This is a genomic window from Sulfuracidifex metallicus DSM 6482 = JCM 9184, assembly GCA_032834875.1.
GTDB classification, from domain to species: Archaea; Thermoproteota; Thermoprotei_A; order Sulfolobales; family Sulfolobaceae; genus Sulfuracidifex; species Sulfuracidifex metallicus.
The window spans coordinates 907602-965272 of the sequence record CP135238.1 but is presented as its reverse complement, the minus strand read 5'-3'; the positions used below and the strand labels follow the sequence as shown (position 1 = coordinate 965272).

Below are 57671 nucleotides of genomic sequence, written 5' to 3'. Positions count from 1 at the left end.
ACGTCCCCTACTCCCTGAACGTTCGCATGACCCCTTAGTGGGAATGCCCCAGAACAAGGCTTTCCATAGTTGCCCGTTAATAAGAGAAGGTTAGAGATTGCAGTAGAGGTTTCGCTTCCATCCTGATGCTGGGTCACCCCCATAGCCCAAGCTATGGCTAGTGTTCCACTTTCATGTATAGTCCTAGCTATCTCTTCCACCACATTTCCCTTCACTCCGGTAACCTTCTCCACGTATTCAATGGTATATTTCTCTAGACTCTTCCTGTACTCTTCAAAACCGGTAGTTCTTTTCTCTATGAACTCCTTATCCTCCCACCCATGATCTAGGATCGCTTTTGCGATGCCGTTTATTAGCACCACGTCTGTTCCTACATTAGGCGTTATGAAAAGGTCAGCTCTCTCAGCCATCTCGTGTTTCCTTACGTCGATTACCACAAGCTTCTTTCCTTCAAGCTTATGAGCCCTCTTTATCTTTCCTGCTATGACTGGATGAGCCTCCGCGGTGTTGGTCCCAATGAGGATCACTAGATTTGCACATGCAAGATCATCTGAGGAACCGCTGTCAGCTCCATATCCTACTGTCCTTATTAAACCCGTTGTGGCTGGAGACTGACAATATCTTGCACAATTATCAACATTGTTTGTACCTATCACTGCCCTCGCAAACTTCTGAGCTAGGTAACCTTCCTCATTTGTGGAAGTGCAAGACGCGATAATTCCCACAGAGTCTGGTCCGAACTTCCCCTTTATCTCTTGAAGCTTGCTCGCAACTAGGCGTATAGCCTCATCCCACGAGCCTCCCTGAAATGATCCCCTTCTCTTATCAGCGGTTTAGTTAGCCTTTCACCGCTGTTTACGAAGTTCAGTCCGAACTTTCCTTTGATACAAGTGGCGATACCGTTAGCAGGAGACTCAGGCTTAGGCTCAACCTTCAGAATCTTCCTACCCTTAGTCCAGACCTCAAATGAGCAACCAGTACCGCAGAAGGTACACACGGTCTTGGTCTTCTTTATTAAGGAATTCCTCATCCTCTTATCGATGTCGCTTATCAACATGAAGGGGGAAAAGTTCTTCTCTCCAGCTTTTGCAGCATCGATTAACTTCTCTTTAACCTCCTTGTTTATCCCGGTGAAATATCCTGCTTCTCCTAGGATTGACTTCTCCATCAATGCATTAACCGGACACACGGTGACGCAAGTACCGCATGAGACGCAGGAGGAATAGTCAACGGTCTTACCATTGCTCCACACAACTCTTGGAGGGTTTAAGTCCCAGTTAATCCTGATTACCTCGTTCACCACTACGTCTTGGCAGGCTTCAACACATCTACCGCAAAGTATGCACTGTTTAGGGTCATAAACATAGAACGGATTGGAGTCATCAACGACGTATGGCTTAGGAACGAAATGTTGTGAGTATACACCCTCCTTGGACACGGCTCGTGGAGTTCGCAGTCAACGTTATTGTCGCAGAATGTGCAATACATGTTATGATTCTTGAGTACAGAGTCGAAAGCCTTCCTTCTAACTCCCTTCACTTTCTCGTTATCAGTGCTCACCACCATTCCGTGTTCAACTTTCGTTTCACATGACCTCACAATCTTTCCGTTTGCCTCAACAAGACACAAATCGCAAGTCTTGATAGGACCTAAACGTGGGTTATAACATACGTGAGGAACGTAAATCCCGTTCTTCTCAAGAACGTTTAAAATAGTGTCTCCCTCTTCTGCTGAAACCTCCTTGTTATTTAGTTTAATTCGAAGGGACATGAAAGATAAGTATCAACTAACTTTTAAAAAGTTTTGTTAGAGTGAAAATTTAGTAGATATCAGATGAAAAATCTAAATCATATAAAAAGTTATTTTAAACTTTATAGCTTAATTAGATAAATTAAGATAGCTTTTTATACTTTAGAAAATAAATTTAAGTACATGGTAGGACCTCTTCCACCCTTAGCAGTCGGATTCTTCGGACTAGGGACAGGATATTATATATACGGTGGTACTGAATTTTTTAGGTTCCCAAAAGAGGGAGGTAGTGCTTTAAACCATTCGTTAGGACAATGGGGCATATGGATGCCTGGTTTCCTTCAGTTCTTGACTGGAACTTACAGAGAAGGGGGGTTAAGGGGGCGGAAAGCCTCGCCCTTTAGGGCGGGGAGGAAGTCAGTAAAAGATATTCCAGCAAGCTTGCTACAGTCTCCTTCATGGACAAGAGTTAAGGGATTTTGGCATCTAGTTACGAGAACGTGGCTCATGTATCTTACCTTCGCTGCGGCGTTAAACTTCTCCTTAGGATTCAGCTTACCACTGTGAAATATAGCACCGGTACACCGTAGCTATTGTTATTTTTGAAAATAAAAATAAAAAAGTTATCATTTTTTCTTTGCTCCCTGCAGCATAGATATTTCATGGCTAATATAAAAATAAATCTTCTTTTATTACTGAAGGTCTTCACCATTTTTTAACCAAGTAATCGCTAAATATGCAGCGTTCTTCACTAAGGTCAGATTCTCTAACATTTGATTCTTTGTAAGCCCATCAGCGAAAACAAGCCTGGCTAGGTGAAGCTTGTCCGGTTTTCCCTGTGGGGTCAGGAAAAACTCCACGTTCATTCTCATTAGGTCAAGCATGATTTGTCTTAAGACCTTTAGTTGGGTTTCAACGTCTATGTCCACAACTATGGTAAAAATATAGTATGTGTCCTCCATCTTTGGTCTCAATATTGCTACGCTGGGTCCACCTAGAGGAGGCGTCACCTTAATTTGAAAGAAGTTGTTCCCTTCAAGTTTCTCTACCTTCATGCCCAGTTCCTTTACCCATTCGGTTATCTCCTGATCTAACGTCAAATTCCGCACCCTTTGGAAACGTAGAGATCTTTATCTACTCTATGGGATGAGGTATAATCCACGAATCCATAGATGGAAGAGAACTTGCCTCCCTTTCCTACTGTCACCGAGTTCACTCCCAACCTCGTAAACCAAGAAGCCTCAGCCTCGTTCTCAGTCAGCAAGATCCACTTTCCCCTAACGCGAGAGGACACCTTGTTTAGAATATCGGTTGATGAGACGTCAATTGAAATCACGTCGGTGATGAATGAATCTAAATTATACTTCAAAATGGTCCTCTTGACTTGTAAACGGTCTAGGTAAGTCAACAGGAAAACTCTAGCTCTATAACCTAACTCCTCGATGGAGTATGCATCCTCCCTAACTTTGAGATTGGGTATGGGAAACTGGGCCAACTTACCTGACAAAATAGATGAAACCAGAGAATTATACTTCTGCCTCAACTCTTCCTCCTCGAAGTCGAGAACCAGGGTAGGAGAGCTGATTACGATTGTCATCATTTTGAAACACCTATCCTTTGAAGCCACATCTTGGTAAGCTCCTTCTGTTTACAGTCGTTACACACGTCCACGAATTGCGTGTTATATCCCATAGAGTTTAACATAACTGACACCTTGTCCTTCACCTTGAATGAGCCAATTGGTTTACCGCAGTACCTACACTTGGTCACCACGGACTTGGTGAACTGAACCTTTCTCATTTCCTTCAATTTCACCTTTTCCTTCACCGTAATCGCCTTCTCTGGGCAACTCCTAAGACATCTTCCCGAACCTATGCAGTTGTACTCATCGTATTCCAGCGTGATGGAGTCACCTTGGTTCCTTATCTGCGGAACTAACATTTGACATTCCCTCACGCAAACTCCGCATAGGACGCACTTCTCAGTGTCGACCGTAACGTAAAACGAAGAGGGAACCTCGTCCTCCTCGTCAAGGGGAACTTCCTTACTCATTTCCTTGATGGACCATAACAGGAGGCTCCTCCTCCTGCTCCTACTATATATCAAGTCTAATGGTATCTCCCTGATCTTCATTGGCGGAACAGGAGTATTCATTGCGATCTCCAGCTCTTTCTCCGATGTAATTTTCACAATGTTCAAGTTAGTTCCAGGGAAATGGGATGGCATCTCATTCATCCTTTTCATTCCCATGTCTTTAGTTCTGCAATCCTCGGCAAGGTAAACCATGGGCTGAAGACCTGCAGCATATGAGGCTAAAAGGAAGGCATCAGGAACGTAAGCAATGCAGGGTAAAATCACGGGAAATACTCCCTCCTTTACGTTAACCGGCTTACAGGAGAACAGCATTTTAGAAGGCCCATAAATGGAGGTAATCTTGTTTACGAATTCCACGAACTGTGTGGTTGAAAAGGTTGGGTTTTCTAAGTAGCCTAGGTAAGACGATCCAGAGCAGTAACCACACCACGAGCATTCCTCAGGCTTAGTTACTTGAGGACCTTCCGGGGTCTTGCTCAACGCTCCTTTAGGGCATAACTCCACGGTTCTGTTTATTTCCCTTTCTATGTGAAGTTGTTCAGCCAAAACCGGGTAAGGAACGTACTGGTAAAACTTGAACCTCAGCAGAGACCTTCTGTCCACGTTTTTAGTGTGGACAGGCTGAACCCTATAGGCTAGGTCGCTTTGGGAAGCCTTAGAGACATAGGCTTGAAGGAGCGCAGTAACATATTTCACGCTTTTCCCTTTGACCCACTCCGATGGAAGGTTATCCATAGCTAAAGGGGAAATTCCAGTTTTCTGTTCTATCTCGTCCTTCAAGGTGTATCCTGCATCTCCTAGGATAACTAGGGATCTTACTTCGTTATCCCTGAGGTCGGAGTAGACGAAATCCCCCAACTCTGCCATGTAAACTAGATCCTTATTCTCGAAGAGTGACTTTAGGGTCTCGTCGCCCACAGCTCTTCTAGCTTCTTTCGTAACGAGCAAGCCCACGTTCATGTTATAACCCCAGACGTATCTTCTCCTGCTCTATCCATTGATTAAGGGACGAACAAGCTACACCGAATAAGTTGGACCTCTTGTCCTTAATAACGTCGTTAGCCCAGGAGGGAATCCAGCTCAACACATGATTGAAGAAGAAGAGTTTCTGATCAGACATACTCCTTAAAGGCTTCCTTCCTTCAGCTGTAGTCTCATTCTCCTTAGAAATAAGGAAAGCCATGAAGGCGAGGATGGAGGATATATGATCCGCCTCGGGCTGGAAGAAGTTACCTACAGACTTTGGTTTAAGTCCCCATGAATCGTAAAAGGAAAGTAAGTCCTTATACTTGGAGAGAGCAATCTTCTCACCCATAATTGAAAAAATTCTCTTACTCTCCACAGGAGTAAGGGGTCTAGATCCTGTCCCTGTTAGGAAAAGGCTTGAGTACTCCACTAGAAGATCCTTCCTGGAGGCATTCAATATCTTAGATGTTAAAGGACGAAGATTAGTGTATGTTGAGTCTACATCCTTTACCCTCTGGACAAAGGATGAGTACTCCTCCTCGTCCCATTTATATATGAAGAGGTCGGAGTAGAACTCGTAAAGGAGAGATCTATCTATAAGTGACATCATTTTCCTCATCCCCCATTGTTACCGTTACCTTCGGTATATGTGGAGTTATTACCTTCTGTAGAAGTGGAATTGTTCCCTTGAGCACCAAGTTGCACCGTCCCATTGGCTGTCCATACGTTAAAATATTGAGACTGATCCAACAGCTCCACGTCATCATTGGAGGCGTAGTCGCTATGCCAGGGTAAATAACCGCTAGCTGGATTTGCTCCGGTCTCAGGTCCCATCACGAAACCTCCCTTATCTTGGAAAAGTATGTTACCGGGATCCGTGGGGTCAAGTCTGTTTGCCCAAATCCTAGCCTGAACCATGCAACCATGTATACACGCTGGTATTCTTTCCTCTGGCGGTAGGTTGGGGTCGTATATCCTGTCAAAGCAATGAGTACACTTCTTGGTTACGCCCTGCAGATAATCGAAGAATCTGTTCCCGTAAGGACAAGCATATATGCAGTACTTAGTGCCTATACACTCCTCATAGTCGACAAGCACTATTCCGTCTTCCTTCCTCTTGAAGGTTGCACCCACTGGACAAACAACAACGCAAGGTGCATCCATACAGTGATAACAGTTTATAGGTATGTTGTAAACTTTGGTCTGGGGATAAGTTCCTACCTCCACGTAAAGGACCCTAAGCCAGAACATAACGTCCAGATCGCCGTAAGGATTAAGGTCTGGGAGAGGACCGAACATTCCTGACGTATTCCATTCCTTACATGACATCTGACAGCCTCCACAACCGAAGCACTTATTCAGGTCGGTTATTATTGCATAGTTTGCATTTGGAGTGAAAGGCAGAGCGTTTTGAACTCCGCCTTGGTATATATCTAGAGTTAAGGGTTTTCCTGACATGTGAATCACCTTTGTTCAGATGCGAAACCATATCTCACGGTATAGCTGCCTAGCCCAAAATTATTGGCAGCTAGAGAAGAGGGCTGAACGTAAGACCAGATTGATGTACCTTGAATATTGTTTACATCGAATCTGAGATGCGGGACATCTACTCCCTCAGCAAAAGTAGGAGTGGAAGGTGTATTACTAACCGAAATCTGGTTGTTCATCTGAGAGGTAATTATAGCTAGCACGTCCTGATTAGAGTAATCATTGCCCATATAAACAAATCTGTTTGCTGATACTTGAACGGTAGATGATGTACTCTTTCCAAGTATTTTAATACGGCTGTCATGCCACGAGGTCTGCCCGGTTATTGGGTCTAAATGCATGATGGGAAAGGCGTTATCGACCGTAGGCGAAAGCTGTCCTCCTCTTGAAGGTGGCATGTAGGATATGTTAGCCCAGTTATTCAACACGCTATATTTAACCTGAGGTGAGTCTTTTGTCTGTCCCCTGAATCCTGGCAAAGCTTGATTGCTAACTATTACCCACGCAGCACCAGGCCTTGTGGCGTTATCTAGGAACACTATTGCATCTATCATTGTTCTAAGTCCTCCGCTCCAAGGCTCGTTTACGGCTTCAAATTGTACGAAGTCTCCAGACTGTAGGTTGAACTGTTTCACATAAGGATCGGCACTGCTCAACATGACTGGACTGTAGGGCATCATTGCCATAAGCCACGGTATGTTGTAGGACCAAGTATGATAGGTCCTGTCGTGTCTTCTCACGAAGAAGGTCAAGGGATATTCCTGCTCCTTTATTCCGTCTGGAGTCAAGTTGGATTCCCATGCAACTGGAGGATAGTAACCTCCAAATGGTTTGAAGTAGTCTGAAATGTTCTTTGATAATGCCTTACCGTAGCTATCGTTGGGCACCACTGACTTAACCAAGAAACTTGGATTCTTGGTGTGAAGGTAGTAATAATAGTAAGCTGAGTTATACCCCGTCCACTTCCCGGCGGCTGCAAGACGGAACTTCTGCAGATATTCCAGATATATCTTGTGAAGGTAAGGCAAACCTATTGTTCCATATCCACCAGGCATGTAGGCCCCCCAACCAAGGAAGTAGAGCATGTTAACATTCCTCATGTACCTGAGGGACGGTGGAAGGACATAGGATGCTCCTCCTTTTCCTACCTTAACTACTCCGGGGTTTATGTCGTCCAAACTCATCTGTCCAGATGCGTACGTGTTAATAATCTTCTCTAACATAGACTGTAGTGTGGGCTGGAACTGAACCGGAATTCTAAAGTAGTGCTCGACTCCGGTGGATCTAGAATCTGCGGCTATCTTGTAGGTGGTAGAGGTCGAGAAAAGCTTGCCTGAAGGTACGTTGCTTAGGATCTGGTTTATTACACTGCTCTGGCTTACGCCGTCAGGAACGAAGGAAGCATAGAGCTTAAGCTGTTGCGGGTTAGGAACTTCCTGATCTTTTTCGTTTTTGAATATATACTGGAAATTATCTCCGTAACCTGCTAGAAGTATGCCCTGCTTTAGGATGAACATTCCAGAGGATATATAACCTGGCTGGCCTGCGGTGTAAATCTGTTGACCGGTGATTGGGTCATGAAGGTCAATGGGGCTCACGAGCGGTAGTCCAGTCACTGGGTCCTGCGTAGTATAATGAGGACATTTGATTGGATCTACGTTATTCCCTTGTTTTGGGTAACTCCTCAATAGCCAAAGTAAAGTTAAGAAGAAGCTACCTGCTGAAAGAACGGGATAGAGAGCTGGCAATGCAGGCCAGTTGAGGGAGTCTGACGGTCCTTGAGGAAGGCTAGTTGGTCTATCGAACGTGGAATGAAAACCATATATCTCCATGAATGTTCTATCAGGTATCAATATGTCTACAACGTTGTCAGTCTCCTGCATGAACAAGTCTACTTGTATGGTAAACGGAATCACGTAGTTACCATTGGAGTCCTTTTCAGTAACTTTCTGTAGAAGGTCCGTGAGGGTATAGGCGTTGTTCCAGTAAGGTGCAGTTATATACCACATCATTCCCTGAATCTTGTAGGGGATTATGCCTTGATACTTGTTCATATAGTATGTAGTATATGCTACAGCCGATATTGATCTCTGCGTTGACAAAGGTAGTTCCCAGCTGTAACCTCTATCCACCAGAAGAGGCCTTCCGGTCTTATAAATTACTAGGTCGTCAGGACCGTCTGGATAACCATACGGTCCAGCGGGAACGACCTTAACGTCTGCCACGTTAACTGTGCCATCATTGTAAATGTACTCTCTCTTCAAAAAGCCAGTCCTCCCTTTGGGCACTGACAACGAAGAGGAAATCGAACTAGCTATCTCTTGATCTATTGAAGGTGTGTTTGCCAGTGGATGTGGAGGTACAGCTACGCCTGGGAAATAATGCGGATACGGATACTTGTAAAGATCCGCACCGGGATTATCCCATGCGCCCAACATGAGGACCAAATAGTAGTACGACGCGGCAGTCATGAACCCGTTGGAATGACCTGCTATACCTCTCATGAAATAGATCGAGACTGGCCTTCCTGTAACGCTCTCGTGATACCTTCCTAAGTAATCTATCCATTTAACAGGCTCCTCTATTGACTTCTGGAAGGCTACTGTAGCAGCTTCATTGGCTATTCTAACTATGGTGTTATGTGGTATCCCACTTACGTTTGCACAATTTATCACACCGTACTGAGCTGGCTCAGTGTATGGAGTGTAAGGATCATAATTCATTAACTCAGCCCTCAACAACTCAAATGCGGTTGTAACAGTTAGGGTAATGTTCGAACCGTTTGGTGATGACGGTACCGTAACTTGGATAGCAGGTACCTTAGTGGTAGAACCATCCTTTAGCTTGTAGGAAACTAAGGTTATGGACGAAGTTGAGGGAAGCTCGTCAAGAGTTATTATGGGCTCAACTCCCTTTGACCACGGAACGTCAACGTAAGAGTAAACGTTTCCATCGTTGCCAAGAACTGCCTCAAGCCACGGATGGTTCTTGCTATACTGAGGGTTATTAACACTTGCTCTAACATGAAGACCAACGTTGTTTCCCGCGTTTGGGTCGTTGGGATCTAGGGGATCACCTTCCTGGGGGTTGGGATTCAGGATCACCAACCAAGATAAGTTCGTATAATACCTTAGAAACTCCTCGTCTATGTGAGGGAAAACCGCGGAATTAGGTATGTTACCCAGATTAGACAATTGGACTACGTTGCCCTGAGGGGTGACGGTCTGCATCACTAAATTTCCACTGCTAGGATCTAACGCGACAGATACTTGTTGTAAAGTTACTGGATTCAGGACCTTCCCCTTAGAGGCTTTATATACGTAGTAGTGAAAGTCAACCAAGGACCTTATCATACCCATTATCAGTGCTCCGTCCCCTGCTGGATTAACAAACAAGTGCTCATCGGATACTGAATAGAAGCCATATCTCTCCGGAGCTATGGTTACAACCTTGCCTCCATTCTCTCTTATTTGGGCTATTATCCTCCTCATCCAGTTGGGGAAGTGATCTCCAGCAAGCCCTGAAAGTATGAAGTATTGAGCTCTCTCTTGATCAGGGCCAGCGTATTCCCATACTGGAGCACCAGTAACGTAAACGCCAGCAGTGTAAACGTCCATAGAGCAGAATCCTCCATGAGCAGCCGAGTTTGCCGTCCCAAAGTTACCCGCGAAGAAACCTGCCGTCTCCCCTGGTATAAGCTGGTCCCTTCCCTGCCAGAAGGCGAAGGAGTGCGGGTTCGTACTCTTAATCTCCAACAGACCTGGAAAGCCACCAATGCCCAAGTCATTGGGGTTCAACCCTATTTTGCTCCATGACTTAGCTTGTGCTCCGTTGATTATAACGTCGTAAGCTGTATCGTAATCTACAGCTAACCATTTACCCTCTCCTCTATTTCCAGCTCTGATCATGGGATACCTCAACCTTGCAGGGGAGAAATAATAGAAAACGTCTGATGCTCCTCTAGGACATACTCCTCCGTCGTTTATATGCCATCCTATGGTTCCCGTTATGAACCTTGGATATCCAGAAGGTGTCCTTACAATCTCCAGTGAGCATCTTCCTAAGCATTGGAAACAGTTTGAGTAAACTATCTCGTCATTGGGATAGTTGAGAGTATATGGATCTGGCTTAGGATCAAAGAGCTTTTCTATTGCTCTTCCCTTCCAAGCTATAGTTGCGCCTATTGCAGCCACACCAGAGATCTTTAGAAAGTCTCTCCTGGTGAGCTTTAGACTTCCCATTTTACGTCGAGAATTAGTTAACTATTTCTCATTATATAAGGAATCTCTTCGGCAAAGCGATATCACTAATTAGAAATATTTTAATTCAACATAACGAGGTTCATGGGACAAAAGTCCCTTTCCGTGCTAGCTTGAATGCCCAGTACATGAGGATAGGCAGTTCACTTAATAATATCCTGTAGGTCTTTCCTCAGGGAAGGGTCCATCTCCACTGCTTTACGTGCAAATTCCTTTGCTTTATAATCGTTCATTTCCCTCAAAATTCTAGCTTTCAGTGCTAAATAGACGGGTTTCTCTTTCTTTTTAAGGGCTCTATCCACGTACTCTGTGGCTTCCTGGAACCTTTTAAGGAAGTACAAACAAAGGGAGGCCCAATAAATGTACTCCGGGTCTTCATCCATGTGGATCGCAATCCTTAACTCATCTAGAGCTAACGTATAATAACGCAAGTGATAGTAAACTGTTCCCTTAAGGAAATGAAGGTAACCGTCTTTAGAGTACTCCAAAGCTTTGTTTACTTCCATCAAAGCGTCATAGAATGCTCCAACGTTATAGTAGGAGAGTATCCTCATGGTTCTGACGTTTACATCGTCTGGTCTGTTCTTGATAATCTCGTTGGTGACCATAATCACATCCTCATACATTTCAAGCTGAAATAATATTTCTGCCTTTAGAGTGAGAAACTCGGTGTTGATCGGTAACAAGGATAATGCTTGGTCTATCTCCTGCAACGCTGTCTGAAAGTTTCCCTCACTCTTCTCCTTGTTAGCTAGAAGGTAATGAAGATAATAATTATAAGGGTAGATTTGTGATGCTTGCCTTATCTCATGGTCTGCCTCCTCGTCCCTTCCCAGCTTTTCGAGTATCTGAAATCTGAGCATAAAACCACCCAAAGTTTTTACGTCCTTAACCTCCGACAAGGCTTCCTCCAGTTTGCCTTGTTCAAAAAGCTCCTCCCCTCTCTCAAGTTTCAATTCATCATCTTGAAACTGTTGGCTATCTTTTTCTTCTTCCATTAGATATTTCCTAAAAAATTCTTGGCTTATAAACCTAAACGTTTCCAAGTTCTATACACCGCCGTGAATGTTATGAGTAATAGAAATATGTATAACTAGTAATTTCGATCTCGCGGAGTGAAGACTTATTTTAAGCAAAAAAGGAAAGAAACTGGAGATAGCGATGGGACTATTCACTACTTCGGCTCCAGGGACTCCATTTGGGGTTCAAGCTCCATTGTTGGAAATAAATCAATATCCACTATGGGGAACCTATGTAGCTCTAGCGTTATACTTCACCGAACTTGCAGGAATGCTTATGGCAATAATTGCGGTGTTCCAATTAAAGGGATATTCCTCCATGTCAAGAAAAGGTTCGGTAGCCGTATTCGCTTCCGCTATCCTTGCCCTGCTTTTCTTCGACATGGATCTGGGAAGACCTACTGCGGGATTTTACTCGCCTTTTTCAGCTATCTTGAACTTCCTTCACTCGTGGATGGCGAGAGGTATAATATTTGTAGGTGGATTGCTTCTGTTCTCCTTCGTTTTCATGGTTCTGAACTTGTTCTTCACCAATGACAAAGTATTAGGAATAAGAGTCAACACATTGAAGAATACTGTTGCTATACTGGGTCTACTGTCAGGCATATTCTCCACGGTTTACAGCGGCTTCGAGCTTGCCGCAACAACCGGAGTTCCATTCTGGAATAACGGAGCACTTCCGCTGCTTTACTTAGGAGATGGCATATTTGTAGGTGCTGCGGTATCTTACATTTTAGCTTTCTTCACAAAAGGAGAGGAAGGTGGAAGGGCTAGGATAATAACTACTAAGCTCTTGGCTTTTTCTTCCATTTCGGTCTTAGCAAGTTGGTTCTTATTCCTAGCTACGGTGAACTTCATTAACGTATTCGATGAGGTAGCTTACAATCTTCTAATTACATCTTCGTCCTTCGCATTCGACATTGGTCTGACCTTCGTTACCTTGGGAGTTTCTGGAATATTGACCGTACCGTATTACGTTAGGTTTTCGTCCTCGGTAAAAACTACCAACGATCTATCCAACAAGGTTAAGTACCTGATGTTGGCGATTGCCTTGATTGCCCTAGTTGCAGGCTACTTGACGAGAGCAGACGTCCTTTTTGTCGGACAAGCTGCGTACCAACTAGCTCCCATGACTCCGTTCCAGCTCACCTCGACACAGCCAGTTCCAATAGGAGCATTCGGATGGAGAGGATAGCTAAAGAAAACCATAAAAGCTAAATTTTAAGGAAATTTTTTTAATACTTTTCTCTTTTTAAACACAAGGAATATCTGAGCCCTACCGTTAGAAAGTGCAATTAAATGATCTAATTAAGAAAGCTTAATAAAATAAATCAAAATATTTTTAAACTAAAGATTAAACTATTCTATAATGATGGTTCCTCACTTCAATAGGAGGGATCTGGAAGTCCTAGGAATATTCATTCAGATGATCCTATGTTCAGCATATAAAATATCTAAAATTACCAATATACCTCCTGCCTCTATATGGAGAATCTTGGTGAGGTTCTCCGCCTTAGGTTTGATAATCAAGGAGGAAAGAGGATTTAAGGTGACCCCTCGCGGGTTAGTTATAGCTTACCTCTTGATTGACAAAGATTACATCAGAGACAAGGTAGCTGAAAGGCTAAAGGAGGAATGGAAATATAAGGGTGATAAGGAGGAGTTGAAAGGTTTCCTAAACTCCTTACAAGCTTTCCTTGAAAAGAACAACATATCTCCGTTTTCTCTGTGCTACAGTGAACCTTTACATTTAGCTATATTGATGAACATGACTAACTGTGACGATGAAAACATCAACAAAGTCTTAGGAAGGTCTCTCCTTGAATGGTTCCCCACAGTTACTACCTCAAACGGATGTAAGGCTATATTAAGTTACAACTCCGAGGGAGAAGTATATGGACTTGCGGTGGACTGTAAGATCTCCGGAATCAAAGTGTTTCACAAATGCCCATTGCTAGATGAGGAGGTGAAAAGGTTAAATGCTAGATGATTTGCTGAGATTAGTTTACCCTATTGCCTTCACAACTTGTTCATTAAACCAAACCTTGGCGCCTTGTGGCGAAAGGGTTAAGTTAATAGCTACTTCTTTTTACGATGAGCATGAACGTGGAGATAAAGTCACCTTTTTCCCCCTTGTGAGACAAGTAAGAGAGGTTCGTGTTTACGATGGTTGTGGTAACGTTGAGAGCCCAGGAATTTTAGATGCCGAACGAAGAAGAGACCATAGCAAACTTCTGAGAGCTAGGACGATGAATCCGTTGATACCCAAGGCAGATCAAATAGAATATGACTACATGGAGGGCTATATGTCCTCTTTTGCCTTTGCGTATGGAAAGCCAAGGAAACGCTTGAAGGTTGAGAGCGGAATGATAGTTGGGATGGTGAACTATTTCGGTGGTTTAGGATACTTGGTTAAATGCAACCTCAAAATTATGAGAGGAATGAGCCTTACCTCAGATGATATAGAAAAAAAGGAAGAAGTCCTAAACAGAGCAGAGAGAATTTATCAAGAGCTCTCCCAGGAAGAAGTTCTTACAGAGGTCATTAGCGGAATGGGATTGAACGGTATAAAGACAGTTGAAGAGGAGATAGGAAGGAAGATTAAGGTCGAACAAGTTAAAGCTTACCCAATAGCAAAGGAAATGTTGAACGCAATGAAAAACCCTTTAGCCGGAGAATTCAACGCAATTACCATAGGACGTGAAAGAGAGGTTCAAAAATTCTTCGAAAGTTTTGAAAAGTTGGGCATTCCGTGTTACGTGTTAGGCAAGGTAATTTGATTTTGTTCTTAAAATAGTGTCAACAGATATTATTATAGCTATTTTTTATTTTCTCTTTTTAAAAAGCTTGGAAAAACTATGTATGTTAACCTAGTGAAAACTGAACTCCTTCCTATTTTTCCTTGATACATGAGATATATCTTAGAACTATAGCATTAAATCAAAGTAAGAATGTGAATATAAAAGTTAAAAAATTGATAATATGCTTAAAAGTTGAGTGAACAAATATAATCTTCATGGAAATCTGCGGTAAGAAGGTAAGCCGTATCGGTCTGGGAACGTGGAAAATTGGAGGAGGTTTCTGGACTCCTGACAAGTCAAGAGATAAGGAAAACTTGGAAATTATAAAGTATGCAATAGAAAAAGGAATTACCCTGATAGATACGGCAGAGATGTACGGAGGTGGGCACTCTGAGGAACTGGTAGGAGAAGCAGTAGGAAGATCGGAGGACGTTGTAATCATAACAAAAGTATGGCCTTCACACTTAAGGTATGAACAAGTGAAGAGATCAGCTCACGAGAGTCTGAAGCGTCTAAAAAGAGAGTACATTGATCTATATATGATACACTGGCCCAATCCTGAGGTGCCTTTACAGGAAACTGTAGGTGCAATGAAGGACTTGATGCAGGAAGGAATTGTGAAGTGTATAGGAGTTAGTAACTTCTCGGTGGATCTGCTTGAGGAAGCGTTAAAGCTAGCTAAAATTGAAGCCAACGAAATTGAGTACAATCCTCTTCATTTGGAGCCTGAAAGGGACGTTATTCCTTACTGTGAAAGTAAGGGAATTAAGGTAATCGCTTATTCACCCTTGGCTCAGGGTAGGATTTTGAGGGATCAGAGGCTTTTAGGCTTAGCTAAGAAGTATGGAAAAACCCCCGCTCAGATAGCCCTGAACTACGTTTCAATGAGGTCATTCCCAATTCCTAAGGCATCAAGGAAAGAACACGTAGACGAGATAGCTTCATCTTTGGACTTCCAACTCAAGGATGAGATCACGTGAAAACAAGATTTCATAGATCATGATGAATAAAAGAGCACCTCTGCAAAATACAGAAAGAAGTAAGAGAAAGAAGGGGAAAAGAACAAAAAGGACATAATAATAGAGAATTAAATAAGTAAGATGTTTGTAAAAATCAGGACTTCAACACTTGAGGATACATCTGGAAAGCTATGACGAAGAGGGAAGTCGTTTCCGTATTTACGTTACCGTAAGGTATCACGGTCCCGTTTTCATATGTATAGCACGTATAAAATCCTCCGTCTGGAGACTGTAGGTGTGACGCTATGGAATACATTGACTCAACGTCTTTAAGAAAACCCATGGCAAAACTTCTGTTGTAATTGTACATATATTTCCACGCTATGATCCCGAGGGCAACCTTATACGAAGAATAATAGCCATGAAAGGCTTCATCCACCATTCCATGACCGTCCCAGAAATCTTTCATTGTAGTAGCGAAAACATTAGTTGCGTTTTTATAATGATTTTCCATTAAATATATGGAATATAGAAAAGATAAGTCCGCATATTCATACCATGCTATTTCTGGATTCGAACTATTAATAAACGAAGTTTCGTATACGCTTTTATATAGCTTAACCACAGTAGCCCCGCGAAAATTCCACGAAAAATTATGAATTCCTAGAAGCACAAGGTAGGGACTTAATGTTAAGTTATTTGCTATGTTTTGTTTAACAGGATACGAAAGGCCTAGATATTTTATAGCTATTGATGCAAGCAAGTTATCGCTTTCCACGAAATATACATTAGAGTAAGGACATTCTTTGAAGAGTTTCAGCGTTGCGTTATACGTACTTAAATAATATTCTCTACTTAGAGAGAGTGACATAGGTGAGCTGAGAAAGATTGTGTCATTCTGACTCTGAAGATCTTTCTGACTGGCGTTAACTTGATAGACTAAAAATATTCCAGCTGAGATCAGAAATACGACCACTGCTCCTAATAATTGGCTCCTTTCCATGTATAGTTATTAGAACGCTGTATTTTAAATATAAAGTATTTATAGATCAGAGTGAGGTTGCAATTTTCTCTAAACTTTTCTTTAAGTCACCACGATAATCTTGAACTTTGCCCACAAATTCCTCTATAGAAGGATCTATTGGCATCTCAAACAACGGAATGCCATACCTCTCACTGAGGGACTTAGCTTCATCTATCCCTCCGAAGGGTCTCACGATCTTACCACAATTAAAATAGGACATGTTAACTACTAAAAAACCGTTAACTCTCCTTTCCTTCAAGTACCTAACAAGGTACTCAACAACTTTAATGGAAACCTTTGAAGGCGTTGTAACTATCAAGGAGGTAAAACGGTTCCCTGTGAGTCTCTCCAATGTAAGCAACTCTTCCCCTAGACCTGGAGGTAAGTCGAAGACTACAGTTTTGAAACCTTCCATGTTCACGTAAGCTACGAGGGACTCCATCACCTTTCCTACATTGTTCCCGGGAAGGAGTACGTAATTGTCCTTGACTACTCCACTTAGACTAATCAAGCCTATTCCACCCACGGAGAATGGCTCAAGCCCTCCTTTACCTACGTTGTGCATGGAATTAAACCCGAACAGTTTAGCAGTTGCCATGGTATGAACGTCCATGTCTATTAATAGGGTTCCCTTACCTATGGACAAAGCTAAGAGAGATGATATAACGCTCTTTCCAACTCCTCCCTTTGCACTCATTACTGCAATAACTTTTCTGCCCTTTAGTTTATCTTCAGCTAACTGTCTTAATGGTTCCATGACCCTTCACCTCAACTTCCTTTACCATTATGTCTTGGACTTCCACGACTAAGTCGTGGGATCCACACCTTAGACAAGATAAAAAGGATGGAGATAGAGCCGGCATTAGATGTAGAGGATATTCCTCCCCGAACTCCGACCTAATAGAGTCTAGCTGTTCCCTGACCTGATCCTCAGAGAAAGAATTACCGCAATTCCTGCACTTAAACGAGGCGGAAAGAAATTCAACTTCCAGGGTTGAGTTATTCAGCGGAGTCCCCTTCTTTATCTCGTTAAAGGCTTCCTTTAGAATGTCGACTTCCAGAAAGGTAAATGAGGGAATACCAACCTTCACCATCGTTATTTCCGAGAAGTTGTTTTCCCTAGCCCATGTCGATACAGTCCTTACAATTCCATCTGCAACAGACCATTCATGCATGATTAATGTTGGAATTCCAGTTTTAAAAACGTAGAGGATGACATATAAAATTAGCACAAGCGTTACCAGTGGTAAGCGGATTTCTCGACAAGAATAAATTTCACGTTTTATTTTTATGCCGTGTCTAGAAATTCATCATAGATGTACACTCTAGTCTACAGTCCTGACGAAAGGAAGGTGAAATTGACTTGTAACGGTTACCAGATTAACGAATCAGTACCCGAGATATTCTCTAGATGTTTTAACATAAAGAAGATAATCTGCGTTGACGATTCTATAGAGGGTTGTTTAAAGCCTGACTTGAGGGAAATCTACAACGAGGTACAGGCACCAGCAATTATCGTGATCCCAGATAACGGAAAGCTTTCTGCACTCATGATGAGCCTATCCTTTATGTTAGAATCCAAGGTATTCATCCTAGATCACGAAACTTTAAAAGAGTTTGACTTAACGTTTAAGAACGTCATAACCGCAATAAAGCTCATGGACGACAGGCTGCTGGGAAACTTATATCCTGAGCTCAGGCAAGCACTCTGGTACTTTAGAAATGGAATATCATTTCTTGCCATAAAGGAGCTGGAGAACTTGAAGAACTCCAACGATCCGTTAATAAGGCAAGTTATTTCCTCTCTGGGAATGCCTGAAGGTGATGACGTAAAGAAGGTGGAGTGGCTAATTTCCCAATATATGAGGGCAGGATATTACGACAAGGCCATTTCCCTTGGTAGAGAATTACCCATAGTGTATTGCATGGCTAAGAGGGGTTACGGTAAGCTTCAGTTCATTGAGGGAGACAAGAAGAGCGTTTATATGACTTGCAGAAGAGCTGTTAGGAAAGTGTTAAGGGAAGAGTATCCGGACTTTCTGGATTTGAGAAACTACATAATGCACACTGGACTTTCAGGCTCTTTCGACATTGAACTGAAGGATGGATACATTTACCTAGATGAGAAGAGGAAGAATATGATAAAGGAGGAAAACGTAAAGGATGTAGCAAGCCGCGTAGTCTCATTAGCTAAGGAAATTCACGCTAAGGCTGAGGAAATGATCTCGGGGGAGTAGAATTTGAAAATGTAGAAGTATGTGTATATATACATATATTTTCTTTTTATCATTATTCATGTGTCAATCTACATACTTAACACTGTAAGACAAAATCTCTCCGTCGTTAAGATTTAAGATTACTGTATAGTACTTACCGTTAATTAATTCTACGTTAAAGGTCGTGCACACTACTACCTTGCCGTTTCCAGGAAGTACTGAAACTGGCGACGAGTTATGATAAACTGATCCATTGACCTTTATGCAAGCTTGAGAAACTTTGGTGAAGTTGACGAACTGTAAATTAAGATAAACTCCGTGACTTGAGTAGTTAGGCGTTAGCTCCCCCTCAATTACCTTATAGGTGGGTTGAGTAACCTTCACGGGATGTACTATGGGGAGAGCTATTGCCAATGCCAAGACTACGACTAGAGCCACTAAGAATCCTTCTACAAGTTTCTTGTCCATGTACATCTTTATCACTTTCCATAATATTAAAACTTAGATTTGGAATAATTATAAAAACCAGTTTCACTTCCTTCTCCATAGATATACTAAAAGCGAAAGGGAAATCGCTAATATAGCCACAATAGCTAAGGCTTCCCTGACGTTGATGTCTCCCCTCACTAAGGTGCTAGTCTCGGGGAAGGATGTCACGTTTAATTTCTCGACGTGAAACAGATTTGGCAGGGGAAATGAAACTCCCTTAGGATGCAGATATGTCAAATGTGCTTCGCCTTCATATGTATAGGCTTCGCCGTATCCTAGATACACTACATAGATGTTTGAAACCGCCTCTTTGGTATCTTCCCCGAACGAATAGTAGCTTGGAAATGCTGAGTACCTGCTCCCGTTCAAATAAAGCAGAGCTATCCATCCACTATACTTTGTCATTGTTGTGGTTTCTCCATCTCCTCCTCCGCCTATTACCAGTTCAGCGTCATAAAACACGCCTGGATTCGTCATGTTACCAGGTGTGTACTTGTTACCGTTAACTGAGAAGAATCCCTTTCCATTTCCCAAGTCATAGTTTGAGAACCAAATGAACTTTCCTGAGGTTAGGTTAATGAAGCCGAACTTCAGCATTGAGTCATCTCCCTCCTGGGAAACGTTCATGATTATGTATGATTCCAAAGGAAGTACATACTGTCTTACGTTTGTTGAGTTAGTGTATATCAACTGATCCTCCCCATTAGTCAGGTTGAATACATCTGCTGAAAGGTAATATGACTCATTTTCTGTATAGAGCACCAGAACGTCTTGCACGAAGTAGTCCTGATCGTCTTTGATCACTACGCCGTTAAGCTGAAAAGAGACGGAGGACGGATCAACTAATCTTTGTGATTGATTTAGTGCAGACACGTAAGTTATGTTAAGGTAACCTAAAAGAGATGTAGTGTTTATTTCATACGTAGTGACGTTGCCTGATTGATTAAGTATCCCGTACGAGGCTAATCCAATTGGCATGGAACTCGAAGTGAAAATGTAAGGGTTCACGTAGAAAGGCGAAATCGAATAGCTGACGCAAACTTCCTCTGAGTAATTGTTAAGGTTCTGGACAATCACTTCGTAATTTCCCGGATTAAGATGTGTCTGGTTTTGAACCCAAGTTCTGTTGTGGGAAATTGAAATTAAGAGTGAATAATTATATAAATAGGAGCTAAAGGTACTATTTCCTACTATCCTTATTGTGAAATTGAAAGGAGATCCCTTGGAATAAGGAAGAAGCTGTTGAATTATCTCGTGCTTTGGCGGTATGTCGAAAAGGGCTCCCGAGGGTTTAAACTCCTTATAAGAGAGATTATATTTGCTATCGTTTGAGAGAAATGTGTAATTTCCCTTATTTAGAAGAATTAAAGAAGACGAGTTAGGTTTCATTCTAAGTAAGGTATGATTTCCAAGCACCAAGCAACCGTAACCGCTGTCATTTGAAGCGAATGAAAGGGAAACTACCTCGGGTGACTCAACGATAATATATCTAGGATCGTAAGAGTAACCAGTGGTCAGAAGCAACGGAATTAAAAGTAACGTCATTATGGAAACTGCTTTAATCATCAATGAAAAACAACTGAATACGAATTAATTCTTTTTGGAATTAGTAGAAATCTTTATATATAATAAGACATCTCAGTTCTTCCATTAAGCAAGGAACAATAAAGTATATATAATGCCACTATACCCCTCTCGTTTATAACTTTAATTAATTTGAATTCTTTTCTAATGAAACCGATATACTATCTGTTGAAGTTCTATTTATGACCTCAGAGTTAATAACTTCAACAGTTAAGTGTTATTGTGAACGTAAGCAACAACGTCGACATAACCTTGATGAGTTCCATAGCAAAAATACACAGAGCATTTCAGAGAGAGCTTAACAGAAGATTAGGTTCGTTAAATATCACTTACCTTGATTTTCTCATATTGAAGGCTACAATGGAAGGCGAAACTACAATGGCTAAGTTAGCCAAGAGGTTCTTTGTGACGCAATCCGCAATTACAGCTGCTGTGGACAGATTAGAGGAAATGAAACTGGTTTGCAGAGGACGTTCAAGCGACGATAGGAGGATAATCACAGTAAAGATAACCGACGACGGAGTTAAGGTATTTGAAGAGGGAATGACAATTTACAAGAGCCTAGCTGAGGATATCTTGAGGGATTTCAATGACAAAGAAAACTTGCTGAAATTTCTCATACAGCTTCTAGAGAGATTGGAAACGTTTGAGATAAAACAATGAATAGAAAGAGAGGGAGGGTATAAATTTTCTTTATATAAATATAACTATATAAGTCAAGCTACTATTTAACAATCTATATTAACTCGTTTCCATATCTATTAATAGAAAAGGTTAAATAGAATATTGACGAGTTTCAATTTGATATAGAAATGACCTACACGTATAGCTTTTCCACTGGCTTAACGCGATGCGCAGTGGAGGAGCTTTTAACCGACGTGATCAGGTTATCAGGAGTTTTGGGACACTTTATGGTTCTCATGGCATACGATAGGGAGTCAGGAAAGTTAGTTCACGTAGGAAGGGTGAACGATTTCCCTGGTAAGTATTTAATAGGTTTCATAGTGCCAGAGAACGAGGAAATCGACGTGGTAAAGGGATACTTGGAAGGACCTGAAATCGGACAAGACTACATTGAGTATAGGCTAGTCGTAAATGATCATTTAGGTCACATAAGATTTACCATGGATTCAGATGAGGATACACTACTAACAGTAGACGTGGAATTGCCCCAGGAACTAAAGGTAACCTTTAAAGACATAGATGATATGGAGGAACATATAATCAAGGATCACTTTTTCCCATACATGGAAAAGTTCAGGAACAGAAGTATATACCAGACTCCGTTCTTTACTCTTAAATTGAACGGAAAACTGAAGGATGTAATAGAGAAGGTAATGTCAATGGGAGGTAAAAAATTACTGAAAACTAGGATTAACGAAAACGTGGTGAAGATCTTCATTGATGACGGAAAGGTAGACTTTTGCCTAATATATGGAAAAAAGGTAGCAATGGGAAACGAGGCGTTAAAAGAGGTGCTTGAAACCGATAATGTAATTGACGCCACTGTTTACTCAATACCGGTAGAAGAAATGGTCATGATAATGATTTAGAACGTCTTAAGACTTAACAGTTTTCCCACTTTTCCTCCTCACAATTTTATAATATAAAATATTTTTCAATTAAGCGACCATGAAAACTACGCCTTAGCCTAGCTATAGTTTAACGTTAAATATTTCATATACGAATTTCTTTATACAAAACAACTATGCTGCTAAAATTTATCTAATGACTATATCTTTTTGCTCTTTGCTAGAGTGGTTTACTCCATCACTCCCGAAATACACGCAATAGTTCAATCAAACCACGTTTCCTTGGATGATGTTGAAATCGTATTTTCATTATCATCTATGGGTGGGCAATAGTTGGATTAACGTGGGATTTTTAGCTTCACCATCAAAATACTTCTGAGATTGGTAGGATTTACAATAACTGGGATGAGTTTAGACGAGTATCAAAAAGAAAGGATCAAATTAATATTCGCCAGAATGAGACTATATAAACTGCGATTTTAGTTGCCACAATATCCTCAGTTTTTTCTAATGCATTACCATTAATTTATGCCATTATAATGATTACATATTCATTTTTGTCTATTTCGGGGTTGTTCTCTTGGTAGGATCTCAACTCAAGGGATAATTAAAATTTCTTTGAAAAAGGAAGAGAAACTCTTTCAATGTATATGTGCTGACTTCATCGCTTAGAAGAACTTTTCAGCTTTCATAATGAAAATATCTCTCCTTCAAGATACTTTATTAAAATATGATTATTCCATTTTCATTTTTCTTTGCTAGATGTTTTCATTAACTTTTCTTACCCTTAACTCAGAACCGATTTCTCCTTTGATAACCTAGTGATAACCTAGACTCTCTTTCCTCTCCCGTTTCCAGAGGTCTAACTTTAGAAGTGGCTTTTTTCCTACTTTTAAAAGATGCTACAGTGAAAAGTAAAAAAGAGGAAGTCATAAAATCTGATCCTGTAAATTTACTGTTCAATGCCCACATATATCCCGAGACATAACACAACAAGGCTGGGTGTTGAAAGCTGAACACTGAACGATTAAAATACTTCATATTGTTAATTTTGGGTGGTGCCTCATTCGGCACTGCCTCCATTTTCATAAAGGAAAGCCAACTTACGCCCGCAGCTATAACTTTCCTCAGGTTCGCCGTAGCTGGATTCATCTTGTCTAAGGGAAGGTTCGTCCACGAGCTTAAATTAAAGGAATATCTCGTGTTGGGTGGCCTATTATCTCTCCACATGTTTACCTTCGTTGAAGGGGTCTATCATACTACCATCATAGATGCTACAGTCCTGGTTTCTACGTCTCCCTTCTTCGTTGTAATTCTTTCATTTTTAGGTAAATACAGCACAACACGTAGGGACTTAATTGCAGTCACCATAGGTTTCCTAGGCGTAGTTCTAATTAACTCCCCCCTAGATGAGGGAGATATATTGGGTAATCTGATATCCGTATTTTCAGCATTTACTATTGCATTATATACGTTAAAGTTAAGCAAAATCGCTGTCAGGGACCCGCTAGGAAGTACGGCGTGGATTTACTTGACCTCCGCTCTATTTTCCTTCCCTTTTTTCCTCCTGGAAGGAATTGGAAGGATAGATTTAGTCTCGATATTATCTTTAATAGGGCTCATATTTTTACCTACTTTGATAGGTCACACTTCAATAGTTGTAGCATCAGGAAAGGTTAAGCCTCAACATATAGAAACTATAGGCCTTCTTGAACCAGTTGTTGCCACAGCACTTTCTATACCGCTTTTCGGAGAGATCCCAACCCCATTGGAGTTACTTGGTTCAACGCTGATAATTTCTTCTATCATAGTTGTCATAAGAAGCGAAGAATAGAATAGAAAACAAGGTAAAATGTAGTAAAAGAAGGAATATATATAAAGGAATATATATAGATGATATAGAAAAGAGATATAATTTCGATAATTTACGATGAAAAAGAAATGTTAAGACTTAGCATAACAGACCAAGACATGGAGTGAACTACCCCCGCCCTAAAGGACGGGGCTTCCTGCTTCACGAGGCTTGCCAAGGGTAGAGGTCTCAGCTCCACAGGCACTGTCATTCCGACCCCTACTCAGGATGTTGAGGGAAGCGTTGTAGTCACGTCTGCAGTCCAAACCACAGGAAGGACAGACAAAAATAGGATAAAGCAAGAAAAGAAAAGAGAAAAAAAGAGGATAAAAGTGATACAAATGATGCTAAAAATAAATTTCTAACATCCGTCTAAATCACCTTATCTAGCGGTATTGATTCTACTACTCCGTTTACACCCCAGATGATTATTCCGCTTTCCGTCAACATAGGCTCGCCAGGTCCGGGTATCACGTCGGTCTTTACTACGTTTAGGACTTTACCTTGTAGGTTTATAACATAAAGGTATCCTGACTGATTGAGGATAAAGAGCAAGTTTCCTCCAACTGCGGGGTTATCAATGTCAGGACCCGTTTTCACCTTCCATTCCACGTGTCCGTTTGAGTAGTTTACGGCGTAAAGATAAGGAGTTCCTGGCGACGATATCAACGCTAAACCATTTACAACTGTTGCTGGAGGACTCTCCAAGTTGGGAGGAACGTCCCCATCACCTTCATTAAGGCACCAGACTATTTCTCCGTTGTTAAAGTTTATTCCGACCTCCTTATAATCTAAGGTATAGTTGTTTACCTTGTACGTAAAACCGGTTATCACTATTCCGTTATAGAAAGAAGGTGAGGAGTCGTCCAATCCCCCGGTGGCGTTAAGAGTAACGTTCCATATCACATGACCGTTGCTTGCATTTATGTCATAGAAATCGTAAGGACTTGCTCCTCCGAAAATAACTTGACCGTTAACCAACAAAGGAGAAGACATGCTTACATAAGATGAAATTTGACTGACCCATACCGTTTCCCCTGTCATCAGATTGACGGAACATACATATCCTCCTCCCGTAGCAGTTATTACATTTCCGTCAAAGAACACCGGTGTTGGCATTGCTTCTCCCTTGGTAAGATGAGTCCATAATATCTTACCTTGTTCGTTGAGAGCAACAAGCTCATTTAAACCCGGTCCTCTGAATGACGAGTTTACGAACATATTGTTACCCAATCCCACAACTATTATTCCATCAACAACTATTGGCTGAGTCATTATCATGTTTGGGAAAGTCTTGCTCCAGACTATTTTACCTGAGTCTGCGTTAACTGCGTAAATTCCTCCTACACAAGCGTTCATATCAAGGGAATTATTGACTATCTCCCCACTTGTTGTGAAAAGTATCAAGTTCTTTCCGACCAAAGAAGTAGGGGTAACTATCACGCCTCCTGGCAAGGTAATGTTAAAGGGAGCAGAATATATTTGCCCACGATATTGATGATCGGGCCCACCCTCAAACATATAAACTTCCGTATAGAAATCTCTCTTTCCAGATATTTCAGAGGTGTTAGAGAATAGAAACGCCACAGTAGAGATAAAAATCAATGTAAGTGCACTAAAAACTATAAAATCCTTTTTAAACATAAAGCTAGAAACTTTCATCAGTTTAAAAAATTATTCCTTTGAAAGATTAACTTTCCCTCATTCTGAATGAACAATTTGTGTTAACATTCAACAAAATTGACATAGAGAGATAACGAGAAAATTGAAACTTTTTATATAGAGAATCCTCCCTACATCAGCGCAACGTTTTCGCATTTTCATTTCTCGTTTGCGTTAGCCTTCCCAGAGATTAGATAACCATATTCTTTAAGGTAAAGGTCGTTCTCGTTTAAGACAGTCCACACAAAGAACTTCTTTACCTTTCCTAAACTACGTTCTAGGCCGATCTCAAGTAACTTCTCAAAGAGGATGGAAAGTGGTATCCCTATAACGAAACCGATTGCAATAACTAGATTAAGAGGAATTGGAAGCAGGAATAGAAGAACCAATGGAAGGAAGACCTCTGCTAAGATGAAACCTTGGTCTTCCGTTCCCCTTTTCCTCTGCACGCTTTTCTTGGGAATGAACTTCACCTTTCCTTCCTCTCTTAGTTTCTTTATATAAAGCAGAAAATATCTGGCTCTGAACAACATGATACCTACTGAGGAAAGCAGAAGGGATATTATAAAAGGGAAGAGAGAAATAAAAGACATTATAAAGCTAGCAGAGATAACTAGGAAAAGTATAACTGCAAGCTCCCATCCCTTCAGGTTAACCAAATCCTCCTCAGTATAAATAGCATGCGACCCTGTGTCCGGGTTCAACTTCCACCAACTCTGGGTCATTGTCCTTACATTTATCCATCCTGAAGGGACATCTGGGATAGAGTGGACAACCCCTAGGAGGTGGAGGGGAATCCTCGTCCTTCAACTTAGCCTCTACCCTAAAGCCTGGCTCAGGAACAGGGATTGATGAGATCAAGGCTTGCGTGTAAGGATGTTTCGGATTCTCCACAATTTGGGAAGTCAAACCACTCTCGACCATCTTTCCTTGATAAAGCACATATATTCTATCTGATACGTAAGCTACCGTTGAGAGGTCATGAGTTATCATTAAAGTACTCGTTCCCTTCGCTTTAAGTTCATTAAATATCTCCAGAATTCCAGCCCTTATTGACATATCTAACATAGAGACAGGCTCGTCGGCAACTATGAACTCCGGTTCCATGACAGTAGCCCTAGCTATTGCTACCCTCTGTAGCTGACCTCCAGAAAGTTGAGTAGGATAAACGTTAGCGAACGTCTCGGGAGGATTGAGCCCAACAGTTTTCAGTGAAGCTAATACCTTTTCCCTTATCTCCTCTCTGCTTCCCATGTGGTTTATTTTCAGTCCCTCCGCTATAACGTCAAAAACCTTCATTCTTATATCAACCGCGTCAAAAGGATCCTGATAAACTATTTGATTCTTTTTCCTAAACTCCCTCCTTTCATCTCCTTTTAGCTTCAGCACATTCTTTCCGTTCCAGAGAACCTCTCCTTCAAACTTTTGTAGAGCCAATATGGCCCTTCCAAGGGTAGTCTTTCCGCTTCCAGACTCACCTGCAAGGCCAACTACCTCTCCTTTTCCTACAGTAATGTCGGTACCCTTTAACGCCAGGAAGTCCTTTCCATTTAACTTATATTTTACCTTAATAGACTTTCCCTCTATCATTTCGATCCACCTATTAGATGACAAGCAACCACATGACCTTCCTTGGTCATCACGGGCTCTGGAACTTTCTCCTTACACACCGGCATAGCAAATGGACATCTCGTCCTGAATCTACAACCGGAGGGAGGATTCTCCAGATCTGGAGGCTCTCCAGGTATAGAGTAAAGTTTTCTCTCCTTCCACTTCCTTATGTCTGGAATGGATTTCAGAAGTAACTGAGTGTAAGGGTGTTGAGGATTCCTGTATATGGATTCTGATGGACCGCTCTCGGCAAGTTGACCTGCATACATCACGGTCACCTTATCGCTAAAAGTAGCCAGAAGGGAAAGATCGTGAGTGACGAAAACCATGGAGAAACCCAGTTCCTTTTTCTTTGATAATAGGAGGTCTACTATAGTTGCCTGAGTAACCACGTCTAGAGCAGTTGTAGGTTCGTCCGCCATAACTAGATTGGGCTTCAGAAGGAGTGACATGGCTATTATAACCCTTTGTTTCTGACCTCCGGAAAGCTCGTGAGGATACTTGTCAGCTATCTCGGGGTTAAGCTTTACGGATTCCAGTGCCTCATAGGTTCTCTCCACCGCCTCACCTTTGCTTACATCCTCGTGGACCATTATTGTCTCTACCATCTGACTTTTCACGGTGTAAAGGGGATCTAGAGAATCCATTGATACTTGAGGAATCCAAGATATCTTCTTCCACCTAACTTCTTTGTCAAACTTCTTCCTATCCATCTTAAGGACGTCCCCACCCTCGAACAAGATGTTGCCCCCCATAACTGAGGCGTTTTGAGGAAGTACCCTGAAGACGGTTGTAATTATTGTAGACTTTCCGCTTCCAGACTCACCAGCCAACCCCATTATCTCTCCCTTCTTAACGGTCATGCTGAAATCGTCAACCGCCTTAACGTATCCGGTCTTGGTCTTGAAATAGGTCTTTAACCCCCTTATGCTGAGCTCGTCGTCAACAGACATCTCTAACATTTTATATCTCACCTCTAGTTTTATAAGGACTTAGTACGTCCCTAAGCGAAGTACCTATGAAGTAGAAGGCAACAGACAGCAGAATTATACCTAAACCAGGAGGAAGTATCCACCACCATACGAACCCGTTGCTTGCTGCGACCTCATGTGACGCATAACCTAACATGTTTCCCCAAGTTGGGAAAGACGTTATTCCAAGTCCTAAGAAGTCTATTCCGGACTCTATTAAAATCACGGTGGGTACGTCATAAGCTATCTGTGCAACTATGATTCCAAGAATATTAGGGATAAGGTGCTTCATTATAATATGGAAGCTTCCTCCTCCCAAGGCTCTAGATGCCTCAACGAAAGTTCTCCCTCTCAGAGTCAAGGTAGCTGACCTTATTACTTTCATTGTTGCCATCCACGAAAGTAGGGCTATTAAAAGAAATAACAATACTACTATATTTATATCTAGGACGAGCCCTGTAGCTACTAGCATACTTTCCAGTACTATGAACAGGGGAAGAGTAGGAATAGTAAGGAAGAAATCAGTTATAGAGTTAAGAGTAAGGTCGGTTTTTCCTCCCTTATATCCAGCAACCAGTCCAACAATTAGCCCTATAGCTACTATTACTACGGCAGTTATTACGCTCAGTTCTAGATCAAATCTGGCTCCAAGGACGAATTCTGCAAAGACTGAAGATCCTCTGAAGTCTGTACCCATAATTCCGAATAGATATCCTTGTGTGTGAAGACTAGGCTTGGTCATTGTTACGTTTATGGGTTGACCTGAAAGATCAACAATAGAAACCATCAACTTATATGAGGAAGGTTCTCCCTTGAATATTAGAGATGGTATAACAAAAGCACCTTCATACCTAGCTGAACCAGATAAAGAATTGACAAATGGGCTATTGGAATAAGTCAATGATTGAGAAGATATATAAATATTGTTTAGTGAGTCCATGTTTATTGTACATACCGGATAAAAGAACAGCAAAGTATATGTTGGAGGAACGTAACTACTTATGAAGAACGTTTTGTTCCCATGAATTAAATACACGTTTAGCTGCACTTCAGTTGAGTTAACACCCTTTGGAAGATAAGAAAATGTAATAGTGAAAGATGATGGAGCCTCTTTGTACTTTGAACCGTCATAGGAGAAAGGATATGAAACATTAAGGAATGAACCTGAACCCTTCATATAAACTGAAAGTTTCGATGAACCTACTTGGGCATAGCTAACTGTTCCGTTTTTAACAAACTGCGGTTGTGAAGAAGAAAGCAGGTTATTATATGTAGGAGGCAGGCCACTGTATTGAGGAAAGATGGTAGCCCACTGTGGAGGAGAATAAGGGGTAGCAACATATTCTTGATTGAAGCTATATGGATTAGTATAAGGGGTAAGATAATTAGCAAATATCGATATAATCACGAAAAATAGAAGAATAGCTAGAGATATCACAAATGACTTCCTTGAGAAAAGTTGTTTCATGACCTTGTTCATTCGTACTTCACCCTCGGATCAATAAATGGATAGACAAAATCTAAAATAAGAAGAACAACTATAATGTAGAAATTAATGATGAAGAATGACGCTCCAAGTACTGGAATATTCACGTTTTCAGCAGCCTGCAATAGAAGTAATCCAACCCCTTGAAAGTTGAATATCTCTTCTACAAAGACGGATCCAGTTATCACGAAGGCGAAATCTACGCCCACCCTAGTAAGAGCTGGAATTATTGCGTTCCTAAGTACATGCCTAAATACAACCCTAGACTCAGGTATACCCTTAGCTCTTAGGTAGGTTATGAAGTGACTACCCATGACCTCAACCGCGGACGCTTTAGTTAGAACCATTCTTATGCCGTAGGACAGGAATGTAAGAAGTATTATGGGTAGGGCAGAAAACTTCAGCAGTCCAGCGACGTAAGCGAATCCCTTGAGAGGCTCACCGTTAGGTCCAGTCAAAGCATCTACTATGTTTGTAGGAAATAGGTTCAAAGTGAAACCCAAATAATCTAAAATGATAGTCAGAAGCCAGAAAGCTGGTACGAAATAAGTAATTATTGCAAGGTTAGAATTTATTACATCTGCAATTCTACCATATCTAAGGGCAGAGAAGAGTCCTAAGCCTACTGCAAGCACTGTACTCAAGATTAGCGAAGGAATTAGAATTATCAAATCTACTGGAAGATGAGAAATTATAAGTGAAGTTATACTCTGATCGTATATTAGAGAGTATCCAAAGTGAAATGTCAGCATGGAAATAACATAGTCTATATACTGTACGTACACCGGCTTATCAAATCCAAACTGTCTGTCCAAAGCCTGAACTTCGGCTTCTCTATTTATGTTCTTGTAATTGAGAGGAACGTAGAACTCTGCCGGGTTAAAGTGAGCAATATAAAGGGGAAAGACCCAGAAAATGAAAAAGAGAAAGTTTACGATAGCAAATAGAAGTATAAATCGTTCTATCAATCTTTTTACAATATATCTAGGTGGTAAACGCGAAGAAGCTCTAGCCAACAAACTTCCTTTTCGTCTGGTCGTTTTCTCTAATTCGTTGCTCTTCTTTGCTTCCATCGTTTAATAGATTAGCGTCCTCTTTAAAAAACTTATTAGAGAATAATATGACAAAATGAAAGTTTGTGGGTTTATTGTGTTAAGGGTTTTTTACCTCGGATCCATTTTCGTAATTGATATTTTATGATAACGTTCAGCAAGAGGACTAAAGCCGGATTGTCTATAATAGTCTTGATTTTGATTGTAATTTCGTTTATTTATTATTATACAAACTTTATCTCGAATCAAAGCAATGATATAAAAGCAATTACTATACCAGAGCTAGAAAAGGTATTCTCCGCTCTCTATTTGGGAAATAATCAGTTAATAATTGCGGGAATTGGTGGGAATCCGTCACACGGAGAAGCGTTCGTAGTCAATTTGAATAACATGATGAATTATACTCAATTGAAATTGGGTAGATTTTTCCAAAACGGTTCCATATATACAATAGGATATAACGGTACGACATTAATGTTCGGGGGAGACAATTACATAGGAGGAAACCTTCACACTTGTCTTGTAGCAGATAACGGTGGATCTTTGCATAACTTTAGCTATAAGTTAGGCTCAGATAATTCGTTGGGACAGATATGGAGTGTCACTTGGTACAATGGGTACTGGTTGATTGGAGGTAATACCTTCATATATCTAAGTAACGGTGAAGGAGTTCTATTACCTATGTTAGTTAAGGAGTTCTCAAACGGCTCAACCGTAAACCTTTCTCCCAATCTTCCCTCTTATTTTACCCCAGTAGGAGGAGGATTTATAGATTCAATTTACGATCTCTCTCCCTCACCTACAGGAGTAGGAATAGCAGGCGGGAACACATTTAATGCTACGTTTGCTGTTTACAACGGTACCTTTCAAAACTTCAGCGTGAAAGGATACGACGAGGGATCTTTCGTATCATCCGCGTTCTCACCGCAAGGCTGGATTGCAGTAGGTGAACTATACGAGTCGGATCATTTTTCGCCCTACGTGGTACTTTTTCACAATGGGACTTCCAATAACATCACACTCCCATATCATGTAGGATTTGTAACTTCCGTGATTTACATAAACGGAACATACATCCTTTCACTGAAAGTACCATTTACCTCTAGTTCTAGCTTGAAGTACGGCACTGTCATTTTATGTGGTAAATCCTTACAAGAATTAAAAGTATTATATAAGAATGGCAACCAAGTGATAGAGGATATGAGTGTATCTGGAAATTACATTACCGCGGTCGGTTATACAAACGACACTACAGTAGAGGGACTTATACTAAAAATACATATTTAAATTATAAGATTAGATTTTTAATTATATTCTTCTATAATTTTATTAACTACTTTTACAAGCCAGCTGAAACCTTATATAAATTTATTTTATGACATTTTTTCATAACTTCTATTCATCTAAACTAGATAAAAGGATTTATTTTATGAGAGAGAAAAATTCAAATTATTTTATTCCCAATGTCAAGAAAATTCAATTATAAATCTGTATATTAACATAACAAGCCAAGATTAATGTTTAAATAGTACCATAGTAGCAGACTTTATTATGGAAAATAAAGTAAGAAGGTTAATAACGATTTTAACCCTAGGTGTGTTATTATTTTCCATAATAGTAGATACAGGTGTAATAACTGAAGCAGCCTACGTGTCTGCTACCGCTGAACAACCGGTTATCAACTGGTACGAAGTTTCCTATACTTGTCCTTGGGTTGGAAGCATAGAGTATGTTTTCACCTACGGCACCCATTCAGCCGAGTTCTCTGCTCTCCAGGACGGAAAAATAGACTTCGCAACGATAACTCATCAGAGCGACTTTAAGACTGGTCAGCATGATCCAAATCTCTGGGTAAACGCCTCTGTACAAGAGTCCTTCTTCATGCTAGTATTTGCATATGGAAATCCTCTAACTGCCAACTTGAACTTTAGATATGCAATACAAAGTCTGATAAACTACAACAACATTACTACGTCTGTAGATGAGGACGGTTTACTAGGAGTTGGTACACCGTTCTATCTCTATCCAGAAGTTCCAGCATACAAACCATATGTCAATCCCGAAGCTGCGGTTTGGTACAGCAACTACGAGTCATATAACCCAAGCAGGGCTGTATCGTACTTAGAAAAAATACCTGGAGTAACTCATGTGGATGGAAAATGGTACTATAACGGATCGTTGCTAAAGCTTACCTTCACATATCCAACTGGAGACACCCCAGCACAGAACCTAGCAACTTACCTACAGACTGCAGCAGCATCAATAAACCTTACAATAGTTCCAGAAGCTGAATCGTTTGCTACATTAATAGGCGCAGCTACAACTCCACCATTCAACGGCTTCAACATTACAACTTTTGGATGGATCAACCTAGGTCCATTCGCCAACAGTTGGATGCAGGGAATATATACATCTCCGTCGAATACTGGTGGATTCTCTAATTCCACTATAGACAAGGTTTTAAGTGAGGCTTTAACGGCACCTACTCTATCTGCGGCAGCTACATATGTTAAGGAAGCAGATTTATACTTACAGCAGCAGCTGCCATACGTAATAATCTCGTGGACTAACGCTGTGGACGGAGTGTATTTACCAGGGTGGGCTGATTATATATATCTTAATGTAACTTCTGAATATGCATTTTCATTTTTAAACGTTCACCCAAGGGGAGAATTCCTTAACGGAACTTTCGTGTATTCCAGCGTATCCTCTAGCGAACCACGTCACATTAATCCATATGCAAGTGCATCGGTTTATGCATTTAACGTCCTAGATGACATATACCCAGGCTTGGCATTCAGTGAGTACGCAAATCAGACTGCACTTCTACCTAACATTGCAGAAAATTGGACCTTAACGCCAATTTCCAGTATGACATTACCTAATGGAGGAAAGATAGTTAATGGCTCTATATTAACTATCAATTTAGTTCACAACGCTACATGGATAAACGGAGTTCCTATTACTGCCTATGATGTAAACTTCACAATATGGTGGCTTGATCTTCCGGGAATGTTAGGAACTAACACCTTCGATGGACTACACGTAAACTATACCTACCTATATAATAACGGTTTCATTAGCACTGACTATTTCGGTTCGCAGCCATACATATCCTGGACTAACGTAACATCTCCTTATCAAATTAAGATCTATATGAACGGATCAACCTACACAGATGAGTTTTATGCTATAGATGGCTATCCAATTTACCCAGCCTTCGTATTCAACACTACCAACCCAGCAACCGTATATTCGGAAAGAATAGCCGACCTACTAGGAGGTGGAGGATACTACTTTGCAGGCGTGTTCAACAACTATGAAGAATACTTAGTAAAGGCTAACCTACACTATCCAAGGATTAATGCATTAATCTTCTTGAAGAACGTAACTGCGGGAAGCACATACACTTACACCGACAACGTAACGGCATATGTATGGAATAACGCTAGTCTTACCAACATGCCAGTCCAGATAAGCAACGCAACAGTTTACGTATATCTCAAGTATTTGGGTGACGGAATGCCATATGAGAACGTGACAATTAACGGGAAACCATTCGTCGTGATGGCAACAAATGACGGAAATGGAGTATATACTGCAAACATAAACACTTCCTCTCTGAAGCCAGGAACGTATGAAATAGTTGCCAAAGCAGTATGGAATGCGGGAGGAGCTACCAGGGAGCTATTCAACTTCGGATCCATAGCGGTATCTCCAACTACTACAACCACTGTACCTCCTGCGACTACGACTACTACCTCTACGTCTTTCCCAATAACCTATGTGATAATTGGTATAGTTGTAATCATAATAATTGCAGCAGCGGTTGTACTATTAAGAAGAAGGTAAATAGTAGTTTAAACGACAAGTTAATTTTCTTTTTATTTTTTACTTCTTTACTTTATATTTATATTTTAATTTTGTATAGAGCTAATAGTTTTACATTAGATGAATATTTTAATGTGCTAAGGTTAAAATTCCTTATGATCTAGAAGAAAAGAAAATGAAAAGAAGAATTACAAACATTCACACTTTATCTCTTGCTTCCCCACGTAAGTTTTTAAAAAGTAAACATTGTCTAGAAGTGCGTTGAGTGAACGTAAACTCACCCTATGGGATGCTGTAGGAATAGGTTTAGGAAACATAATCGGAGCGGGAATCTTTGTAATGGCTGGTAGTACTATAGATCTAGCAGGACCAGGGGCACTTATCTCTTTCCTATTCACCGCCATGATAGCCTTTAGCGTAGCGCTAAACAGTGCCGAACTTTCCTCAGAATTCCCGGACAAGGAAGGAGGAGTTTACACCTTTGCCAAGGAGACAATGGGAAATACTGTAGGCTTCCTTGTTGGATGGATGAGAATGATTTCCTATGTTTTTAGTGGTAGCGCCGTTGCACTAGGTTTTGCATCTTACGTTTTCCCTTCCATTTCTATCCCAATAGCTGGAACTTTGATAATTATGCTCTCTCTGGTATATTCAAGAGGATTAAAGATTGCATCTGAGTTAGAGAAATATATATCCCTAATTAACGTGGCAGGCCTCCTGATTTTCGCCATAGTGATCCTTTCAGTTTCAACCTTTAGTATATCCCATTTTACGCCTGTAGCTCCTCACGGCATTAACGGAATCTTGGAAGCCAGTTCCTTAGCTTTCTTTGCATACTCAGGATTCAACACAGTGGCTACCCTCACTCCCTCTGTAAAGGACGGCGTAAGGAACGTTCCCAGAGCTATAATTCTCTCACTTTCAATTTCATCTATTATTTACATTCTGATAGTGTTCTCGATGTTGTATGGGGTTCCTTGGCAGAAGTTCGGGGTACAAGGGGATCCGCTCAGATTCGCTCTCATGTTAGTTCATGCGCCCTACTGGACAGTTGCGATTGTGTCGGGAGTTGCACTACTTTCAACGTTCTCCGTGACCTTATCCTTGATCATAGCGTCGGTCAGGACTACGGAACAGATGGTTAAGGATAAGCTCATCCCTAGAACGGGGAGATTTACGCTTCCCGCTATATCTTCTTTTATGATATTATCACTCTTCTTTGGAAACGTAGAGGTATTGGGATTAATATCCAATTTTGGAACCATCTTCTCTTACCTTATAACCCCATTGGCTGTGTTCATAGGCAGAAAAAGGCTGAAACCTACCTTCAGATCCCCCTTTTATCCTTGGGTTCAATTGTTTAGCTTAATGTCCTCCCTAGTTATTATGTCAGTTCTTGGAGATGAGTCGCTGGTCGTAGGTCTGGTCTCCCTCTTGATTGGGCTTATAATACACGTGCTCCACGTCGAGATAAATTTCTTCGAAAGGGAAAGGTCAAAGAAGTAAGAGCTGAAGAAGAGAAAAGGGAAAATGACCATCCTTACTAATTGGATACGTACTAGTCCTTCATAAACCTTAGCAAGTTTTACGAAATCGAGAAAAGGGACAAAGAAGGAGGGGTTATGGAGAATTAGGAAAAGGAGCTTAAAGGAAAGAGAGAACCAAAAAGGTATATCCTTTATTTAACCACCCATACAACGCCTTATTTCTTGCTCCATCTCTTGAGGGAAGCTCACGTCCCATATTCTCTTCACATCCTTACCTAATACCAGATAAACTGAACCACAGTGAAATCTTTTTGCCAGTGGACCTTGACTTACGAACAAGTTATCTACATTCTCTAAGCTCACAGTAAAGGACTTTAACGGACTCTTGAATATGACAGAATTCCCGTTAAACTGATACTTGTAACTCTTCTTCCAGAGCATATATAACGCAAGAAAGGAATACCATATGACAAGGAATATCAAGTATGAACTAATGTTGGAAGGAGTTATCTTCATAAAAAGAGAGAAAATTGCGACTACGATAGTTCCCTTAACTATCGTTTTCTTTACCGTCGGTCTGATATAACCAGCACGCAACCTTCCTGTCACCCATCTCTATTAGGGGGGGTTCCTTTTCCCTGCAAATGCTAATGGCCATTGGACACCTTGGATTAAACCTACATCCCTTGGGAAGGTTAATCAGACTAGGAACTTCCCCCTCAGGAGGTTTAACCTCCTTCCTTTGCAAGGACGGAAGCGACTCAACAAGTGACCTCGTATATGGATGAGCGGGATCGTTAAGCACCTTATCAGAGTTACCTATTTCCATGACCTTTCCGGCATAAAGCACAATGATTTTGTCTGCTATGAACCTTGCAACCGCGATATTGTGGGTTATGAAGAGATACGAAAGACCCATTTCTATCTGAATATCGGCCAACATGTTCAAGACTTGAGCTTGGACAGACACGTCGAGGGCAGAGGTTGGTTCGTCCAGAACTAGAAATTTCACCTTTCTTGACAGTGCCCTAGCAATTGCAACCCTCTGTAACTGACCTCCTGAGAGTTCCCTGGGCAACTTGTCCATAACGTAGGAAAACTCAAGACCAACCTTCTCCAAAGCGTCCTTCACAGCGTCCTCATCGTACCTACCCAGCGGTTCTGAGACTATGTCTTTCACCCTCATCCTCGGGTTCATTGAAGTGAGCGGATTTTGGAACACCATGCTAACGTTCTTCAAAACCTCTTTAGGATCCTTTACCTCCTTTCCCATAAAGAGAAGTTCGCCGCTGGTGGGCTTCTCTATCATCGCCATGATCTTGCCTAAAGTTGTCTTCCCTGAACCGCTCTCTCCTACTACGCCGACCACCTCTCCTTCCTTAACGTCCAAACTTACGTTCTCTAATGCCCTAAGCTGAGGTACATTTTTCCTGAGCAAGGAATCTATGAGTCCCTGCTTGTAAGCTGGAAATTCCTTGGTCAGGTTCCTCACAACGTATAATTCACTCATAAAGGAAACACCTTACTCTTCTCTTATCCTTCTCCACAAGGATCGGCTCCTCCTTTGAACACTTGTCCATTGAGCTATCACACCTTGGGAAAAACCTGCATCCTAGAGGTAAGTTGAAGAAAGAGGGAGGATTTCCCGGAATAGCCTTCAGTCTACCTTCCCTCTTGTTAATTGAGGGAATGCTGGATATTAACCCCTTAGAGTACGGATGTAGCGGACCTTTTATCACATTCTCGCTTGGACCGTCCTCCATGATCTCTCCTCCATAAAGTACCATGATCCTAGTTGAGATAACATAAGCTAAGGCTATGTCGTGAGTTATGAAAATTATAGAAGTGCCCAACTCTGAGTTTAGTTGTTTCAACAGTTTCACCACCTGAGCTTGCACAGTCACGTCGAGGGCAGAGGTTGGTTCGTCCGCAATTAGAAGTTTGGGTTTAAGTAACAATGCCATTGCTATTACTACCCTCTGTATCTGGCCTCCAGAAAGCTGATGAGGATACCTCTTCATAACGTTTTCAGGGTCTGGAATCCTCAAATCCTTTAACGCATTGACGCTTTCCTTGTAAAGTTCTTTTTCGTCGTTCTTCTTTTTGCCTTTTTCTTTCATGTGACGTATCATTGAAGCCTCCATAAGTTGATGCCCCACAGTCTTGACAGGGTTTAAGCTATTGAGTGGATTTTGGAATATCATGAAGACTGTGGTTCCCCTTAACTTATACATGTCCTGATCCTTAGCCTTCACGATGTCAACTCCATCTAGTATAATACTTCCGTTCATCTTTGCATTGTAAGGCAATAGCCTAACAATTGAATGACCTAACGTTGACTTCCCTGAACCGCTCTCTCCTACTACGCCAACTATCTCTCCCTTATTAACTTCCATGTTTATCTTATTCAATATCTTAGCGTTGCCGTTTAACGTCCTATAATAAACTTCAAGATCCTTTATCTCCATTAACGTCATGCCGATCTACCCTGAATTATATCCTGGAGTCTATCGCCAAGTAGCACAAAACCTAGAACTATTATCAATATAGCTATGCTCGGAAATATAGGCCACCACCAGTAGGTTGGAAGTCCGGCTAAACCGTCTGATGCCATTTCTCCTAGCTCAGGTATGTTAACAGTTATTCCAATTCCGAAGAAAGCTAACGTAGAGTAAGCTAATATAACGTTGCCGAAGTCTAGGGCAGAGTAAGCTATGATTGGATCTATGGTATTTAGTACCAAGTATTTGAGGAAGAATTTTACCTTCGACACACCGTAAAGCTTTGCTGCAGTTACGTAGTCCATCTGTTTCACCTTCAAGGTTTGTGCCCTAAATAGCCTTGCATATGTGGGCCACCATACCACGCTTAATCCCACTATCACTGCATTAAAGTTTGCACTCAATATCACTGAAATAGCTATCACTAGGATGATGGCGGGGAATGCTAGAATAGCATCAGTTAACCTCATGAGTATATCGTCGAGAATTCCTCCGATATAACCTGCCAGAACACCAACTATCATCCCTACTAATACAGCAATGAACACTACCACTACGGATACTAACGCGTCCCTGGGCATAGCGTAAAGTATCCTCGAGAGTATGCTTTCACCTTCAGCGTTAGCACCGAACAAGTAGACCGCGGAAAGGGTAGGAGGATGATAGGAGTTGGTTAAAGATATCTTAAGCGGGTCGCTGGGTAGAAGAGCCCATCCCAAAGAGGGGTTATGAAGATAACCTCCTATCATCTGTAGTGCTCCCTCTATTGCAGACCATCCGAAGAAGAGGGAAACTATTATAAGCCCCAATAATCCAAGTTTATCCCTTCTTATGGCTGATAAGTAAAATCTTAAACCTGTTGTCCTTATTTCCTTCCTGGGTTTATTTTCAGCTCTCTCCTCTGTCATGATAACCTCACCCTTGGATCGAGGACTCCATATAAGATATCCGCAATGAGGTTAGCGGCTATGACAAGAATTCCGTCTATTAAGGTTATGTCCAACAAGGCAACGTAATCCAACTGATATATCCCCACAGTCAACAAGTAGTAACCTAGACCATGATAATCGAATATGTCCTCCACAACTACGTCTCCGGCTATGGATTGGGCAAACAAAAGTGCAACTAAAGTAACTATTGGAAGGGATCCGTTTCTTAATGCAACCCCGTAGGTGACTTGTGACTTTGTCCTTCCTTTCATCAAAGCCAACTTTGAATAGTCTGACTCCAAAGTCTCTATAAGAGAACTTCTGGCTATCCTAGTTATGACTCCAAAGCTAACCAAAGCTATAGAAATCACTGGCAGAATCATATGCCTGATAAGACTATCTAGATAAGCCCAATCTCCTGCAGCTATTGCATTTAGAATTGGGAATCCTAACACGTTAGGCGGAGGAGACAACAGAGGATTTGCTATTCCTGAGGATGGAAAGAGACCCAAATCATATGCGAAAACCAATAATATCACCGTAGCTATAAAAAAGGGAGGAGATGACCAAGAGGTGAGGTATATTCCTTTCACAAATAAGTCCTTCCAGTTCCCCCTATTTGACGCGGCTATGGCTCCCATTGCAATTCCTATGAGAACAGTCAAGATAGTCGCGGGAATCACTAGCTCTAAGGTTACTGGTAGGTACTGCATTATAAGCGAACTCTCAGGGATCCCGTACACGGGATCTATGCCCAAGTTCCCGTGTAACACATTCCAGATGTAGTCAGCTATCTGAACGTAAAGCGGTTGATAGAAACCATGAGCTTTAGCAATGGCTTCCAATTCAGCGTAGGGGGCATGAGGATTCCTCACGTATATCCTGGCCTTTGCTATAGGAGAAGGCAATATAACGTTTATAATAACGAAAAGCAAAACTATCAGGAATATAAGGGAAACGAAGGCGTACACGATTCTTCTCAGAATGAATTTGAGTATCTCGTGACCCATCAGACTTGTAAAAGCCCCCATATAATTTAAATTTTATCAACTGTAAGTTGTACAGCCATTTGTTAGTTTTTAAATAGTATAGAACTTACCATAAAGAGAACAGTAACAAATTCGATAAAACTTAAAAAGTTATTATCAACAATTCTACGAGACCATGAAGTCTCCATTTTCGTCGAAAAAGAGCAGGCAGGCATTATCTAAGACTGCTGCGATTGCAGTAGTTGTAGTGATAATAATAGCGGTAGCAGCTGGAGTTTATTTCTTAACACATAAAACTACCACTACTACCACAACAACAACTCCAACTTTCGACACTTCTGTGCTCACTGATATAGCACAGCCTGCAGCTCCTGACTCATTGGATCCTGCCACTGGATTTTACGTTCAGGATGGCCCACTTTTCTCAGCAGTTTATCAAGAGTTAGTAGAGTTCAACGGTTCAGACTATCATGAAGTGGTCCCGGTGTTAGCTGAAAACTACAGTGTAGAGAACGACTATAACTCATTTGTCTTCAACATAAGACCTTACGCCACCTTCAGCAACGGGATGCCAGTTAATGCCTCTGACGTATGGTTCTCGCTCTATAGAACTATCCTCATGGGACAAGGTGTAGGAATATCCAACTATATAGGACTTTTATTCAACGCAACACAATATTCTACTGACGGAAACATAGCCCTACCTTGGGGAGTGTGCGACGCCATACAGAACGTCACTGGCATACACACAGAAGGAAACGCTAACCTCACCGCTAAGATCTTGTCCCAGATATTGTCCAACTTTAACCCATCAAATACAACTATAATGAAAATCATGGAATATCCTAATCAGGCTGTAGTAGTTCTTGGCAACAATAAGGTGGAGGTTAACTTGTTACCAGGAATACATTACAAGTTCTTCTTGACGGATATGGCATCATGGTGGGGGGCAATAGTATACCCAGGCTACATCGATGCCCACGGAGGAGTTCAGTACAACCAGCAGAACGATTACATTAATCAAAACGGAGCTATAGGATCTGGACCTTATGTGATTTCCTCGGTGCAGACTGGATTCTCCCAGATTACCCTGAAGGCTAACCCCAATTACTGGGCAAATGGACACTCCGTTCCAGTAGTGGCTCAGCCTGCGAAGATTCCTAATATCGTTATTTACTATGGCTTATCTCACACGGACAGACTTGAAGAATTTGACAAGAACCAAGCTCAGATATCTTACGTGTCCGTGCCATACATATCGCAAATGGAGTCTGGCTATTACAACAGCTCTGCATCTTCCGCTATATTAGATAACTTAGGAGAAACCCCTGGAGTTTTCTACATATCGATGAATGAGCAAGTGTTCCCGACTAACATTACTGATTTCAGACTAGCGTTAGAGCATGCAGTGAACTACACTGACTTACTGGACCTCTATAGTGTTAATGGAAACATCTTAGCTAAGGAATTTCTGGGACCTATATCTCCAACCTTCCCAGGATACTATAACCCAGATAACTTACCTATGTATTCATACAACTTGAACGAGGCAATACATTACTTACAACTTGCAGGTGAACAAGGAAAGTTCTACGTCACTTTACCTAACGGAACTAAGATAGGAGATACAAGCGGATCTCCTTTACCTACATTAGACATATACACACTTTCTCCAGTACCGCAGATAATGCAGGAGGAGCTCACTATTGTCGAGCAGGATCTTGCTCAAATAGGCGTATCAGCGAACATAAAGGCAGTTGCAGCTTCGGTTACAGATAACTGGGACAGTGGGTCCTCGACTCCAGCCCTAGTCCAGCTAGGTTGGGTTCCAGATTGGCCTGATCCAGTTGCACAGCAATTGATACCTCTAACTGACATAAATGATGGAGGACTATCTGGAGACCTTGCATGGATGAACGTAAGTACACTAACTCAAATGTATAACACTTTACCTTACATAACTAACACTACAGAGCAGGAACAGCTAGTAGGAAAAGCCTACAACATTACTTACAACAATGCGCCCTACATATGGTTACCTTACCCATCTACATACTACTTCGTTCAGCCATACATAGGAGGTTTCCAATATAATCCGTACGTAGGGTACTTCTACAACATGATGTACTATAAGTACGCCCCATAACGGACCTAGACAGGAATATCAATATAAAACAATCAAGAAAAGATCTTTTTTTCTTTTTACATCTAATATATTCCAACTTTGCAAGATTAGCCTTTTTCTTATCATTCTTCCGTCTAACCTAAGATTTCTCTCATGATTTTCTAACATCTAACCAAACTAAAGTAGACGTTATTTATACTTGTTAATTTTTTAAAAAGGGAAACGGAGAAATGGATTAATAGATGAGCTTTGTGAGAGATCTATAAACATATAGCTCTTCTTAGCTTTTATTCATAAAAAGAATTAAAATAAGAATAAAGGAAAATGTCTATCTTTCTATTTCATAGTAACTTCCTGTAAAGTTCGAGCTTCTGTTTGCCTACCTCCACAAATGATTTCCCCGATTTAATTTCAGAAGCTATGTCTAAAGCGTCCTCATGTTTGAGACCTACGAAAGGCAATATATTAGACATTATCACTCCCATCCTCGGAGTACCTTCATAGTACTTTGAAATCCTCTCCATGTGAGCCTTGAACCACTCCCACGTGACGTCTCTAGCCCGCGGATATATAGAACCCCAGATCACCATGAATGGTATATCTTGTTTCTTGACCTCTCCTGAGAGTGACATATTGAGCGTGTTGGCAATTAGATGTGGTTCATGTGATGCAAGCATTCCTTTCAAGTACCTCAATTTCTCTTCATCGAATTTAGAGTTCTTGTACATCTCCATCAACTTCTCAAATCCCTTTTCTCCTTTCGCAACAGAGTAAGCGATGACAACTGCGTCCTTCATCTCAGGCACTAGGGACTCCATGTTATCCATCATAGTAGAGACTTTGGCTGCGAAGTCTCTATCCATGTATGAAAGGGAAGCTATCATAGATGCGTAAGTTTGCCTGTCTACATCTGACTTCCTGTTCTCCCACTTGGCGACATAATTTGAAATGATATCCTTAGCTAAAGACCATTTGTCTGAATTTATGTTATAAAGCAGCGTCAACTGAGATGCCACCTCCCCCGCAGGCAAATAATGTTCCTCACTCTCCATCCTCTTTACTAGGTAAACGTACTCCTCTGGAGTGATGATTCCCTTCAACAGGAAGGCAAAGTAGTCATTGATTAACCCCCACCTTTCCATTGGGTTCGGATCGCTCTGGAAGAAAGACTCTAAGTCCTCATAGAAGACACGATAGAATCCTGTCCTGTCCAAGTTGAGCTTTACCTTCTTACCTTCCAAATAGGTTTCCTTACCATCCATCAGGAACTGAGTCTGCTTGCCATCAACAATTGCAGTAACGGGAACCATGTATAACCTATCTTCAGCCTTCACAAGGGAGAATCTTTCCTGGGTTATTCTCACTTTTCCTCCTTCTGAACGCGAAACCCTCAACATTGGATAACCTTCGTGAGTTATCCACTCTTCCATGATTGAATTAACGTCCTTTCCCGAGCCTGAGAAAGGGAAGTCCATAAGTCGGAAGCCTTGGCATTGGAGAAGGAGAACTTCCTCAAGTATTCTGAAACTCCCTTCTTGAAGTTCTCCTTACCAATATATGCCTCTATCATCCTAAGGATACTAGCCCCTTTACCGTAACTTATGTCATCGAATATCTCCTCAATTTCGTCAGGAGTCTTCACTGTAACGTGAATAGGGTGAGTGAACAACGAATCCCTTTCCATTGCCTCTGCTGTCTCAATTGAAACGAAGTAGCCCATTGCATCCCAGTCCTTTCTTATATCTTCCAGTGCCTTATGACTCATAAATGTTGCAAAGCTTTCGTTAAGCCAAAGGTCATCCCACCACTTCATTGTAACTAGGTCGCCAAACCACTGATGTGCCAACTCGTGAGCTACGGTAATGGAGACTCTCCTCTTTAACGAGAACGGCGATTTATCACTAACCAGAAGTGCTATCTCCCTAAAGGTAATAGCCCCCCAGTTCTCCATTGCGCCTGCAGAGAACTCCGGCACAGCTATAAGATGCATCTTGGGTAACTGATAAGGGATCGAGAAGTAGTTTTCATAGAACTCAATAGATTCCTTCGCAATGCGTAGAGAAAACTTACCCCTAACGGATTTCCCTGGAGCTGTTGCTAGAATGAGGGGAAACCTGAATTCTTCTTTTATCTCCTCAAAATTACCTATTCCTAGATAAAGAAGATAAGTTGACATTTTGGGCGTTTCGTGGAATTTAACAATCTTCCTATCACCTTTCTCAATCACTTCCTTTACTGGCATGTTCGAAATGACATCTTTGTTCTTATCGACTTCGACTGTAAGGAGAAACTTAGCCTTCTTGGAAGGATCATCAATACAAGGTATGAAGCGTCTTGCATAGTTGGCTTCAAACTGCGTTGAAATCATGTAACCCCCTTCATAGGGAGCTTTATAGATTCCAACTATCCCGTCCTGATCCACGTCAGCCTCAAACTGTACCTCTAAGGTACCGCTGAACTTTCCAGTCTTAATGTGGATTATATCCCCTTCCCTTGAAAAGGGTAGTTCTCTTCCATCAGCCTTCACTGATTTAACATCATGATTAACCGAGTCCAGAAAAAGGTCCTCATCGGTTGAAAGGGTTATCTTAACTGTCCCTTGATAGTGTAACTCCTTAAAAGAGAGATTTATTTCATAAGATGAAACCTCTACCATGAAGAAAATATGAGAAACATGGTTAAAAGATGATCGTACGATGATTTAAGGTTACGTAAGGTGAGATCAGGAAGGTATATAATGAAGTCATTAATAGGAGACGAAAAATTTTTCATGACACCATAGGATTAAATAGACTCCTCAATGCAATTAGCTCTTTAGATTTATTACTTATCAATTTTTTAAAAAAATGAGATAATTAAGTCTTTAAAACTAACTAAACAAAAATTTTGTAAGTTAAGTTTATGATAGTAGGCTAACCTCACTCTGTATTAAGTCCATCAGATAGGCTCCTTCATCAACCTTTGAATAGTATGCTGCAGTGATTGCAAAGTTATCGTATGATGCGACGGCATATGTAAGATTGGAATGTGGTAGATATACTATTAATAGTCGTGCACCATTGCTAGTTCCGTTGAAGTAAATTGTCCCATTAACATGAGTTGATAATAAGTCTATCAAGTTAGTTATTGCTGTTCCGTTAGTCGTGTTAGCTACTGCTAGGGATATAAATTGAACAGATGGATGATGAGAAGAAGTTGTCATTACTTGAGCAGAAACGAGCTCAGATGCTGAGGTAAAGTTAACGTACTTTAGATATTTCAGGAAAGTTACGTTCATATTGAAGCTTACGTTGTGTACGTTATAGGTTGTGTTAGTAGTGTAGTTTATTGACATTGCAATATTGCGTAGTAAAGTAGCGTTGAGATATCCGTACTCTATCGTGGGAAAAGCCGTGCTAACCAGCTGCTTAGGCGGAGATGGAATCTTTCCTGAGTCTATCAAGGCTAACATTTTAAGGGTAGAGAATGCCGTGTTTGAAACGTTCTGAGTACCTGCTGCAACTACAAAGAATGCCCTTCCATTGCTAAGGTAACCGAAGGCTATACCGAGAACAGCTTTTGATTTCATCATTGATATATTGCCCATGAAATTATGGTTCGAACTTGCATTATAGTAACCGTAGACGTACTGTAAACCGTTATAATAACCTGAGGATGCGTTCTTCAATATTGAACCTAGGATACCGCTTATCAGCATGGCAGACGACTCTCCCTTGGTAGTATTGTAATTAAATGCGGATAGCAGCATATACGTAGTTGAGTTATGTGCCAACACTTCCATGTAAACTGGAGCTGACATATTAATTATGTAAGCAAACTTGGACGTTGGAATTCCAGATGGAAACATTGCGGATGAAATACTGGAGCCGCCTACAGTAGATCCTACCTTGAGCGTGTTGAGGTTCTCTATTTCTAGGTAAGATAATACGTAGAATTTGTTCATCCCAGTTACTGAAGTTGCATTAGAAGGAGAGAATAGACCGTAGTAGGAATTTGCAGTGGACGGAAATACTTGGGTAGTATTAGAGGAAGTTGATGTAGAAGTTGATGTAGATGATGTAGAAGTTGATGTAGAGCTAGTTGAAGTTGTAGTTGAAGTTGTAGAAGGAACTATCATAGACGTAGAGCTAGATGTAGAGGTTGAAGGGTGACTAGTATAAACATAAAGTGCAGCACCAGCAGCAACAACAATAAGCACAATGGCAATTATACCAATTAGTATGCTAGTTTTCATAAATGATGTTACGAAGATTATATTATAAGTCTTTTCCGAAGTACCTTTACGCTAAATTTAATAACCAATGTTAAAGGTAGGGGGTTATTATAGGAACGTTTCTTTTTGACATAAAGAAGAAACTGAGAACGTGCTCGTACGTTTATATAATATACATCATAGCTCATTTAATAACAAATAGACTTTATTTTTCAATAAAGTCCAACTCTTGCGTGTAAGCAACAATTCCGAGAAGTTAAAGATAGCACTTTAGCTATAAAAATATTGAAGCTTCAACGCTTATGTATAAAAACATTAATATGTAAATATATATTCTTTTTCCTCAGATTTAACTCCAATAAAATGAAGCATTTATTATAATTCATATATACAAGTTAATATTTATTTTTTTATCTAAAAAATGAGAAAATAGAGGGGGAAAATACGTTAAGTGCAAAATGCTCATGAGCTTTCTCAAGTCATGTGAATTCAGTGATTTACGGAAAGCTTTCCGTCTCCACATGGATAAAAAATAATATAAGGAGATCGTTAGTGTTGTAGAGACATCTCTAACTCCTCGGAAATCTCCTTAGAGCGTCTTGACGCATCATATATAGCCTTAATTAGACCTCCCTTAACCTTCTCGTACTCCATCGTGTATATGGCTTCAATTGTGGTTCCCCCTGGAGTAGCTACCTTATCTCTTAGGCTTGAGGGACTTTCTTTCCTCAACAACTCAAGGGTAACTTCTAGCGTGTCCAATAATGCGGAAAGGGAAACTGAAGGTTTTAGCCCAGCTTTAACTCCTCCCAACATTAAACCGTCAATCAATTCAGCCAAAATTCCGGGACCGCTACCAACAAGTGCGGTCCATGCATCAAATGATCTTTCATCAATCCAGAAAGTCTTTCCAACCATGGAGAAAATTTCCTCTACATTTTCCTCTATTTCGTCGCCAGAGAGGGCAGTAACGGATTTCTTTATTGATATGCCCAAGTTAGGCATAGCCCTAAACACACGCTTGGAACCGGTTATCCTCTTTAACGATTCGATCCTCACTCCAGCAATTACAGAGATGAGAGTTTTTTCGCTCATCAAATCATACGTTTCCCTTAAGACATCCCTCAGTTGAAAGGGCTTCACGCTCAAGACTACTACGTCAGCCCACGATACTGCGTCTCTGTTCTTCATTACTTGAAAACCTCTTTCTCTCAATATAGAAACGGTCTTCTCTGACTTAGCGGTGACTACAACTTGATATTTTCCCCTGATCCCAAGCGCTAGAGAAGATCCTATGTTTCCCGCTCCTATGATTGCAATTTTCATGCTACAGAGAAAAAAGGTGCGACAACTAATAAATGGTCTAGTTGGTTAAACGAGGAATTTGGATGAAACTTAAGTTATTAGGGTAGAGGTCATGTAGACGTGATCGTTTACATGCGCTGTATCTTTTCCCCTTTTTCATGACTCTTGTGATAACTTTTTTCTTATTTTTAAATAAAGACAAAAATTACGCATTTCTTGCTTTACCCTTATATCTACCTCTTGTCTATTCATCAAACAATGATATTCGCATTCTTTTAGCTCAGACACATTACCATTTTTCCAAAAGACCCTGCAAATGCGGAACACTTTAAAGAAGAATATCTCTTACAATACTAGAATAAACACGAAGACAAATACTGAGAATATCAATTCACTATTAAATATAGTCTATATAAAATAAAACTAAGGAATACAATCTAAGATATTTTTTATATTTATATTTAAAAAATGAAATATTAAATATATATTCCACCTATCAGAATAAAGAGAAAATAGCCTAAAAAAACTATTATAGCATTTGTTTTATATCCTCCAAACGAGTTTTTCTTTATATATCCAAAAAAATGAGTTGGAATTAGCTAAATGAAATATTAAACCTAAAATGATAGCTGGTATCATAAAATTTTTTGGTAAAAATAAAATAACAGTTACAATATAAAATATCAGCTCCACAAAAAACGCTATAGTTCCGTTCTTCCACATACTTAATCCTACTTTCTTGTCTTTACCGAAACCTTTCACCGGCATGTCATGCATATGGTAAAAGTAATCAAGAAACCAATGCGATGTAGTTCCAATCAAAAATAATGGAAATATAAGAGCATTTTCAAGTACTATAGAGAAAATTGCTGCTGGCATTGCATAAAATAAGGAAGACAATATAAGAGAGTGAGAATTAAGGATAGCTTTCAAACTTAACGTTACTCATGAAAGGATCTTCCTTATTTATAAGTACTTTTTCTTTTCCAATTAGAACTAAAACTGGCCATAATAAATCTGGAAAACTTACCGCTGTTAAAAATACCCATAAAGGTATGGAAGGGAAAAATAGCCTAGAATAAAAGCTATTCCGAAATGTCCTATAAACATTGTAGACTACTAATAGAGATTTTAAGATACAATAAAACTATTTGTTAAAATCTTTCTTTACATATTTTTGTAAAAATTCCAAATATTTTATATGCTATAGCTTTTCCTTAAGTTATTTGAATGATGGTCTTAGGACATAGGACTAATACCGCCAAGTTCTCCGCATTGTTTAACTTTGATCTTTAGTTTTAGAAAATATAGTTATTTTTATATGTATTTATAGTGTCAAAGAATTCATAACTCAAACCGACTTCATACTCGCCATAAAAGGCAAGGCTTTTAGTACTCTATAACTTATTTTAGACTTCTGTCATTGAATGTTAGATCCTTCTTATCTTATGTCTCTCTGACCTTACCTAACAGTAGTTTCTTACTTTCTTTTCGTTTTTTTCTCTTTTTTATCCTTTCTTTATTATTAACTTATATTAGAATCAAAACTTCTCAAAGAAGTAGGTCTTACTTATAATCATGTCTTATTAGTTAGCACTTTCTAGGTCTCAATTCAACTTCCCCTCTTTCTTACGGTCAAGAAGTTAGCTTGATAACCCCTAGAGTTAAAAGACTAGGAAAAATCATTATTAATGTGAGGTTTTACAGTCACGAGGCGAGGATGGCTCTCTTCGCCGTTACAGCGTTAATTGTTGCAGTTGCTGTAACCAAGGTACACTTCCTCAACTTCGGCGAACCTCTTGACCAAGTTTTAGAGGTTGGAATTGGTTCACTCTTAATCTCGCTGATATCCCAAGCCTACCTCGATGGCGAGGAGCCAGTGAAATACTTCCTCTCCTGGTTCTGGGCTTTCTTCGTGAGCGAGTTCTTTCTAGGTTATACTCCATTTTTCCCTTATCATCTAGGGCTACTCACTTACGTAGCTTCCCCTCTACTATACGCTATAGTTGGCTCTGCAATAACGTCCTTGGTTAGGTTAAACAGAGTGAAACAGGAAACCCACGGATTGCCTTCACTACAGATGTGGAGTGCTACAGTGGTTTACGTTTCATTCTTTCTTCTTTCCCACTTTTTCAAGCTGGATCGTCTGGCGGATGAGGTGATTCCTTTCTTCCTTTTTTCATACCTTCTTTCGTTCTTCGCCGTAGGTAAGGAGTATGGAACAAGCTTCAATTTGTCGTTGATAGGACTCTTAGCCACTGCAGGGTTCCTAACTGGAGACGCAATTTTGAAGACTGGCCTCATCCTTCCCGTCCTGGTTCTTGGTATAGCTCTGCTCTATTACGGAGTCACAATGAGAGTCGTTGTGGTTTACACCAAAAAGGGAATTGCAGGTGGAGTTGTAACGTCAAACTTCGCTGTCTTTCTCTTCCCATTGGTGACTATCTTGGTATGGTACGCGATTTCCCATTACGTGGGATATCTGCCTTATCCAAACAAGCTGAACTTCTCAGTTATATTTCTCCCTGAGACCGTGGGTAACGTTATAGTGGATACGCTGAAGGGAAGGAAGTTGGACGTTGCAGGCGGGGGAATAGTGGGAGGAGTCGGCTTAGCGGACGGTCTTTGGTTGGACTTGGTAGCAACAATGCTCTATTACTTGTTTTTCCTGACACTGGGACTTTACTTTGGCTCAATAGCATATGTAATATCCAGCCTTATAATAAGTGCGATCTCACTCTGAAAACCGGACAAGAATATAAATACATTGCATGCATTCATCATATCAAGTAAAACTCGGGGTGCTTCTAGGGACGAGATACGTAGGTAGAATCGAGGACGAGATAAACATGGCAAAGGGGGACTTGCTCTCTATTCACGGGAATAGACTAAAGATCTATGGTAGTGTAAATAGAACCTACCAAATAGACGTGGATGAACCTTTCTGGTTTCTCACCATATTGGCTGAGAACTACAAGGTCAGATCTATGAGGATATACAAGGACAGGAACTTCACGGGGAGAGGAAGAGTTGACTACACCTACGTGGCAGATCTGGACAGTTACCCCAATCCAATCACGTTTAAGCCAGCCAACTCCTTTGACGCTCACCTCCTGAGCTTTGTTATTAGGCTACGACAATTGTTTAAAGGAAATGGAGGAACGGGAAAACCTTATTGAGGCTTTCCTGGAGATATAGGAGAGTTCAGTACGTATATCTCAGCTAGTTGAGATATCTCCTTTCCTTTCTATTTATATCTTCTTCTTTTTTTACTTTTTACTTTATCTTCCTTTTTCCATATATTTGGCGTGTTCTCTTCTATACGTATCCTCTTCATTTAGTCTTACTTCAGCCCCTGACGTGATCTGTTGGAATTATAGTTGTGTGTAAACGTCTCTTATCCTGTCGCCACACGGTTCATGTAATAGTGCGAGGAAGTCCTCTTTTTAAGGACTTAGATATATATAATATCTTATGATAACTAGATACGATTTACCTCAGGATCAGATACCTAAAACGTGGTACAACATATTGCCAGATCTTCCAGAGCCGTTACCTACACCTATGGACGAAACAGGTAGGTCAATGGAAATCCTCAAGCAAGTTCTACCCTCAAAAGTCCTTGAATATGAATTCTCGCAGGAAAGGTATCCTAAGATACCTGAAGAGATTCTCGATAGGTACATGCAGATTGGAAGACCTACCCCGCTTATAAGGGCTAGAAAACTCGAGGACTACTTGGGAAACACGGTTAAGATTTTCCTGAAAATGGAGAGCCACACTTACACCGGATCACATAAGATAAACAGTGCCCTTGCACACGTTTACTTCGCCAAAGAGGAGGGAGCTAATTTTGTGTCCACAGAAACTGGGGCAGGACAGTGGGGTGCAGCAGTTTCCTTAGCTGCAGCTCTATTCAAAGTGAAGGCTCACGTTTTCATGGTTAGGACAAGCTACTTCGCAAAACCATACAGACGGTACTTAATGCAGATGTATAGGGCAGACGTACATCCTTCTCCTTCAGAGTTCACACCTTACGGTAGGGAACTGCTTGAGAAGGATCCTAACAACCCTGGCTCCCTAGGTATAGCAATCACGGACGCAGTTAGGTTCGCTTTGGAGAACAGAGGAAAGTACGTGGTAGGGAGCGTAGTCAACTCCGACATAATGTTCAAGACAATCGCAGGTCAGGAAGCTAAGGTGCAAATGGAGATGGCTGGCGAAAATCCAGATTACATCATAGGGGTGGTGGGAGGTGGTTCCAACTATGCAGCATTAGCTTATCCCTTCCTTGGAGACGAGTTGAGAAGCGGAAAAATCAGGAGAAAGTACATAGCCTCAGGATCGCTAGAGGTACCCAAGATGACACAAGGTGTATACAGATATGATTACCCTGACAGCGGGAAGGTTCTACCCCAGCTAAAGATGTACACTATAGGTTCACAGTTCATACCTCCGCCAGTATACGCAGGAGGATTGAGATACCACGCCGTTGCACCAACACTTTCCCTACTCATGAACAAAGGGATAGTTGAATCTAGGGACTACGATCAAGACACAGCTTTCAAGTGGGCTAGGATATTCTCCGAGGTTGAGGGATGGGTTCCTGCTCCTGAAACTAGCCACGCGTTACCAATAATAAAGGAAATAGCGGATCAAGCTAGAGAGGAAGGAGAGAAGAAGACCGTGTTGGTGAGCTTCTCAGGTCACGGTCTATTGGATCTAGGAAACTATGCTGAAGTATTAGGTTTTAAGTGAACGCATAATTAACTTTTAACTAGATGAGTGGAAAGAGGAAGTTGAAGAGAAGAAGCTGAGAAGAGTTAAAGGAAAAACAAATAAAAGGAGCAATAAAATTACATAGCAAAGTTTTGCTGACTTCCTTCATAACTTGACATGACTTTTACTGTGATGTAAATAAATAATATGTATAAGAGAAGAAAGAAGGATAAGAAGATTAACTTTAAGCGAAGAAAATTCCTCCTATTTTTACCTTATCATGCCTCAAGATAAAAATGTTTAGCATCTCAAAACATCTCAAAAAATGCATCCATCCCAAAACGCATTTTCCTTCTTTCTTCTCTCCTATCCCTTTCCTATATTACCAGGTAAAAGTGTATTTTTCTTTATGTCAGCTAGAGAAAAAGAGCAAGATATTAACATGAACGCGCCCTTTCACATGCTAATCTTCAAGCTCTTCCTCAGCATTTCTCTCACTCGCCTCGCTTCATATCCTCCTTTAATTGCTTCAAGGGCTATCCTTAGACCTATCCTTAGACCTTACACTGCAGCAAGAGACTCAGGCCTTTTATCCTTCATGTTCCACTTCATTGTCTTAATTTTCATGTCAAAAAATAGTTTTTTCAAGTTGACCTTATAAAACTTGGAGAAATAATACGCTGACAACACGCTTTCAGCGTAGAGCTGTTTGATCACGTTTAGATCCTTAGATCTACTTATGGACTCTCTCTCAAGGTGAACAGTCTCGCAACAGTTCTCGATGAGGACTGAGTGAAAACCTTTCCTCAAGGCGTGAACTCCTAGGTAGTTCTCGTAATAAGCCCCACGAAAGGTCATTTCCTCAAGTCTGAAGTCCTTGTATACTTCCCTTTTAACACTCATATTATAACCCGATAGACCGAGGGTCTTCACGACGTTTCCAGACTTCATCACATTTTTATTGTAAGTCCAGAGACCAGTCTCCGCTATAATGACTACGTATTCTGACATCCTTGGGTCTATTGGTTTCTCGAATATCTTGGAGTAGATCCTCTCCGCTAAGCCAAACCTAATCTTCCTCACCGTCTTGTTGTTTCCAACTATTCCCCTTTCCGAAACCTGATGGGATTTAACGTGATCTTCTACCCAGTTACTTGAGGGAACAGTGCCGTCATCAGTCAAGAGAAGCAAGTCGGAATCTGCCCTAGAAAACAGCATGTTCATAGCCTCCTCAATGTAACCTTTGTCCTGATATATTATTTCCAAGTCTAACTTGTCCTTATACCTTGAGATCACCTCCTCCGTCCTATCTCCCTCAGAGGGTTTGTAGACCAAGAGAACTCTGAACCTCCTAAAGGATTGCCTCCTTAGAGCCTCGAGAAAACCTTCAATTGTGGTACCATCGTTCCTCTGACTTCCTCCCCGCCCTGGAAGGGCGAGGGTTCCCCTCCAGAGGGTTCATAGTTCCCACCATCGATTCGGGATTACATCTCTCATTTGGTGGGCAGTCGAGTGGCTCAGAGAACCACTCCCATTTGGACAGAGTGAGTAGGGGACTTTCATTGCTGAGCTCTAGTCCCTTGAAGGAAAAGGAAGATGATGGTTGCTCCTCTCACAGTCCCATTAAGCCCCCAATCGAGCTGGGGAGGAGCATCGTTAGCGTCACTAAAAGATTTTTGAAAAAAGAAATATTTAAATATAAGGGGGCTATCCATCCCCGCCTTAAAAGGCGAGGCTTTCCGCCCCCTTAACCCCCTTCTCTGTAAGTGGGAACTCCTATTGTAACCTCCATGTGAATGACCCGATAATCTCCAGTTTAGATGATAATGCTGGAATTAAAGCATGATTCATCAAAATGTTCTTTACTTCTTTTGTATTTTATTTGATCCATTTCAAAGATAAAGTCTACCTTTGTAATGTATAAGTATAGAGTATGACATTTGATATATTTAAACAAGTTTATGTGCAACAAGAGTTATAAGATTTATTTATAATCTATATAACATGCTAAGCCTAGACGACAAGAGAGAGATAACGTGTACAAAAGAAAGTTACGGTTTCGAGATATGCGTAAGCTACTCCTTCGGTAAAGAGAACAAGGAGGAATAGTGAAGGTTAGTCAGGTATAATGGAAGCTGAATAGAGACTAGCTAAAGGATAGATAATAAATCTCCTTAAACTCTTTATATTTCAGTGTAGCCTAAGTATCTTATATAAACTTCGAACGTGTGAATTACACCATCTAAAACACTGAATTTCCTTATTTATGTCTCTATTTTATCAAAGAAGGAGAAGATATGAGAGTGGTTCCAGTTAGATTTTCTTATTTATGAAGGCTTTATATTTACGTTACGTACTTAAACTAGAATTGGAGAAGGCTAATCTCAAAAGCTTAACCTTAATAAAGAAAGTAGATATTACTTCGTGTAAGCGTACCTTATACAAGTTTAAAAGAGAATTGATACGACAGACTTTCATATGGTATTAGTATTTAAGAGGACGATCACAATTTAGTTTCAGCGCCTAATTTGAATGAGAGAATCTATAACTTCTAAAACTTTACATAAAGATTTATGTAATCGCTAAACCATAAGGGTAACATTCCATAATCAGATGAAGCCAGAAACAAAAAAGGGCAAAGAGGAAAGGGAATTTATGTGATAAGATCATTTCCAGATGCTAATGAAAGAACCTCAAAATAATCGTGAAAGTAGATTGTCTATTAGACAAAGAGAATTCATGGATTACGTTTACGAATTGTGCAGTAAATATACGGTTATCCTTTTCGGCTCCAGAGGTAGAGGAGACTTCACGGAGGAGAGCGACTACGACATCTTGGTGATCGGTGAAGGCAATGTTCCCATGCACCAAGAGGAATGGATAGACGTATACTTCGTAGAACTGTCCTCGTTAGATAAGAAGATAGAGGAGTTTCATCCCTTCGTTATAGATTCTTTTTACGAGGGTTTTCCCTTATGTGATACACTGAAGATATACGACAAGATTAAGGTAAAAGTTCTGGAGAGAGTTAAGGGATTTAGAAAGGATAAGATTGGATGGATAAAGGAAAGTAAGAAATAGCCATCTTTTTCCTCTTCTCCTAATCTTTTACTCTTTCAATATATATCTTAATAAAATGACATTCAGAACCGTATACGGTTGACAGGAGATGATCAACATATGAGCAAACATGATAGCAACGTAAAGCGAAGAGAAAGAAGGAGAGGAAAAAGATAAAAAGTTCAGACAAACTTCACATTTTCTACATATCACTAGAAGCCTGAGGAAATAACATCTCTTCTCTCACCACATATCCTCTACTTTCTCATTCTGTTGATTGCTTCCCTGCTTACCTCCACAAGTATCCCAACTATCATCAGTGATATTGAGACGTCCATGAAGTCTTTACCATAAAACAATGTTAACCCGTGAAGAGTAACTAAGGCCGTTCCGTTTCCATTCATTGTGAAGTTAGTAAAACATGTCACTGCACCTTGGCTCAGGTTCTCCTCTAGACCTTCCGACTTTATCTGATACTTACCGTGGACCACGTTTACGGTGGCTGACTTAAACCATGGAGGCATAGTGAACTGGTCCTTAACCCTTACGGTAGGATTGAAAGGAAACACAATTTCACCCAATAGGAGAATGATAATACCCATTGACAATAGTACTAAACCGTACCTCAAACTGATACGCCCTTAAAGAGAAAGTATGCTAACGCAAAAGACACCAAATCCATGGGAACCAAGATGAGTTGGTTAACTAACCCGCCGAAGAAGAAGAAGAAAAGGGAGAAAATTGCAACAACCACTGAACCCACAAAAGATCTGAATGGTCTCTTCACAAGGATAGTGATCACGTAGGACAAGTTAGCCAGAAAAAGGAAGGGAAGGAGGAATAATAACTCCCACGTAGGTCCTGCGTCGAAGGAAGAGAGAATAAAAACCAGGAAGCATGAGACTAAGAAGAAAAGGGCTGGAAGTATCACGTCCACTGCATAAAAGGTGAGGAAGACTAAATCTTTCCTCCTCATCTGGAGAAAAGTGATGATAATCCCATCAGCGAAATCTTGACCCAGGCCGAAGGATGTATTCCTCAAAGTTAGTACTGCCATGACTAGAGATACCAAGGTAAATAGTATCTGGAACAGGGATGACCCTGAACTTGAAGTAATTGACCTGCTCTCTGGGAATGAGACGTTGTAGGCTACCACGATCCCTGCACTCAGTGCCATGGAGAGATCTAAGTAGGTGAGGAGACCCGATAGCCCATACCTATGCTTCAGAAACATCTCGGTCATTCCCAACCTAATTCACCTTGAACGCTCTTATCCAGAAGGGAGTTCCTGAGATAAAAGATCCTAGCCCCTGAGGCGTTAATCCTAGAGACTACATCAACCATGTTACCTCTCACCTTGATTTGATTTCCTGTTACCTCAGTTGTGTAGCCCTTCAACGCCTCCCTTGCTACCTCAACGTTGTCGACCACAATGTAGAACTCCTCTAACATGTCCTTCCTTATGAGACGTGAAACCTCGCCAGAGTATTTCACGATACCGTTGTTTATCCCCATGACGTGAGTTGAGATTGATATGACCTCTGAGGCAATATGAGAGGAGATCAACACTGTAACCCCCATCTTCTCCTTAAGCCTAATGAAAATGTTGTAAACTTCAAAACGAGATGCAACGTCGAGGTTTGCTGTAGGTTCGTCCGCGACTATCAATTCAGGATTTTTCAGCAGAGAGAAGACTAT

Annotated in this window: 49 protein-coding genes and 2 pseudogenes (2 of these 51 cut by a window edge); 17 read left to right on the top strand and 34 right to left on the bottom strand. The window is 40.8% G+C overall.

The features are described from left to right. Positions 1 to 1770, bottom strand: a pseudogene (fdhF, locus tag RQ359_RS05590) (formate dehydrogenase subunit alpha) (it extends 1138 nt beyond the left edge of the window). A gap of 162 nt (positions 1771 to 1932) precedes the next feature. Here fdhF and RQ359_RS05585 point away from each other — a divergent pair. Further along, a complete protein-coding gene (locus RQ359_RS05585) occupies positions 1933 to 2316 on the top strand; it encodes a hypothetical protein (protein ID WP_156017541.1) in 384 nt (127 codons plus the stop codon). Positions 2317 to 2441: 125 nt separating this feature from the next. On the opposite strand, the gene RQ359_RS05580 is transcribed toward RQ359_RS05585, so the two are convergent. From RQ359_RS05580 to RQ359_RS05550, 7 genes are all read right to left on the bottom strand, one after another. Next, positions 2442 to 2849 (bottom strand): DUF2299 family protein, encoded by a 408-nt coding sequence (locus RQ359_RS05580; RefSeq protein WP_054838614.1) that lies wholly within the window; start codon positions 2847 to 2849, stop codon positions 2442 to 2444. Further along, entirely contained in the window at positions 2846 to 3349 is a 504-nt protein-coding gene (locus RQ359_RS05575) for a hypothetical protein (protein WP_054838613.1), read from the bottom strand. The genes RQ359_RS05580 and RQ359_RS05575 overlap by 4 nt, the downstream gene beginning before the upstream one ends. Then, positions 3346 to 4803, bottom strand: coding sequence for a 4Fe-4S dicluster domain-containing protein (locus RQ359_RS05570; RefSeq protein ID WP_054838612.1), 1458 nt, complete (start codon positions 4801 to 4803; stop codon positions 3346 to 3348). Before RQ359_RS05570 ends, RQ359_RS05575 begins: the two co-directional genes overlap by 4 nt. Before the next feature lies 1 nt (position 4804). Next, the gene (locus RQ359_RS05565) at positions 4805 to 5419 is read right to left on the bottom strand and encodes a TorD/DmsD family molecular chaperone (protein ID WP_054838618.1); all 615 of its coding nucleotides are present in this window, start codon (positions 5417 to 5419) and stop codon (positions 4805 to 4807) included. A gap of 5 nt (positions 5420 to 5424) precedes the next feature. Then, positions 5425 to 6267, bottom strand: a complete 843-nt coding sequence (locus tag RQ359_RS05560) for a 4Fe-4S dicluster domain-containing protein (protein WP_156017544.1) — start codon at positions 6265 to 6267, stop codon at positions 5425 to 5427. 5 nt (positions 6268 to 6272) lie between these two features. Then, positions 6273 to 10538: a molybdopterin-dependent oxidoreductase gene (locus RQ359_RS05555; RefSeq protein ID WP_156017547.1), complete on the bottom strand. Its 4266-nt coding sequence runs from the start codon at positions 10536 to 10538 to the stop codon at positions 6273 to 6275. Between the two features lie 161 nt (positions 10539 to 10699). Continuing rightward, the gene (locus tag RQ359_RS05550; protein ID WP_054838611.1) at positions 10700 to 11554 is read right to left on the bottom strand and encodes a tetratricopeptide repeat protein; all 855 of its coding nucleotides are present in this window, start codon (positions 11552 to 11554) and stop codon (positions 10700 to 10702) included. A gap of 163 nt (positions 11555 to 11717) precedes the next feature. Between RQ359_RS05550 and nrfD the strand changes: the two genes are divergently transcribed. The 4 genes from nrfD to RQ359_RS05530 all read left to right on the top strand — a co-directional run bounded on the left by nrfD (position 11718) and on the right by RQ359_RS05530 (position 15356). After that, entirely contained in the window at positions 11718 to 12770 is a 1053-nt protein-coding gene (nrfD, locus tag RQ359_RS05545) for an NrfD/PsrC family molybdoenzyme membrane anchor subunit (protein WP_054838610.1), read from the top strand. A 174-nt stretch (positions 12771 to 12944) separates the two neighbouring features. After that, positions 12945 to 13565: a hypothetical protein gene (locus tag RQ359_RS05540; protein WP_054838609.1), complete on the top strand. Its 621-nt coding sequence runs from the start codon at positions 12945 to 12947 to the stop codon at positions 13563 to 13565. Continuing rightward, positions 13555 to 14355, top strand: coding sequence for a hypothetical protein (locus RQ359_RS05535; RefSeq protein WP_156017550.1), 801 nt, complete (start codon positions 13555 to 13557; stop codon positions 14353 to 14355). Before RQ359_RS05540 ends, RQ359_RS05535 begins: the two co-directional genes overlap by 11 nt. Positions 14356 to 14591: 236 nt before the next feature. Continuing rightward, on the top strand, positions 14592 to 15356 hold the full coding sequence (locus RQ359_RS05530) for an aldo/keto reductase (RefSeq protein ID WP_054838606.1): 765 nt from the start codon (positions 14592 to 14594) through the stop codon (positions 15354 to 15356). A 133-nt stretch (positions 15357 to 15489) separates the two neighbouring features. Here the strand turns inward: RQ359_RS05530 and RQ359_RS05525 are convergent, their stop codons facing one another. The 3 genes from RQ359_RS05525 to RQ359_RS05515 are packed head-to-tail and all read right to left on the bottom strand — an operon-like array spanning position 15490 to position 17534. Continuing rightward, the gene (locus tag RQ359_RS05525; RefSeq protein WP_054838605.1) at positions 15490 to 16338 is read right to left on the bottom strand and encodes a hypothetical protein; all 849 of its coding nucleotides are present in this window, start codon (positions 16336 to 16338) and stop codon (positions 15490 to 15492) included. A 46-nt stretch (positions 16339 to 16384) separates the two neighbouring features. Further along, positions 16385 to 17116 (bottom strand): P-loop NTPase, encoded by a 732-nt coding sequence (locus tag RQ359_RS05520; RefSeq protein ID WP_054838604.1) that lies wholly within the window; start codon positions 17114 to 17116, stop codon positions 16385 to 16387. Next, positions 17091 to 17534: a hydrogenase maturation nickel metallochaperone HypA/HybF gene (locus RQ359_RS05515; RefSeq protein WP_054838603.1), complete on the bottom strand. Its 444-nt coding sequence runs from the start codon at positions 17532 to 17534 to the stop codon at positions 17091 to 17093. The genes RQ359_RS05520 and RQ359_RS05515 overlap by 26 nt, the downstream gene beginning before the upstream one ends. Positions 17535 to 17675: 141 nt before the next feature. Between RQ359_RS05515 and RQ359_RS05510 the strand changes: the two genes are divergently transcribed. Further along, positions 17676 to 18596, top strand: coding sequence for a hypothetical protein (locus tag RQ359_RS05510; RefSeq protein ID WP_054838602.1), 921 nt, complete (start codon positions 17676 to 17678; stop codon positions 18594 to 18596). 63 nt (positions 18597 to 18659) lie between these two features. Here the strand turns inward: RQ359_RS05510 and RQ359_RS05505 are convergent, their stop codons facing one another. After that, positions 18660 to 19043 carry a hypothetical protein gene (locus tag RQ359_RS05505; RefSeq protein WP_156017553.1) on the bottom strand — a complete coding sequence of 128 codons (384 nt, stop codon included), beginning with the start codon at positions 19041 to 19043 and terminating at the stop codon, positions 18660 to 18662. A gap of 63 nt (positions 19044 to 19106) precedes the next feature. Further along, positions 19107 to 20630 carry a thermopsin family protease gene (locus RQ359_RS05500; RefSeq protein ID WP_156017556.1) on the bottom strand — a complete coding sequence of 508 codons (1524 nt, stop codon included), beginning with the start codon at positions 20628 to 20630 and terminating at the stop codon, positions 19107 to 19109. Between the two features lie 240 nt (positions 20631 to 20870). On the opposite strand from RQ359_RS05500, the gene RQ359_RS05495 reads away from it, so the two are divergent. The 3 genes from RQ359_RS05495 to RQ359_RS05485 all read left to right on the top strand — a co-directional run bounded on the left by RQ359_RS05495 (position 20871) and on the right by RQ359_RS05485 (position 24014). Then, the gene (locus tag RQ359_RS05495) at positions 20871 to 21311 is read left to right on the top strand and encodes a MarR family winged helix-turn-helix transcriptional regulator (protein WP_256202020.1); all 441 of its coding nucleotides are present in this window, start codon (positions 20871 to 20873) and stop codon (positions 21309 to 21311) included. Between the two features lie 149 nt (positions 21312 to 21460). Continuing rightward, positions 21461 to 22201, top strand: coding sequence for a hypothetical protein (locus tag RQ359_RS05490; protein ID WP_054838598.1), 741 nt, complete (start codon positions 21461 to 21463; stop codon positions 22199 to 22201). A gap of 1021 nt (positions 22202 to 23222) precedes the next feature. Beyond that, on the top strand, positions 23223 to 24014 hold the full coding sequence (locus RQ359_RS05485; protein ID WP_240900195.1) for a DMT family transporter: 792 nt from the start codon (positions 23223 to 23225) through the stop codon (positions 24012 to 24014). 157 nt (positions 24015 to 24171) lie between these two features. Here RQ359_RS05485 and RQ359_RS05480 read toward each other — a convergent pair. From RQ359_RS05480 to RQ359_RS05450, 7 genes and pseudogenes are all read right to left on the bottom strand, one after another. After that, a pseudogene (locus RQ359_RS05480) lies at positions 24172 to 24322 on the bottom strand (RNA-guided endonuclease InsQ/TnpB family protein); the annotation flags it as partial. An 82-nt stretch (positions 24323 to 24404) separates the two neighbouring features. Continuing rightward, positions 24405 to 25676, bottom strand: a complete 1272-nt coding sequence (locus RQ359_RS05475) for an outer membrane protein assembly factor BamB family protein (protein WP_156017559.1) — start codon at positions 25674 to 25676, stop codon at positions 24405 to 24407. A 176-nt stretch (positions 25677 to 25852) separates the two neighbouring features. Then, positions 25853 to 26419, bottom strand: a complete 567-nt coding sequence (locus tag RQ359_RS05470; RefSeq protein ID WP_156017562.1) for a hypothetical protein — start codon at positions 26417 to 26419, stop codon at positions 25853 to 25855. Next, on the bottom strand, positions 26361 to 27284 hold the full coding sequence (locus RQ359_RS05465; protein WP_156017565.1) for an ABC transporter ATP-binding protein: 924 nt from the start codon (positions 27282 to 27284) through the stop codon (positions 26361 to 26363). Before RQ359_RS05465 ends, RQ359_RS05470 begins: the two co-directional genes overlap by 59 nt. Next, positions 27281 to 28267 carry an ABC transporter ATP-binding protein gene (locus RQ359_RS05460; protein WP_083476973.1) on the bottom strand — a complete coding sequence of 329 codons (987 nt, stop codon included), beginning with the start codon at positions 28265 to 28267 and terminating at the stop codon, positions 27281 to 27283. The genes RQ359_RS05465 and RQ359_RS05460 overlap by 4 nt, the downstream gene beginning before the upstream one ends. Position 28268: 1 nt before the next feature. Continuing rightward, a complete protein-coding gene (locus RQ359_RS05455) occupies positions 28269 to 29756 on the bottom strand; it encodes an ABC transporter permease (RefSeq protein ID WP_156017568.1) in 1488 nt (495 codons plus the stop codon). Beyond that, the gene (locus RQ359_RS05450; protein WP_083476972.1) at positions 29753 to 30835 is read right to left on the bottom strand and encodes an ABC transporter permease; all 1083 of its coding nucleotides are present in this window, start codon (positions 30833 to 30835) and stop codon (positions 29753 to 29755) included. Before RQ359_RS05450 ends, RQ359_RS05455 begins: the two co-directional genes overlap by 4 nt. A gap of 123 nt (positions 30836 to 30958) precedes the next feature. On the opposite strand from RQ359_RS05450, the gene RQ359_RS05445 reads away from it, so the two are divergent. The 3 genes from RQ359_RS05445 (at position 30959) to RQ359_RS05435 (ending at position 36151) form a co-directional block, all read left to right on the top strand. Further along, the gene (locus tag RQ359_RS05445; protein ID WP_054838593.1) at positions 30959 to 32101 is read left to right on the top strand and encodes a hypothetical protein; all 1143 of its coding nucleotides are present in this window, start codon (positions 30959 to 30961) and stop codon (positions 32099 to 32101) included. 264 nt (positions 32102 to 32365) lie between these two features. Beyond that, on the top strand, positions 32366 to 34666 hold the full coding sequence (locus RQ359_RS05440; RefSeq protein ID WP_054838592.1) for an ABC transporter substrate-binding protein: 2301 nt from the start codon (positions 32366 to 32368) through the stop codon (positions 34664 to 34666). Between the two features lie 240 nt (positions 34667 to 34906). Continuing rightward, positions 34907 to 36151, top strand: coding sequence for an APC family permease (locus tag RQ359_RS05435; RefSeq protein WP_156017571.1), 1245 nt, complete (start codon positions 34907 to 34909; stop codon positions 36149 to 36151). Positions 36152 to 36327: 176 nt separating this feature from the next. Here RQ359_RS05435 and RQ359_RS05430 read toward each other — a convergent pair whose 3' ends face one another. From RQ359_RS05430 to RQ359_RS05410, 5 genes are read right to left on the bottom strand one after another with little or no spacing between them, the layout of a single operon-like run. Next, entirely contained in the window at positions 36328 to 36729 is a 402-nt protein-coding gene (locus tag RQ359_RS05430; protein WP_054838589.1) for a YdbT family protein, read from the bottom strand. Then, a complete protein-coding gene (locus RQ359_RS05425; protein ID WP_156017573.1) occupies positions 36683 to 37642 on the bottom strand; it encodes an oligopeptide/dipeptide ABC transporter ATP-binding protein in 960 nt (319 codons plus the stop codon). Before RQ359_RS05425 ends, RQ359_RS05430 begins: the two co-directional genes overlap by 47 nt. Further along, positions 37635 to 38609, bottom strand: coding sequence for an ABC transporter ATP-binding protein (locus RQ359_RS05420; protein WP_054838588.1), 975 nt, complete (start codon positions 38607 to 38609; stop codon positions 37635 to 37637). Before RQ359_RS05420 ends, RQ359_RS05425 begins: the two co-directional genes overlap by 8 nt. Next, a complete protein-coding gene (locus tag RQ359_RS05415; RefSeq protein WP_054838587.1) occupies positions 38606 to 39541 on the bottom strand; it encodes an ABC transporter permease in 936 nt (311 codons plus the stop codon). Before RQ359_RS05415 ends, RQ359_RS05420 begins: the two co-directional genes overlap by 4 nt. Beyond that, positions 39538 to 40572, bottom strand: a complete 1035-nt coding sequence (locus RQ359_RS05410; RefSeq protein ID WP_054838586.1) for an ABC transporter permease — start codon at positions 40570 to 40572, stop codon at positions 39538 to 39540. The genes RQ359_RS05415 and RQ359_RS05410 overlap by 4 nt, the downstream gene beginning before the upstream one ends. 154 nt (positions 40573 to 40726) lie before the next feature. On the opposite strand from RQ359_RS05410, the gene RQ359_RS05405 reads away from it, so the two are divergent. Beyond that, positions 40727 to 42697, top strand: coding sequence for an ABC transporter substrate-binding protein (locus RQ359_RS05405; protein WP_156017576.1), 1971 nt, complete (start codon positions 40727 to 40729; stop codon positions 42695 to 42697). 320 nt (positions 42698 to 43017) lie between these two features. On the opposite strand, the gene RQ359_RS05400 is transcribed toward RQ359_RS05405, so the two are convergent. The 5 genes from RQ359_RS05400 to RQ359_RS05380 form a co-directional block, all read right to left on the bottom strand. After that, positions 43018 to 44151, bottom strand: a complete 1134-nt coding sequence (locus tag RQ359_RS05400; RefSeq protein ID WP_457921255.1) for an ERAP1-like C-terminal domain-containing protein — start codon at positions 44149 to 44151, stop codon at positions 43018 to 43020. Next, complete coding sequence (locus tag RQ359_RS05395) at positions 44091 to 45332, bottom strand: M1 family metallopeptidase (protein ID WP_457921254.1); 1242 nt, start codon at positions 45330 to 45332, stop codon at positions 44091 to 44093. Before RQ359_RS05395 ends, RQ359_RS05400 begins: the two co-directional genes overlap by 61 nt. 243 nt (positions 45333 to 45575) lie before the next feature. Then, positions 45576 to 46910 (bottom strand): hypothetical protein, encoded by a 1335-nt coding sequence (locus RQ359_RS05390; protein WP_156017582.1) that lies wholly within the window; start codon positions 46908 to 46910, stop codon positions 45576 to 45578. A 528-nt stretch (positions 46911 to 47438) separates the two neighbouring features. Further along, a complete protein-coding gene (gene proC, locus RQ359_RS05385) occupies positions 47439 to 48215 on the bottom strand; it encodes a pyrroline-5-carboxylate reductase (RefSeq protein ID WP_054838581.1) in 777 nt (258 codons plus the stop codon). Positions 48216 to 48737: 522 nt separating this feature from the next. Further along, entirely contained in the window at positions 48738 to 49073 is a 336-nt protein-coding gene (locus RQ359_RS05380) for a hypothetical protein (protein ID WP_156017585.1), read from the bottom strand. Between the two features lie 814 nt (positions 49074 to 49887). Between RQ359_RS05380 and RQ359_RS05375 the strand changes: the two genes are divergently transcribed. From RQ359_RS05375 to RQ359_RS05365, 3 genes are all read left to right on the top strand, one after another. Next, positions 49888 to 50937 carry a hypothetical protein gene (locus RQ359_RS05375; RefSeq protein WP_156017588.1) on the top strand — a complete coding sequence of 350 codons (1050 nt, stop codon included), beginning with the start codon at positions 49888 to 49890 and terminating at the stop codon, positions 50935 to 50937. 28 nt (positions 50938 to 50965) lie between these two features. Further along, entirely contained in the window at positions 50966 to 51373 is a 408-nt protein-coding gene (locus RQ359_RS05370) for a hypothetical protein (RefSeq protein WP_156017591.1), read from the top strand. 295 nt (positions 51374 to 51668) lie between these two features. Then, positions 51669 to 52952 carry a TrpB-like pyridoxal phosphate-dependent enzyme gene (locus RQ359_RS05365; RefSeq protein ID WP_054839284.1) on the top strand — a complete coding sequence of 428 codons (1284 nt, stop codon included), beginning with the start codon at positions 51669 to 51671 and terminating at the stop codon, positions 52950 to 52952. 522 nt (positions 52953 to 53474) lie between these two features. Here RQ359_RS05365 and RQ359_RS05360 read toward each other — a convergent pair. Next, complete coding sequence (locus RQ359_RS05360) at positions 53475 to 54305, bottom strand: glycosyltransferase (RefSeq protein ID WP_420856784.1); 831 nt, start codon at positions 54303 to 54305, stop codon at positions 53475 to 53477. 1323 nt (positions 54306 to 55628) lie between these two features. Between RQ359_RS05360 and RQ359_RS05355 the strand changes: the two genes are divergently transcribed. Further along, a complete protein-coding gene (locus RQ359_RS05355) occupies positions 55629 to 55994 on the top strand; it encodes a nucleotidyltransferase family protein (RefSeq protein ID WP_162309002.1) in 366 nt (121 codons plus the stop codon). A 236-nt stretch (positions 55995 to 56230) separates the two neighbouring features. Here RQ359_RS05355 and RQ359_RS05350 read toward each other — a convergent pair whose 3' ends face one another. The 3 genes in view from RQ359_RS05350 to RQ359_RS05340 are tightly spaced (each overlapping or abutting the next) and all read right to left on the bottom strand, a layout consistent with a single transcriptional unit that may run on beyond the window. Next, complete coding sequence (locus RQ359_RS05350) at positions 56231 to 56602, bottom strand: hypothetical protein (protein ID WP_156017597.1); 372 nt, start codon at positions 56600 to 56602, stop codon at positions 56231 to 56233. Continuing rightward, entirely contained in the window at positions 56599 to 57222 is a 624-nt protein-coding gene (locus RQ359_RS05345) for a hypothetical protein (protein WP_156017598.1), read from the bottom strand. The genes RQ359_RS05350 and RQ359_RS05345 overlap by 4 nt, the downstream gene beginning before the upstream one ends. Then, positions 57213 to 57671, bottom strand: the 3' portion of a protein-coding gene (locus RQ359_RS05340) for an ABC transporter ATP-binding protein (protein WP_054839191.1). 417 nt of this gene lie beyond the right edge of the window; only the last 459 of its 876 coding nucleotides appear in the window; its start codon lies beyond the right edge, outside the window — the gene reads right to left on this strand; its stop codon occupies positions 57213 to 57215. Before RQ359_RS05340 ends, RQ359_RS05345 begins: the two co-directional genes overlap by 10 nt.

What these genes read in the sequence shown, in the direction of transcription:
- RQ359_RS05585 (WP_156017541.1), top strand. Translation starts at nt 1,933, where the DNA reads ATGGTAGGACCTCTTCCACCCTTAGCAGTCGGATTCTTCGGACTAGGG.
- RQ359_RS05575 (WP_054838613.1), bottom strand. Translation starts at nt 3,349, where the DNA reads ATGATGACAATCGTAATCAGCTCTCCTACCCTGGTTCTCGACTTCGAG.
- RQ359_RS05570 (WP_054838612.1), bottom strand. Translation starts at nt 4,803, where the DNA reads ATGAACGTGGGCTTGCTCGTTACGAAAGAAGCTAGAAGAGCTGTGGGC.
- RQ359_RS05565 (WP_054838618.1), bottom strand. Translation starts at nt 5,419, where the DNA reads ATGATGTCACTTATAGATAGATCTCTCCTTTACGAGTTCTACTCCGAC.
- RQ359_RS05560 (WP_156017544.1), bottom strand. Translation starts at nt 6,267, where the DNA reads ATGTCAGGAAAACCCTTAACTCTAGATATATACCAAGGCGGAGTTCAA.
- RQ359_RS05555 (WP_156017547.1), bottom strand. Translation starts at nt 10,538, where the DNA reads ATGGGAAGTCTAAAGCTCACCAGGAGAGACTTTCTAAAGATCTCTGGT.
- RQ359_RS05550 (WP_054838611.1), bottom strand. Translation starts at nt 11,554, where the DNA reads ATGGAAGAAGAAAAAGATAGCCAACAGTTTCAAGATGATGAATTGAAA.
- nrfD (WP_054838610.1), top strand. Translation starts at nt 11,718, where the DNA reads ATGGGACTATTCACTACTTCGGCTCCAGGGACTCCATTTGGGGTTCAA.
- RQ359_RS05540 (WP_054838609.1), top strand. Translation starts at nt 12,945, where the DNA reads ATGATGGTTCCTCACTTCAATAGGAGGGATCTGGAAGTCCTAGGAATA.
- RQ359_RS05535 (WP_156017550.1), top strand. Translation starts at nt 13,555, where the DNA reads ATGCTAGATGATTTGCTGAGATTAGTTTACCCTATTGCCTTCACAACT.
- RQ359_RS05530 (WP_054838606.1), top strand. Translation starts at nt 14,592, where the DNA reads ATGGAAATCTGCGGTAAGAAGGTAAGCCGTATCGGTCTGGGAACGTGG.
- RQ359_RS05525 (WP_054838605.1), bottom strand. Translation starts at nt 16,338, where the DNA reads ATGGAAAGGAGCCAATTATTAGGAGCAGTGGTCGTATTTCTGATCTCA.
- RQ359_RS05520 (WP_054838604.1), bottom strand. Translation starts at nt 17,116, where the DNA reads ATGGAACCATTAAGACAGTTAGCTGAAGATAAACTAAAGGGCAGAAAA.
- RQ359_RS05515 (WP_054838603.1), bottom strand. Translation starts at nt 17,534, where the DNA reads ATGCATGAATGGTCTGTTGCAGATGGAATTGTAAGGACTGTATCGACA.
- RQ359_RS05510 (WP_054838602.1), top strand. Translation starts at nt 17,676, where the DNA reads ATGTACACTCTAGTCTACAGTCCTGACGAAAGGAAGGTGAAATTGACT.
- RQ359_RS05505 (WP_156017553.1), bottom strand. Translation starts at nt 19,043, where the DNA reads ATGGACAAGAAACTTGTAGAAGGATTCTTAGTGGCTCTAGTCGTAGTC.
- RQ359_RS05500 (WP_156017556.1), bottom strand. Translation starts at nt 20,630, where the DNA reads ATGATTAAAGCAGTTTCCATAATGACGTTACTTTTAATTCCGTTGCTT.
- RQ359_RS05490 (WP_054838598.1), top strand. Translation starts at nt 21,461, where the DNA reads ATGACCTACACGTATAGCTTTTCCACTGGCTTAACGCGATGCGCAGTG.
- RQ359_RS05475 (WP_156017559.1), bottom strand. Translation starts at nt 25,676, where the DNA reads ATGTTTAAAAAGGATTTTATAGTTTTTAGTGCACTTACATTGATTTTT.
- RQ359_RS05470 (WP_156017562.1), bottom strand. Translation starts at nt 26,419, where the DNA reads ATGACCCAGAGTTGGTGGAAGTTGAACCCGGACACAGGGTCGCATGCT.
- RQ359_RS05465 (WP_156017565.1), bottom strand. Translation starts at nt 27,284, where the DNA reads ATGATAGAGGGAAAGTCTATTAAGGTAAAATATAAGTTAAATGGAAAG.
- RQ359_RS05460 (WP_083476973.1), bottom strand. Translation starts at nt 28,267, where the DNA reads ATGTTAGAGATGTCTGTTGACGACGAGCTCAGCATAAGGGGGTTAAAG.
- RQ359_RS05455 (WP_156017568.1), bottom strand. Translation starts at nt 29,756, where the DNA reads ATGAACAAGGTCATGAAACAACTTTTCTCAAGGAAGTCATTTGTGATA.
- RQ359_RS05450 (WP_083476972.1), bottom strand. Translation starts at nt 30,835, where the DNA reads ATGGAAGCAAAGAAGAGCAACGAATTAGAGAAAACGACCAGACGAAAA.
- RQ359_RS05445 (WP_054838593.1), top strand. Translation starts at nt 30,959, where the DNA reads ATGATAACGTTCAGCAAGAGGACTAAAGCCGGATTGTCTATAATAGTC.
- RQ359_RS05440 (WP_054838592.1), top strand. Translation starts at nt 32,366, where the DNA reads ATGGAAAATAAAGTAAGAAGGTTAATAACGATTTTAACCCTAGGTGTG.
- RQ359_RS05425 (WP_156017573.1), bottom strand. Translation starts at nt 37,642, where the DNA reads ATGAGTGAATTATACGTTGTGAGGAACCTGACCAAGGAATTTCCAGCT.
- RQ359_RS05420 (WP_054838588.1), bottom strand. Translation starts at nt 38,609, where the DNA reads ATGACGTTAATGGAGATAAAGGATCTTGAAGTTTATTATAGGACGTTA.
- RQ359_RS05415 (WP_054838587.1), bottom strand. Translation starts at nt 39,541, where the DNA reads ATGACAGAGGAGAGAGCTGAAAATAAACCCAGGAAGGAAATAAGGACA.
- RQ359_RS05410 (WP_054838586.1), bottom strand. Translation starts at nt 40,572, where the DNA reads ATGGGTCACGAGATACTCAAATTCATTCTGAGAAGAATCGTGTACGCC.
- RQ359_RS05405 (WP_156017576.1), top strand. Translation starts at nt 40,727, where the DNA reads ATGAAGTCTCCATTTTCGTCGAAAAAGAGCAGGCAGGCATTATCTAAG.
- RQ359_RS05400 (WP_457921255.1), bottom strand. Translation starts at nt 44,151, where the DNA reads ATGGACTTCCCTTTCTCAGGCTCGGGAAAGGACGTTAATTCAATCATG.
- RQ359_RS05395 (WP_457921254.1), bottom strand. Translation starts at nt 45,332, where the DNA reads ATGGTAGAGGTTTCATCTTATGAAATAAATCTCTCTTTTAAGGAGTTA.
- RQ359_RS05390 (WP_156017582.1), bottom strand. Translation starts at nt 46,910, where the DNA reads ATGAAAACTAGCATACTAATTGGTATAATTGCCATTGTGCTTATTGTT.
- proC (WP_054838581.1), bottom strand. Translation starts at nt 48,215, where the DNA reads ATGAAAATTGCAATCATAGGAGCGGGAAACATAGGATCTTCTCTAGCG.
- RQ359_RS05380 (WP_156017585.1), bottom strand. Translation starts at nt 49,073, where the DNA reads ATGCCAGCAGCAATTTTCTCTATAGTACTTGAAAATGCTCTTATATTT.
- RQ359_RS05370 (WP_156017591.1), top strand. Translation starts at nt 50,966, where the DNA reads ATGCATTCATCATATCAAGTAAAACTCGGGGTGCTTCTAGGGACGAGA.
- RQ359_RS05365 (WP_054839284.1), top strand. Translation starts at nt 51,669, where the DNA reads ATGATAACTAGATACGATTTACCTCAGGATCAGATACCTAAAACGTGG.